The organism is Legionella jamestowniensis, from assembly GCF_001467745.1.
In the GTDB taxonomy this organism is placed as follows: Bacteria; Pseudomonadota; Gammaproteobacteria; order Legionellales; family Legionellaceae; genus Tatlockia; species Tatlockia jamestowniensis.
The window spans coordinates 1,591,120-1,643,619 of the sequence record NZ_LNYG01000013.1; the positions used below are offsets into that span (position 1 = coordinate 1,591,120).

Sequence of the window (52,500 nt, forward strand, 5' to 3'; positions counted from 1 at the left end):
GTTAATGCTGGCTGTGGCACTACCAATCCCAACTTATATACAACATTGCATACGAATAATTTAGGCGGTTTTGGCAATCTTGTCTACTGGAGTTCTACCGAGAATTCCGGCAATCCTACGTTCAACGCCTGGGTCCAGGACTTCGACACTGGCATCCAGGGTGACGGAGGCTTTAAGCCGGATACTCACCCGATTAGGTGTGTTCGAACTTTTACCCCTTAACCTCCTTTATCCCTTTCTTTTTGAGGCAGCGCAGCTGCCTCATGATTTTTAAATGAACGATTTGGATTTTGGTGAAGAGCTTTCTACTTGAGGTGTTTTAGATGAGCTGGAGTGTGTCGATGAAGCTGATATCATTTAATAGGCAAGCCCTGGTAAGTGAGCTTTTAGAGCACATAGGCAAACAGGTGTCCGGACTGCCTTAATACCAGCTGATAAGCCAGAATCACATTTTATGGAGCGTGACGCGATTCTACATTTTTCTCCTGCACAGAAGTGGATGCCAAAAAAAATTGACAGTATTAATCATTTAGGATGAGATGATCTTTTTAATTTTTGGAGAAGCCGATGTTATTGGAGAGAGAACAATCTTGCGTATTACTTATTGATGTTCAGGAAAAATTGGCTCCCCATGTAAAAGAGCCTGAAAAAATACTAGAGCGTTGTGCCTGGATAATTCGTTTGGCTACAGAATTAAAGATACCTATGTTGGTAAGTGAACAGTATCCAAAAGGATTAGGTCATACTGTTGAACCTTTAAAATCATTGACGGCACATTATCAAACCAATGAAAAAGTCCATTTTTCTTGTTTTCGAGAGTCCTCTTGTAAGCAAAATCTTGAGTCTCTTGCAAGAAAGCAACTTGTTCTGATTGGAATTGAAACCCATGTTTGTGTCTTGCAAACAGCAATGGATTTAAATAAAGCCGGTTATGACGTATTTGTTGTAGTGGATGCTGTAAGTAGCAGGGCAGAAATTGATCACAAATACGGATTAAAGCGTATGAAGCAGGCGGGTATTCAGCTTGTCACTTCTGAAATGGTTTTTTTTGAGTGGGTGGGACAAGCTGGAACAGAGGAATTCAAAGGATTGAGTAAAAATTACTTAAGGTAATTGCATCGTTTAAAAATAGCATAAGGAATAATAAATGAATCTGGATAATCAAATTGCTGTAATTACTGGTGGGGCTTCCGGTATGGGGAAAGCCTGTGCCGAGTTATTAAGTTCTCACGGTGCCAAGGTTATTATTTGGGACAAACACACAGAACATACCCTTAAAGATGTAGCCTTATCGGTAACTTGTGATGTAAGTGTGGCTGAAGAAGTTGAACAGGCGATACAAAAAACAATCAATGAAGTAGGTAGACCACGAATTTGTATTAATTGTGCAGGTATCGCGCCTGCCAAACGTATGGTAGGTAAAGAAGGCGCTATGCCCTTAGCCGATTTTAAGCGCGTGATTGATATCAATTTGGTAGGTACTTTTAATGTTATGCGTGTGGTGGCCGAAGCAATGACCCATTTGGAGCTTGAAGCAAAATCACAAGAAAGAGGAGTGATTATCAATACCGCTTCTATCGCTGCGTTTGAAGGTCAAATCGGGCAGATGGCCTATAGTGCTTCAAAAGGCGGGGTGGTAGCGATGACTTTACCAGCAGCCCGTGAGTTAGCACAATTTGCTATTCGCGTTAACACCATAGCCCCAGGTCTTATTGCTACGCCGTTATTGTTAAATATGCCTCAAGAAGTGCAAGATAATTTGGCGGCAACGGTAACCTTTCCAAAGCGACTGGGAAAACCTGAAGAGTTTGCTGCATTGGTATTACATCTTGTTGAAAATCGATTAATGAATGGTGAAGTGATTCGGCTCGATGGGGCATTACGAATGCAGGCGCGCTAATCTTTCCTGTTTATACGACTAATCTTCTGCAATTTTATGAAAAATTGCAGAAGTTTATGAACTAAGAGAGCTAGAGATCGAGTTTTTTCTCGTTCTTTTGACTTTCATCGTTCTTGGCCCCATTAGGAGGTGATTGAAAGATTGAGGAGAATTTTGTTAGCATTTCAACAAGTGGGATTGCATCTGATTGAGCGTTTTCAGAAAGCACTTCACCCTCACCATCCACCTCAGGTAATGCCTCCATAAAGCGAGTAAGACTATCCTGCAGGAGAGAAAAACTGTTTAGCATTTTCTCCAGCTCTTTAGTTGCCGTTTCAAATTGCTTTAATTCACTACTCAGTTTTTGCGTTTTTTCTACATGGTGTTGCAAATCATATTTTTTTTCTAATTCACTAATTTCACTGAGAAGTGTTCTTTGTTGTTTATCAAGGTTTCGTTGCGCTTTATTCGATTTCCCTACTATTACAGGGCGTCGGGTAATTTCCTTTTGTAACTCAGTAAGCTCAATTTTTTTATTAATCAGTAATAATTGGCCTTGCATTTGTTCAATGGTATCCTTTCTTACTTGTTCGAAACTATCTATCGTAATGCCTTGCTCGACTAATAGTTTATCAAGAGAATCCAGTGTATTGGCAACTTGACGCTGCGCGGATCGAGTTCTTCCTTTTCCTATCATTTGTAATAGTCTTTTACTGGAGGCATCCAGTTGGGCTGATAAAAGCATAATTTCAGGATCAGAACGAAGTTTTTTAATTATTTTACTTAAATGTCTTTCTACAAATTCATCGGATTTTTTCTGATAAATTTTTCCAGAGGCAGTGTTTAAGTCGGGTTGCGATAAAAAATTCAGGCGTGAGTTGCAGTAATCAATCTCTTCCAAAATAGACTCACTTTTATCCTGAGACAATTGATTGCTACTTAGGCAATGCTTAAGTAACAAGCGTAATTCTTTTAAAAACTTGACTGAATCAAGGGTCTTATCCCTATTCGCCAATAATGCTTCCTTAAACGGATGGTTGGGTACTGACATGATAGAATAGGCAAAAGGAAAGCCATTTGTATCGCCCATGCAAAGTGATGCGCCATGTTTGAGAAGAATGGATAGGCAATCTCCCATGGATGATTGGTGACTATGCAGATCAAAACACACCTGAATAGCAGAGGGGTAGGTTATATTTTTAATGGTAACCGGTTGATTGTTAAGGTTAAAATCACCATAGGTTAATATAAAATCTAAAAGCTCATGATTTCTTGTCTGTAAACTAAGGTTAAGGTACTTTTCATCCAGTAAGTGATGCCAGGAAACTAATTGCTTGGCCAAGTCAAATTTTTTCTCAAACAACAGGGTTGGAAGTACTTTTTCACCCAACGATTGAGTTTCACGGTAAAGGCTTTGTAGTTGTGCAAATACTGTCAAATTCTGCCTGTTTTGTTTGTGTGTTAAAGAAAATGCCTGAATCCGTGACAGAAAATCTTCTAATTTTTGAGCTTGAAGAGTTCTTTCCAGATCTTTAAGTAATTTCATTTCAGCGTCTAGACCTCTAAACTCCTTCATAAATGTATTAATGGGCTTCCGAGATTTTTTCCCTTCTGATTGCTGAGTTGAATGAATGCTTTTACCTTTCTTAGAAGATTGATTTGTTTCTTCCGACTCTGAAGAGTTATCCTTTGTGGGCTCAAAAGGAGAACTCTTCTCTGCGACATCGATAATATCTGAAGGCTCTATAGCAAGCGATTTTTGGATGTTTTGGAAAAAATGCAGATTTTTTGAGTATAAGTTATGTCTAACCAGAGGAGTCAAGTCTGTTAAAACCCCGCAAATATTGTCCAGTATACCCACATATTCTTCTGTATGTTCTTTCCCTTGCTGTAATAGCTCCGCGGCTTCTTTTTCAAGTGCTGCAAAATCGACTTCCAATTGTTTAACGGTTTCCTTGTGTTTTTTTCTTAATTGAGCAATAACGGGTCGCACGTGGGTGATTGCTAAATTAATAAATGCATCTTCTAACCGAGGTGTTTCAATTGGCGTATAACCAATTTCCTCTTCTTTTGAAAAACTGGCGTTCATAGTAAGTTCGTCATTTGCATTGAAATACACATGGAGGCGAAAAACTTCCCCCTCAGCGTTGGTGAAGTAAGCGGTGTAATGGTATTGACTTAACTGGGGGTTATCTCTGCGTTCTGTTTCATAAATGCTTATATGGTGATTCAGTAATTTATAGGCCTGGCTTTTATCCCTAAGCTCTACTTTGGTAGGGGCTAACTCAAGACGATAATAAAGACTTTCTTCTTTATTCCTATCAAGAACGACTTTGGTACATTCAGAGGTAAAAATATCTTTAGTAAAATGGAGGCCAATAAAATTAAAGAGTGTATTTTTTGACATTGGTTATACCCTGTCTATTGAGGTGGGACAAAGTATAACCATAAATATTATTGTTGTGCAATTATTGATTACAATTTACAAAAAATATTTCCTTTGCCTTCAAATTAGGCTTTTTGATGACTATTCGAGTCGTTAGAGGATTTTACCCCACCGGAAGCAGTATAAACGCTCGTTGTGTTATCAGGTGTTTGACCTGTAATAGTATTAATAATTTCCTGGCGCGTATACATGTTGCTGGTGATTACTTGTCCATTGATCGCATTTAATTCGCGACAACGAATTAAATTTTCAGCAAGTTTTTCGTTTAATGCCTTAATGTGTTGTGCTTCCTGGGTAGAGCTTTGAAGTAAAAAATCCTCAAGCGTTTGCTTGGCAGATTTGATTTGCAGGTTTAATTCTAATAAATCTGTCCGGATTTGAGTGGTTTGTTCAAGTTGATTGGCAATTGCTTGTTTTTTCTCTGCTAATATTTCCAGCAAATCAAACTGACGCGCTATTAAAGCATTTTTTTCTTCTTCTAAAATTGCAATAAGTTGTTCGACCAATTTTATTTCTTGCTCTAAAGTCTGAATAAGCAGAGCGGGCTTTGTAGTAGTCATTTATGGAAATCCTTTTATAGGTAGCATGGAATGTTTTAAATTCGATTCTCAAATTTTCTGCTGCTCAGATTTTAATATCATAAATAAGCTTTTTTCTTATCATGCTAAATCGTAGGAATTAAGCCATTTCGATATCCTGAAACATCATTGAAGCGATTTGCTTGCTGTTCATTTGATAGCGGCCACTGGCAAGTTCTTCTTTCAACAATTCAACACGATTGCTATCAATTTCAGGAGCGCTCAAAATAACTTCTTTTAATTTGTTGAGTTGTTTTGAAAAATTACTTAAATTCACCTGGTTACTCTCATCAGAATGGGATTCTGGAGTAACAGATTGGTTTCGCTGTAATCGACTCTCTGTATCCAGTATTTTGTAAGGATTCGAGTCATTAATTGGATTTACCATAACATTACTCTCAATTGCGCTCATGATTGTTATCGGCTCCTATTAATAAAATCTTTAGAATAATTTCATACTTTTACCTATACCACACTTTAAAATTCAAGTCATCTTTTCAGCTAGTACATCAGGGCAAGATCATATCATTTTGGATTAATTTAATTTGACACCGCCAGCTTGCACAAAATATCGTCCTCCTGAGTATCCTAACTACATGGTGGCAAACATCAAAAAGCTGATATCCCGAACATAGGGAGGGAGCTGCTTTGTATCAGGAGATGTCTCACTACGTTCGACATGACGTAGGTTTTTGGGAGCAACGCGAAGGCCCTATTCTTGTAAAGATCAAGATTTATCTGCAGCATTAAAGTGAAACCCGAACTTGCCTTTTAGCGCTCACCTGGGCTTCAATAATTTTTTTTGACGAAAGGTTTTTCACGCGAATCAGGTCGCCAGCGGCTCCATCATTTAAAGCAATCCCTTCCATGGTCACACTAAAGTTTTCACTTAGGGCCTGGATAGCAATTCGCTCGCCTTTTCGAACCAAAGGCTCTGCCTGCAAAAGATGGGGAGTAATCACATTTCCCTGGGCAATGTTTGTTTTACAAGCCTGGTTAATCACATCACTCGTTTTATCAAAATATCCCTGCTTTAATTGGCTGATATCTACTTCCTGGATTTCCACATCGTCTTCGTTAATTAAAGTTCCTTTAAGTAATGGATGTTTCGCAGTAAGGACAAATTTTTGCACGGTTATTTTAACGGGTACAAAAAGTGTCCAGCGATTCTCTGTCTCCTGGCATTTAATGCCCATTGTGTTGGCGCGTATGACTGGAATTTGATAAGGATTAAATACTTCAAGGTGATCATCCTGGCAAGCTTTTAATTTGAGTCTGGAGTCAATTTTATCAACGGTTACCTGAATTTTGCTGTCTTGTTGCGTGGCAAGCGAGGCAAGGATATGTTGTTCAATTTTTTCTTTGAGCAAGTCTAAGGATTGAACATTTTCTGTGGCATATAAAACATTGTGTGTAAAAAATAGAAAAAAAACTAGAATAACCTGTTTCATTGGGGTAGTCTCATTAACCAAATTTACGTCTTACTGCCTTTAAGCAAGATTTGGGCCAGTTTTGGAGATGAGATGTTTTTATATCGAGTCCTTTTAGTGGTATTAGGCTGCTGTTTTTGTATCTGTTCTTATTCGGCCAGTCATCGGCCTGAAGAATTGTTACAGTCAATTAAAGGGCAACCTAATGAGGGTGGGAAAATTGTTGAACATTTCTGTGCTAGTTGTCATGCAGTTAAACCGTTAATACCTGTAGGTGCTCCTCGTATGGGGAAAAAAGAGGATTGGGAGTATCGTTTCAAACAAGGATTCAATCAATTATTCCAACATACTGAAGAAGGATTGAATACAATGCCACCGCGTGGCGGATGCTTCGAATGTTCGGATGAACAACTGATGTTGGCTATTGAAGCGATGTTGCCGACGGACTTGGGAAAAGCTTTTGTAACCAACAAAAAGAACATAAAATAATCAAATAGTTAAAAATATTTATAAAAAAAGCTAAATTTATTCAAAACTCTCCCGATAACATAAAAAAAAGAGGGAGGGTTAACCAATGAAAAAACAACTTCTCATTGGGCCACTGTGTGTGTTAACGGTCGGTTGTGCGATGGATAGAGATTCAGTCGTAGACGATGCTGGCCATGTTCACTATACAAGGAGTTTTGCTTCTGATAGCAAGGGCAGCTTTCATTTTCCAGAGAAAAGGGCTGCTACTGGTCGAAAAGTATTTATTTTTGACCCTAAAGCAACTGCATGGGCTGCCTATGATGCAGAGGGTAACCGCATAAAAACTGGTAGCGCCTCTGGAGGCAAAGATTTTTGTGAAGACGTTGGTAGACCTTGCCGCACTGTAACAGGAACTTTCCGAATTTATTCCAAGAAAGGAGAGGATTGTACTTCCAGTCTTTATCCTATTGAAACCAATGGCGGGGCAAGAATGCCTTATTGCATGCATTTTAATGGAGGATACTCCATTCATGGTGCCTATGAAGTACCTAATTGGAATGCAAGCCATGGATGTATTCGTGTATTGCCTGGAGCAGCTAAATGGTTGAACCAGGAGTTTATGGATATTGGTACAACTGTAATTGTAAAGCCTTATTAAATGAGGCTAACTGCACCTTCAAGGAAACTGCGAACACTGTTTTAACTTGATTGCAGCAATGCGTCACTCCAGTTAACTGAGTTCGCAGATTATTTAGTATCACCGTATTTTGGTTTTGAATAGTAGAGAAATAGAATCGGGTCATTGCGAGCGTCAGCGAAGCAATCTAGTACGATCTTTAGCAAGGCTCCGTTCTGGATTGCCTCACTTCGTTTGCAACGACGACATAAAAAATATTATCTTGTGCAACGCATATTGGGCATCAAACTATCAGGTTTTAGACTCTAAATAATTTTTTAGTAAACGGTTTACGTCATCTGGATTGGCTTGTCCTTTTGTCTGTTTCATTACCTGGCCGATAAAAAAAGCCAATAACTTGTCTTTACCTGCACGATAATCAGCCACTTGCTGTGGATATTGATTGATAATTGACTTAACAACCTCATCGAGTAAATTAGCATCTATGGTTTGTGACAACCCTTCTTGCTTAATGATTTCATCCACATCCTTTTCTCCAGCCCATAGGTGTATAAAAATTTCTTTTGCAATTTTGGCCGAAATAGTTTTTTGGCTCAGATAATTAAGCAATAGGGCAATGGATGAAGGAGGGACTGGTGAATTTTCAAAATCAAGATTGGCTTCATTAAGAGCCGCTGCATGGGTACCTTTAAGCCAGTTGATAATTATTTTTTCATCGGCAATTGTTTGTGCTTTTACCGCCTGGAAGAATTTATAGTGTGCAGGTGAGGCTAATAAAAAGTTAATATCTTCTTGGTTTAAAAGTTTATTTTTAAGAAACGTTTGCTTAATTTCTTCCGGCAAAGGGGGCATTGTTTGTTTGATTTTTTCCAAATCTGCTTCGCTGATATGTAGAGGCAAGAGATCGGGATCGGGGAAATAACGGTAATCGTTTTCATTTTCTTTGCTGCGAAGGGGATAAGTCGCATTGGTATCCGGGTTATATAATCGCGTTTCCTGGTGAATGGCTTGACCATTCTCTAATAAATCTTGATGCCGGGCCTGTTCATAGGCAATCGCTTTTTCAATAAAACGAAAGGAATTTAAATTTTTAAGTTCAGTTCTTACCCCAAGTTGCTCAGAGCCTCTGGGTTTAAGGGAAATGTTAACATCACAGCGAAAAGAACCTTCCTGCATGTTCCCATCGCAAATTCCAAGAAAGCGCACCAACTGGTGTAATTTTTTTAAATAGGCCACTACTTCTTCAGCGGAAAAAAGGCAAGGCGCTGTCACTATTTCTAATAAGGGGATTCCTGCACGGTTTAAATCAACTCCACTGTAATTAGGAAAAGCGTCATGAAGTGACTTCCCCGCATCTTCTTCCAAATGAGCCCTAACAATAGAGACTTTTTTTTCTCTGTTGTTGTCCAACTCAACCATTAAATAACCATGTGAGACGATAGGTGCTTGAAATTGGCTTATTTGATAACCCTTGGGCAGATCAGGATAAAAATAATTTTTACGCTCGAAGTAAGAGTGCTTATTAATTTGGGCATGGATAGCCAGTCCAAATTGAATGGCCATATAAACTGCTTTCTGGTTAAGGACTGGCAAAACACCGGGTAGTCCTGCATCGATAAAGCTGGTTTGTGAGTTGGGTGGGGCACCAAAAGCAGTTGCCGCAGAAGAAAACAACTTTGACTTTGTTTTTAATTGCGCGTGAACTTCAAGACCTATCACTGTATCCCATGCCATAAATCACCCTTTATAGGTTGGCCTGGCTTGGTGCCAGTCAGTACGTTGTTGATAATAATGGGCTATATTGAGAAGCTTTGCTTCGTCAAAATAATTGCCAATTAATTGCATGCCTATTGGCAACCCTTCACTAAAGCCTGCAGGGATTGAGAGAGCGGGTAAACCTGCCAGATTGGCAGCGACGGTGAAAACATCCGCTAAATAATTTTGTATCGGGTCATTAATTTTTTCACCTATTTTAAAAGCACAGGTAGGCGTGGTGGGGCCTAAAATAATATCAACTTGTTGTAATGCATCTTGCAGTTCGAGTTGAATTAATCGTCTTATTTTTAAGGCTTGTAAATAATAAGCATCAAAATAGCCCGAGGAGAGCACATGGGTGCCTGTCAAAATTCGCCGTTTGACTTCCTCGCCAAACCCCTCATTACGTGAATTAATAATCAATTCGCGTACGGATGCAGCTCTGGCGCTGCGATGCCCAAAACGTATGCCATCATAACGCGATAAATTGGATGAGGCTTCAGCACAGGCAATGACATAATAACAAGGCACCCAAAGTGGTTGCAGCGGTAGGTCAAGTTCAATAATTTCTGCCCCTTGTTGCTGAAAAATTTTTACGGCAGCGTGTATTGCCTCCTGCACTGCCATATCCACTTCTTTCTGGAAGAAACAGGAAGGCAAGCCAATTTTTAACCCTTCTAAGGGATAAGAAAGACTGAGTAAATAATCTGTCAAAGGTTGATGGACTGAAGTGGAGTCCTTGCTGTCAAATCCTGCCATTGCCTGTAAAATGATGGCTAGATCTTCGGCGCTACGCGCCATAGGGCCCGCCTGATCTAGACTGGATGCAAAAGCAACCATTCCGAATCTGGAGATTAAGCCATAAGTAGGTTTTATCCCTGAAATGCCACAAAAAGCAGCAGGTTGTCTAATAGAGCCCCCAGTATCAGAGCCAGTTGCGAAGGGAATGAGTCCAGCTGCTACGGCTGCAGCAGAACCTCCGGAAGATCCTCCCGGAACCCTGTTCGTGTCCCAGGGATTGCGAACGGGGCCAGAATAGCTATTTTCATTTGCTGAGCCCATGGCAAACTCATCCATATTGGTTTTTCCTACGACAACAACACCCTCTTTTTCAAGTCGCGAGACGATAGTCGCTTGATAAGGAGACTGAAAAGAAGCCAACATTTTTGAGCCGCAGGTCGTGGGAAATTTTAAGGTGCAAAAAAGATCCTTATGTGCCATGGGAATGCCTGTCAAAGACCTACCCTGACCTGCGTGAAGTAATTTATCAGCCTGGGATGCAGTATTGAACGCGTTCTCTTCACTAACCGTGATAAACGCGTTGAGAAGTTTGTTTTGCTCAATACGACGTAGAAAATATTGGGTTAATTCGACACTAGAAAAGTGTCCATGTTGCAAACCATAAGATAATTCTTTTAGAGAATAGTGATGCATCTGTTATTGTCCTGACTCAATAATTTTGGGAACCAGATACAAATTCTCTTCGAAAAGTGGCGCAATCTCTTCCAATTGCCTGCTACAGTCTTGCTCCTGCACTTCATCTGGTCTTAAACGCTGGTGCAAATCGAAAGGATGAAACAGTGGGGCAACTCCCGTTGTATCGACCTGCTTTAATTGTTCAACAAAATCCATGATGGCATTAATTTCTTCCGCTAACTTTGTATTTTCACTGGGTTCTGCGTCCAGATAAGCAAGCTGTTCAATGCTTTTTAAATCATCGCTTGTAATTGCCATTTTTTTCCAGAAAAGCCATCTTTTAGGGACTAAGATACATTTTTTTCGCAAATGATAAAAGAAAAAACTTAAGGGACATTGCTCCGTTTAAGAATATTGGATATACAAGTTTAGTTGTATGTAGACAAGTAACTACATTCATTCTAATATTGTAGTTACGTAGCTACAAAGAGATGATTATGACAATTTCAACATTTACTAGCCGTGAGTTTAATCAAGATGTCAGTAAAATAAAGAAAGCAGCAGCACAAGGCCCTGTTTTTATTACTGATAGAGGACATCCAGCCCATGTACTTTTAACAATCGAAGACTATTTAAAATTATCTAAAACTAAAGAAACTATCGTTGACTTATTAGCTATGCCTGATGAGACAGATATTGAGTTTGAAACACCCAAAATAAAAGGGATTTATCATATAGAGGAGTTTGATTAATGTATTTAATGGATACCAATGTTGTATCTGAAATAAGAAAAGGTACAAGAGCTAATGGTAATGTAATATCATGGACTAAAACAGCTTCCACAGCCTCTTTATTCCTATCAGTAATTAGCATACTAGAAATAGAAATCGGAATTTTACAGAAAGAACGTCAAGACCCATCTCAAGGCGCTATTTTACGTACCTGGCTTAATTCCCATGTACTTCCTGCTTTTTCAAAGCGCATTATAAACATTGATATTACAGTAGCCCAACGATATGCAAAACTTCATATTCCAGATCGTCGTTCAGAAAGAGATGCCTTAATCGCTGCTACAGCGTTAGTTCATGGATTTGTAGTAGTAACAAGGAATGTCAAAGATTTTGAAGAAACCGGAGTAGAACTTCTTAACCCTTGGGAAAGCAAAAACTAAAACGAATACCTTGCAGAGCCCCTGTTTTACAGTAGAATGGTTTACCATGTTTTTGGATGGGTGCATTATGTTAGAGCAGGTAAAAACGGCGGGGGGTATTTATATTGAATATGAACAGCATTGTTTGGTTTATGAAAATGCTATAGAACCACTTCTTGAGCGGCTGGATACTCAACGAGGTGCATTGTTTGCGTCGAGTTTTGAATACCCAGGACGTTATACTTGCTGGGACATTGGTTTTTATAATCCTCCTCTAGCTATAATTTGTAAGGCCCATACCATCCAATTACAGGCACTGAATAAACGCGGCGAAGTCCTTTTGGGAATTATCCACCCTGTTTTATCGGGTTGCGATGAATTATCAATTACAGGACATTCAGAGCAACGTTGCACCATCGAAGTGAAACCTGGGAAAAAAATATTTAGTGAGGAAGAGCGTAGTCATCAGCCTTCAGTGTTTACGGTATTGCGCAAATTATTGGCTTTTTTCAAATCCGATGAACCTTATTTAGGGTTTTATGGGGCTTTTGGCTATGATTTAATTTTTCAATTTGAGGCTTTGGAGCAATGCAAACCTCGAGCGCAAGAGCAGCGTGAGATGGTTTTATATCTTCCAGATGAAATTTATGTGGTGAATCATCGTAAAGAAGAAGCATTTATTCGGCGTTATAATTTTCAATTTCAAGGTAAATCAACTCAGGCTTTACCACGAGAGGGGGAGTTTAAAAATTACAAGCCAGAGCTAAAACCTGCGAAAAATTGTGATCATGCTTCAGGTGAATATGCCAAACTGGTAGAGGTTGCTAAACAACGTTTTGCCTGTGGCGATCTGTTTGAAGTGGTTCCCAGTCAGACTTTTTATGCGCATTGTTCCGAACAACCCTCTGCTATATTCAGTCGTATGCGCCGCCTTAATCCTTCTCCCTATGGATTTTTTATTAATTTAGGAGAAGATGAGTACTTGGTAGGGGCGTCACCGGAAATGTATGTGCGCGTACAGGGCAAACGGGTAGAGACCTGCCCAATTTCTGGCACTATAAAACGCGGTGCTGATGCAATAGAGGATGCTCATAATATTCAACTTCTTCTCGAGTCGGAAAAAGAGGCTTCTGAGCTAACCATGTGTACTGATGTTGACCGAAATGACAAATCGAGAATTTGCGAGGCTGGCAGTGTACGCGTTTTAGGACGCCGGCAAATTGAAATGTACTCCCGTCTTATTCATACCGTTGATCATGTTGAAGGCATTTTACGAGAGGGTTTTGATGCGGTCGATGCTTTTCTTACTCATATGTGGGTTGTCACCGTAACCGGTGCCCCTAAACTTTGGGCTATGAAATTTATTGAAGAACATGAAAAATCACCACGACGTTGGTATGCGGGTGCTGTTGGTTGGTTTGGTTTTAACGGTAACTTAAACACAGGGCTTGTTTTACGAACCATGCGTATACAACAAGGAATTGCTGAGATTCGTGTCGGAGCAACCTTGCTGTTTGATTCGGACCCTCAAGCCGAGGAACAGGAAACGCGTTTAAAAGCATCCGCATTTTTAGATATGTTACAAAAGCCTGAAACCAAATTAACCACTGCTTCTTTTTTAACGACCAATGGCTTGGGCAAACGTGTTTTGCTGGTGGATCATCAAGATTCGTTTGTGCATACTTTGGCGAATTATATACGTCAAACCGGTGCTGAGGTAGTTACAGTACGCAATGACTATGCGTTAGAGTATTTAAAAAGTGAGCCTTTTGATTTGGTACTGTTGTCACCTGGTCCTGGGAGGCCTGCTGATTTTAAAGTGTCAGAAACTATTGATGTCGTCCTTAAAAATAAGTTACCTTTATTTGGTGTTTGTTTGGGGTTACAAGGGATTGTCGAGTATTTTGGCGGTAAACTAGATACCCTAAGTTATCCTATGCACGGAAAAGCTTCTGAGATTGAGGTTAAAAATAATGCCGGTCTTTTTGCAGGATTAGGTTCTTTGTTTACCGCCGGTCGTTATCATTCGCTTTATGCTCGGTTGGAGCAGTTGCCTGCGGAGCTTGAAGTAACTGCCCTTAGCAAAGATGGGATTGTGATGGCAATTGCACATCGTTCCCTCCCCATCCAGGCTGTGCAATTTCATCCAGAAACGATTCTTTCCATGCCAAATCAAGCCGGGTTAAAAATAATAAATAACCTCATGGGAATGATAAGTACCAATGCGCAATAAAATTTTAACGCTCTATTTTGTAGCCATTATTCTCGGTATTCTTACCGGAATAGTAGGGTCTTTTTTTCAGTTAGCTGTGCAGTATGGATATCATTTGGTTGCTTCGATTGTACAAACTGCACACACACAGGCTGGTAAAACGTTAGTATCGATTGCTATTTCCACTGTCTTAATCTTTCTTGCCTGGTTTTTAGTGAGAGGTTTTGCCCCGGAAGCTTCAGGTAGTGGCGTACAAGAAATTGAAGGGGCGTTATTGCACGAGCGCCCCATTTTGTGGCGGCGCTTGTTGCCTGTTAAATTTATTGGTGGTGTGATGGCTATCACCGCCAAAATGGTGCTTGGACGCGAAGGACCTACCATCCAAATGGGAGGAAATCTTGGTGAGATGCTGGGGGAATTTTTACATTTATCTCCGAAACGCTGTGATGCCTTAATAGCAGCCGGTGCTGCTGCTGGATTGGCCACCGCTTTTAATGCGCCATTGGCGGGTGTACTTTTTGTGCTGGAAGAAATGCGCCGTCAATTTAATTTTTCCTTTACAAACTTCAAGACGGTAGCGATTTGCTGTGTAATGGCCACCATTACTTTGCATTTTATTATCGGTCCTCAGCCTGCCATTCCTATGTTCGTTTTTTCTTTGCCTAGCCTGAAATCCCTCTGGCTTTTCTTCATTTTTGGCATTTTAATTGGATTTGTTGGGCTTTATTTTAATAAAATTTTGATGGCTACCTTGGCTGCAACGGATAAATTATCGGCCAAAATGCGAATTATGTATATCTTATTGATTGGTATTCTTGTTGGATTTTTGGCACAAAATTTTCCCGAAACAGTAGGCGGAGGTTATGAAATCATTGAGCGTTCGCTAACCATGACACCTTCCTTCACTGTTTTATGGCTATTAATTTTTATTCGATTTGCAACGACAATGATTTGTTACTCTTCTAGTGTACCTGGAGGAATTTTTGCACCGATGCTTGCTTTAGGTACTTTGTTAGGCCTGGCTGCCGCTGGTATTCTTCATTATGTGGTTGATGATGTCACGGTTCAACCGGGTATGTTTGCTGTAGCTGGAATGGGCGCTTTATTTTCGGCTGCAGTTCGGGCACCAGTTACAGGTATTATTCTGGTAGTAGAGATGACACAAAACTATTCTTTAATTTTACCACTGATGGTGAGTTGTTTAACATCAACTACTATTGTACAGTTGGCGGGTAATAAACCAATATATACCCAACTGTTAGCACGCACCTTAAAAAAAAGCCAAACAGTTGTTGCCAGTGAGTATAAATAGCGTCTTCCAGCGTGTGCCGTAAAAATTTGTCCTAAATTGAAGTAGGAAAAAAATGCCCCAAAGTAACACAGATAATAAGGTCACCATTAAAACAGTGCGGAAAGGAGTACTTGCAAATCTCGTAAATAAAGGACAGGAACTTTTTACAAAAATCACTGACTATGGGAATGGAGTAGTCAATCTTTATCGTCTAATTATAAATCACAACGCCGCCAAAGACCCAAATGCCTTTCATAAATTGCTGGATGAGCAATACAATAAAATTCCAAATGACAAGCTTAAAGTATTAACGATACCTATTTTTTCTCCCACCAAGTCCCAAGTGTGTGATCGAGTGGTTGCTATTGGTAATCCTGTAATCCTGCAAGCACTTCGCCGCATACCGCGTGCTGAAACAGTTTCTCCTTCCTATTTTGAAACACATCCGGATATTCCTAAAATAAGTGGTGGCAGGGCGTTTGGCTCAGTACTTGAAGCGATAGGCATGGGAATTTTAAGTGCAGATAGTGAAATCCATACACCTTTTATACAGGAAATGATTTCTACCCTAACTATTAAATCGATTGATGACAATGAAGAAAAATTTATCGACAATGAGTATAAAAAAAGATTTATAAAGGTCATTAAAGAGGAAACGGCTCAATTAATTTCTGCAATACGAGATGCTGCAGAATCCAAGCTGGGGGAAATTTGTTATCTTGATTTTCGCTTTTATGCATTAAAAATCTTTTTAAGAGGTTTTTATCCTAATGCTACCTGGCACGACAACTGGATAAATGAACTTTCTCAAGAAATTGAAACTATTTCCGATATGGCGTTTAAATGTATGGTAAACCCTCATGCTGATTTAAACGCGTTGCGGGCTGAGGCCAATAAGCGTCTAAATACCTACATCGACAGAATCATGTTAGAAGACCAAACGTTTTATCTGCGTGAAAATTATGTGAAAAGTACCGATAAAGAGTCTCTAAGACAAATTATAGTGTCTTTGCTTTTTGCTGGTGGTGACAACATTAAAAAATATTTAGATCATGTTTTTGTGGAATTTGGTAATGACAAAATTCGTGAACGGTATTTGTCTAGAACTCCAACAGCAGAAGAGCTTAAATTATACATTACTGAAGTGGGACGACTGTACACAACAATTTATGCCCAGCCCGGTGAAGCATTGGAAGACTTTATAATCGAGTATAAGGATGAAATTATTCATATTAAAGCCGGGGACAAACTTCATTACAGCACTTGGATTGCTAACCGTGATACGCAAGAGTGGGGGCCTTTTGCCAATGAATTTAAGCCAGAAGAGAATCAACAACAGTATACCAGATTACACCCCTTAGCTACGTTTGGTGATGGTTCTCGTGTATGCCGAGGAAAATCAATTACGTTGGCAATTATTGAATATCTAACTGCCAACGTGCTCGAGGAGTTTAGATGGAAATCTTATGTAGATGGACAAGACAATAGTCATCCTACTGAATTTAACTTCAATAATGGTGTGCAAGGAAAACCAGGTTTTACTTTCATGGCAGTAAAAAGACCTCAGTTAGGGAGAGATAGCAAGAACGCAACCAGCGAAATGATAGATGGTACTATTCTTCCAAATTGGCGTATAACTGGAAATCCAGAGGGTAGAGCGAGTAAAGCAGGCAAATTTAAACAGCCGCTCCAAATACCGGATAATTTGTCAATCCAGCAGCACGAGCATCCATTAAACTATAATTGTTAACTGTTTGCATACCGCGCGCTTCTTGTGCGTTATGCAAATTTACTGCATTGTTATTACAATTTTCCCAAAATGTTCATTATTTTGCATTCGTAAGTGGGCTTGTTCTATTTCTTCGAAGCCAAATTTGGAGTCAATAACAGGCATGATATGTTGATTTAATAATGCCGTACCCCATTGATGTTGTGCTGACTTCCATAATTCAGCTTTCTCGGTCAATGATTGTGAACGCAAAACAAAACCATTAATTTGCAATCGCTTCTGCATAATCCGTAGTAGATTCATTTCCACTTGGTGGCCTTGCATGCAGGCAATCTGGATAAGTTTTCCTTGTACTTTTAGAAGATTAAGATGTTTGGAAAAATAAGGACCACCTATAAAATCAACAATAACATCCACGGCGCACTCACCTAACACTGCTTCAAAATCATCTTGTTTATAGTTAATAAGAGCGATTGAAGCTAATTTTTTAGCTTTGAGCATTTTATCCTGAGTACTAGTAGTGCTGATTATTTTAGCACCTTGTAAGTTAGCCATTTGAATGGCAAGGGATGTGATTCCACTTCCCGCAGCATGAATTAATAAACTTTGTTCTTGTTTTAACTGGCCCAACAAAAAAACGGTAGCATGTACGGTTATTAATGCTTCAGGCAATGCAGCGGCATGTTCATAATCCCAATTGGCAGGAATTCGCTCTGCCAGATGCTGATTAACACAGCAATACTCAGCATAGCCTCCACTACCAACAAGACCGTAAACAGCATCACCCACTTTAAAACGTGTGACTTCATCCCCTACAGCAATAACATCCCCCGCTATTTCTAGCCCAGGTATGTCAGACTCACCGGCAGGTGGAGGATATTTGCCTTGACGTTGTAATAAATCAGCACGATTGACAGCCGTTGCTTTTACTTTTACAAGCAGTTCTTCTTTTTGACAGACAGGAAGTGATTGCTCATTCATGATTAATCGACTTTGTGGACCAGAATTTTCTATTAAAATGCAACGCATAGTATTGCCGAGAGCTTTTGTTTAACCAATTGTAGCCTGGTTGCCTCTTAAGCGGCAACCAGATCAGGGTAAACACCAACCTACATTACCTGTCATATAAGTATTTTATATGGTTTATATACAAATAAATCGTTTCTGCAGAAGCCCAAAATTACATAAAAATAAAGTTTAATGTTGCAGAAAGGGCAATAATTTAGGGCTATGAACCATGAAAGAAAAATATGAGCCTGCAGAGCCTGGACTCCAAAACTTACCTCCGGAAATTAAAGTAATAGTTCTTAAGTTTCTTGATATTAGATCAAAGCTTGCTCTATCACATACAAGTTATGATTGGCGCGACTTAATTCTAAACTTGCCAGATGCTAATGAAATAACGAATACATTATTGCGTCTTGACAAAAAAAGACATCATCATATGACAATACAAATCATGTCGAGAAGAATGACAGCAGATTCAGCAGCTAAACTATTTGAAGAATTACTCTCTCTTAGTATACCTTCGGCCTATGTGTTTTTAATCATCATACACACCACACCGTTGTCTTTATTTTTTGATTCATCTGAAAAAAGAGGTGCAATATTTGTTTGTGCGGTAGTTATTATAGTGCTTGCCACAATGTTAGCCATCGCTGATGATCTGGTGCATTATCTTAGTGAAAGTGACGTAAAAGCTGAGAAACAGTATGCACATCGCCGTACTTTTCAATTTTTTACCCAACCTAAGCAAACTACTTCGCAAGGTTCTATACCGACCGATACAAATTCGCAGGAAGAAAGGAAGGAGCTATCATAGGAATTTATCCTACGTGAGACATACAAGACGCATAGTATTCTATTAAAGCTCGCCAATTGAAAACCGTTCGTTATATACTGCAAAACAACCAGGTTATTTAATTGTTTAATGGCTAACTATACACAATATAAAAAACTGGCTTTGATACTTATCTTGCCACAATTGCTTGTCACGGTTTTATTTTTTATTTGGCCTGCACTGAGTGCTGTTATTCAGGCATTTTTCTTTAGTGATGCGTTTGGTATAAATAGTCGATTTGCTGGATTAACCAATTTTTTTGATTTGATAAAAGATCCTGGTTATCTACAGGCTGTCTATGTCACTTTTTTAATTGCTTTTTTTGTGACCTTATTGACAATGGGGCTGGGTTTATTCTTAGCGGTGCTTGTTCATGCGCGACAGAAAAGCCAGGGAGTTTATAAAGCTTTATTTCTATGGCCTTATGCCGTGGCGCCGGCAATCGCTGCCATACTGTGGCGCTTTTTGTGTCAACCAGCAATAGGTTGGCTAACCCATGCACTGCAGCATTTTGGTATTGCTTTTAATTACCTTACTAATGCCAAACAGGCGTTGCTTGTAGTAATATTAGCCGCGAGCTGGCAACAATTAAGTTACAATTTTTTGTTTTTCTTTGCAGCGCTTAAAGCAATTCCTTCTTCTTTAATTGATGCAGCAATTATTGATGGGGCATCCGGATGGAGGCGGTTTTGGCAAATTATTTTTCCACTCTTGTCGCCAACAAGCTTTTTTTTGTTAATAATGAATTTAATTTACGCGTTTTTTGACACATTTGGCATCATTGATGTAATGACCAATGGAGGGCCTAACAACAGTACAACCACCTTGGTGTATAAAGTTTATAAAGATGGTTTTGTGGGGTTAGACCCGGGAAGTTCCTCGGCGCAGTCGGTTATGTTAATGTTTATGGTTATTGTGCTCACACTAGTTCAATTTCGCTACCTTGAAAAAAAGGTGCATTACGAATGAAAATTTTAATGCGGATTCTAAACCATGGTTTGTTAATTTGTTTCGTATTGTTATTATTTATGCCGCTTTATTTAGCATTAGTTGCCGCCAGTCATGAAGGAACTGCTATGATGCAAGCGCCACTTCCTGTTTGGCCAGGGCATAGGCTGTTTGACAATATTAAGACGGTTTTAACGCAAGGAATCGCAGCGACCGGAGGACAACCGATATGGCAAATGCTAGTCAACAGTTTTATCATGGCAGTATTGATTGCAAGTGGTAAAATTATATTGGCTTTGTTGTCTGCGTTTGCTTTGGTGTATTTTCAATTTCCTCTAAAGGGTGTATTTTTTGCCTTAATTTTTTCTACCCTAATGTTACCGGTGGAAGTGCGGATAGTTCCTACCTTTCAAGTGATTGCCACGTTTGGTTGGCTGAACAGTTTCGCTGGATTGAGTCTACCATTAATGGCCTCTGCGACGGCAACTTTCTTGTTCCGTCAATTTTTTAAAACTATCCCCAAAGAACTGGTGGATGCAGCAACGCTTGATGGGGCAGGGCCGCTGCGTTTCTTTAAAGATATCCTTTTACCTTTGTCGAGGACACAGATTGCAGCATTATTTATTATTCTTTTTGTGTATGGCTGGAATCAATACCTTTGGCCCTTACTTATTACTACCGATAGCAACATGTCAACCATTGTAATGGGGATCCGTTATTTAGCTGGCGTTGCAGATCAAATTCCGCAATGGCACTTTATTATGACCATCGCCTTAATTGCCTTATTACCTCCTTGTCTGGTTGTGCTGGTGATGCAACGGTGGTTTGAAAGGGGGTTAATCCATTAATGTCCACTGTAAACTTAGTTGACGTAAGTAAACTCTATGGCCAGCAACTCATTCTGGACAACATCAATTTAAACATTGAAAAGGGTGAATTTGTAGCAGTAGTAGGACCCTCAGGATGTGGGAAATCGACATTATTGCGATTGGTAGCAGGTCTTGATACGGTAACAAGTGGTGCTATTTTAATTAATAATCAATGTGTTAATAAAATTCCTCCTGCCAAGCGCGATATGGCTATGGTTTTTCAAACCTACGCTCTCTATCCTCACATGACGGTTTTTGAGAATATGGCTTATGGTTTGAAAATGAGAGGGATGATGACTAAGGATATTCAGCAGCGAGTTAATGAGGTGGCAACGATGTTGCAATTATCAGATTATCTGCAACGCAAGCCTCTCTCTTTATCAGGCGGACAGCGACAACGTGTGGCGATGGGGAGGGCAATTGTGCGCTCACCTGCCGTATTTTTATTTGATGAGCCACTTTCCAATCTTGATGCAAAACTGCGCACAGAAATGCGCTATGAAATTAAAAAACTGCATCAACAACTAAACACTACCTGCTTATATGTCACTCATGATCAGACGGAGGCCATGACGATGGCATCAAGGGTGTTAGTGCTTAATAAAGGCAAGGTAGAACAGATAGGTGCCCCCCATGTACTTTATAATCAGCCTGCCTCTGTATTTGTTGCAAGTTTTACAGGCCATTATCCGATTAATTTTTTACCAGCAAGAATTGATTTAAATAATCAAAAAGTAGTTACTGAGCTGGGAGTAACATTTCCATTGCCTTTCTTAAGCGATTCGATTTCCTGTGGGACGGAAGTTGTTATAGGTATTCGTCCTGAAAATTTACGAATTTCTAAAAAAGATGAAACCACAGCCTTACCAGTAAAACTTGAGTTTATTGATGACATGGGGGCCGATAAGTTGGTACAGGCGATTACTTTATGTGGCAAGGCAAAATTTGCAGTACGCGTTCCGGCAGATACTGAAATTATTGATAATCAATTTACCTTGGAACTTGTTGTAAATAAAGCTAATCTATTCCATCAAAAGACAGGATTGCGCCTTGGAGGGTGGCATGGCTGAAGAAAAAAAATTTTTAAGAAAGATTGATGCTCCATTTTATAATTATTTTCAAGCCATCGTCTTGTCTTTTTTTAGCAGGCGTTTGTATGTTGATGTGGGCAAACGGTGGAAAGGATTAGGTGCACTTTATTTGTTACTGGTCATGTTTATAGTGACTATTCCTTTCGGCATACGTATTATCTTCGATTTTGATACATTTTTCGAGCAGCAACTTATTGAGCCTATTAAGCAACTTCCACCCATTTATATTCAAAATGGAAAGGTTTCTTTCGATAAACCCATGCCCTATTTTGTAAAAAATAAATCAGGTCAAGTGGTTTCTATTATAGACACTACAGGTACGGTAACCACTATCGATAATGCTTATCCACATTTAGCGGCTTTAATTACAAAAGACAAGTTTTATTATCGAGTTCCTTCGCCCCAGTTTTTTTTCACAAAACAGCCGAATAAAGAAAAAGACCCGGTATATGTTCAACCGCTCAGTGAAAACATTAACCAGATCTTTGATGGTAAAACCTGGGTTGAATCTTCAGGTTTATTCAAAGTAAAATTAATTTCCCAATTGATTATTTATCCAACTATAGCGCTTGTATTTTTTGCAATTAATCTCGTCTTTTTATTAGTATTTGCGCTGATGGGGCAATTTCTTGCAAGATTGTTTTTTCACCTCACCATTAGTTATAAACAAACATCGCGCTTATTGGCTGTTAGTTTGACACCACAAATAGTTTTCCTTGTATTAGGTTTAACCTTTGATTGGTTATTTCCGGGATTTGGGGTGGTACTGATTATTCTTTTAGCATTTTATTTTAGCTTTGCTGTTATCTCGTTAAAACGTGAAAGTCAGAAGCTGGTGGTTTCGTGAGGGAGTTAATTCATTTTGCTCATGGGAATGGATTTCCCTCACTATGCTATTCACAGTTGCTAAAACAATTAAATAAAAAATATGATTATTGCTACATTGACAAAATAGGGCACAACCCGCTATTTCCCGTTACTGAAAATTGGCATTTTCTTGTCGATGAGGTGATAGCCAGTGTAGAGCTTAAGGCATGCCAACCCGTAATCGCCCTTGGGCATTCATTGGGGGGCGTTTTAAGTTTGTTGGCGGCTATCGAAAAGCCTGAGTTATTTAAAGCAGTTGTGATGATTGATTCACCACTTTTGGGAAGATTTAAATCAAGCATGGTGCGACTGGCCAAAGCCTTAGGCGTGATTGACAGGGTGACCCCTGCTTTTAGGACGCGAAGTCGAAGAGAGCATTGGCAAACTAAAGAACAACTTATTGACTATCTTAAAAACCGGGATTTATTTAAAACATTTACATCGGATTGCTTGCAGGATTATATTGACTATGGTCTAAGAAAAACGGAGCATGGATATATACTGCGGTTTGATCGCCACATAGAGTATTTAATCTATCGAACCATCCCACACACGTTTCATGAGTATGAAGGTAAATTAACCGTCCCTGCGGCATTAATTTATGGGGATAAAAGTACAGTAGTTGACAAGCTTGATATACGCTACATGAAGAAGCATTACAATATAACGAGTGTGAGAATAAGTGGGACTCACATGTTACCAATGGAGTCACCAGAACACGTCGCAAAGCAAGTTTTTAGTGTTCTGGATGCTATACTGAAAAGATGATAACTTTCCCCGAATTGCTTGAAAACCGCTGTCTTCTAAGCCTATTCTAAGAATGTTTTCATTTTTAAATTTTCAAACCTGAGGATAATTTTATTAAAAGGAGAGAATAGTGGTGCACAGTCTAATCGTTCTTGCAGCGGTAAGTGCGGCTATCTTATTGTTAGCCAAACAAGCATCTCTTGTCGTATGGGCTATCAGTTATGGTCTGTTTGCTTTATTAGTGACTAAATATGGCTCTCCAGGTGTCATTTCCCAAATTGTTTTGTGGACATTATTTGCTGTCTTCATACTGGGTTCTATTAAATCCCTGCGTAAAAGTTTATTAACACGTCGTATATTCGGCATAGTGAGTAAAGCAATGCCCGCGATGTCTTCTACAGAGCGAGAAGCATTGGAAGCTGGAACCGTGAGTTGGGAAGGTGATTTATTTAGCGGTGCCCCTGACTTCAACCGATTGCTAGCTACACCTGTTGTTAAATTAACTGCAGAAGAACAAGCATTTATTGATGGTCCTGTTAATGAACTCTGCCGCATGATCGATGACTGGGATATTACACATGTAAGAACGGATATGTCCCCTGATATGTGGCAATTCATCAAAGAAAAAGGTTTTTTGGGAATGATTATTCCTAAACAATATGGCGGTTTAGAGTTTTCAGCAACTGCGCAATTCTCCATTCTTGCAAAATTATATGGCCGTTCTGTTACCGTAGGTAGTACCGTTTCTGTACCAAATTCATTAGGTCCAGCCGAGTTATTATTAAAATACGGGACGAAAGAACAAAAAGAGTATTACCTGCCGCGATTGGCAGACGGAAGGGAAGTTCCCTGTTTTGCATTAACAGGCCCCAACGCTGGTTCAGATGCTGCTTCAATTCCGGATAAAGGAATTGTTTGTCGTCAAGAATTTAATGGCAAAGAAGTGTTAGGAATCCGTTTAACCTGGAATAAACGTTATATTACCCTTTGCCCAGTTGCAACGGTTATTGGCCTGGCATTCCGCTTGTTTGATCCTGAAAACCTGTTAGGTAAGGGAAATGATGTGGGGATTACTTGTGCATTAATCCCTGCAAATACGCCCGGTGTGATTAAAGGCCGCCGACATTTTCCACTTAATACCGGCTTTTTAAATGGTCCTACACAAGGAAAAGATGTTTTTGTTCCAATGGATTATTTGATTGGTGGTGCTGCGATGGCTGGTGCTGGTTGGCGTATGCTTATGGAATGTTTAAGCGCTGGCCGGGCTATTTCTTTGCCTTCGAGTGCGACAGGTGGATCGCAAGCTGCTGCTTTAGCGAGCGGCGCTTATGCGAGAGTTCGCAAGCAATTTAATACAGCCATTGCCAATTTTGAAGGTATTGAAGAGCCATTAGCCCGCATTGCTGGATATACCTATTTAATCGATGCTGGCCTTACTATGGCTGCTGCAGCGATTGATCAAGGGGCTAAACCTTCCGTAGCGGGTGCGATATTAAAATACCATACGACAGAAAAAGGACGCCAAGTAGCCCTTGATGCGATGGATATCCATGGCGGCAAAGGCATTTGTTTAGGGCCTAATAATTATCTTGGACGTGGCTATCAGAACCTACCCATTGGCATTACTGTGGAAGGGGCAAATATCCTGACACGAAGTCTTATTATCTTTGGTCAAGGGGCGGTTCGCTGTCACCCTTATGTCTTTAAGGAACTGGAAAGTGTTCGAAAAAATGATTTGCAAGCCTTTGATGAAGCATTTTGGGGACATGCTGCCTTTGTGTTAGCTAACCTAACCAAATCATTAATGTTTGCAGTCACTGACGCTCATTTTGTGTTTACGCCCAAAAGCAAAGTCAGGCGCTATTATCAATTGGTTTATCGCTACAGTACTAACTTGGCCTTTTTATCTGACTTTGCAATGGCAGTTCTCGGAGGAGAACTTAAACGAAAAGAGAGAATGTCTGCTCGTTTAGGCGATGTACTTAGTAATTTATATTTAGTTTCTGCTGTTTTAAAACGGTTTCATGATGATGGTGAACCAATCAATGATTTGCCTGTGGTGGATTGGTGCTGCCAGCAGTTATTGCATGATAGCGAAGTAGCCATTCATGACGTTATTTCTAATTTTCCTGCCCGTTGGGCACGCGTGGTGTTGAAGTTAATTTTACAACCCTTCGGCAGCCATCGTCATAAACCTGCGGATGGTTTGGATCATAAAGTGGCTCAGATCCTTACCGAACCTAATGAAACCAGATCACGTTTGACACGTTTTGTATTTAAAGAAGCTGTTCAAAATTGTCCATTAGGGCGTTTGGAAGAAACGTTTAATATGATTTGTACAGTTGAAGAAGTTGAGAAGAAAGTAAGTCGTGCGGTTAAAGATGGAAAACTCACCTCATTAACTTTATTAGAACAGATTGAGGAAGCAGAACAGAAGGGGCTGTTAGACACAAAAGAAGTCGCTCGCTTAAAAGCAGCTGAAATCAAACGACAAGAGATTATTGCGGTTGATGACTTCAGTGATGATGAATTACGAAGATCTACTGCTGATTCTTCATTAGTGAAAGGGGTTAAGAAAAAGGAAACCACCCTAAGTGAAGGTGATTTAACAGCAGAATTGATTTAATCTTATTATTCATTCAGATGGGTGATTTAATAAAATTACCCATCTGAGTTTTATTCGACAAGCATGGTCACAATTACCTTAACCAATCAAAACGCTAACTCTTCATATCGGGAAGCTACTGTGAATGTTGCTTCAAAGATATGCATAATTGATGGTGAAGAGAGAGATTTAAAAAGCTTACAAGATATTAATTTTCAGCATCCATTGTTGACTTATCCATCCTTGCAATCAAACTCTAATAGATATCATTACAGTTATGATAATATTGACGAGTTATTAAAGACAGCTAGATATATTTACGCTACCCTTCTTTGGGCAGAAAAGCCCCACGAGTGTCAGTTTGTAATTTCACCTTCGCATAAGTTTCTTTCATTAAAAAAAACTTATCAAATTCCTTTTTCTCTAGATTATAACAAACCTGCTAAAAGCTGGATTGACATACATCAAATGAATAATTTACTCAGTCATATATCAGGGTATCGTTTTCGGTATATCGATAATTTGATAATCGAGCAAACACTCTCGTTAAAGGATTTGCCGAGAAAGGTCAATGGAGATGTCCTTTTTGATTTTGATAAACAGACCTGCGCCTTTTTGTATAAAGCTGAACCTTTTGAAAAATGCGACTTACGTTACATTAATGAATTTATTGGTTTTGGTGTGTACGCCAGGGAAGCCATTCTACGTGGGGAGTTTGTTTGCTTCTATTATGGTGTAAAAACAAGCAACCCAGAAATAAAGCGTTATCATTTTAGTTCACGCTTTGATGTGCTAGGAATGGGAACAGATGCTAGCTCTTATAGTAACATTGCTCGATTTATAAATCATGCTCCAGCACGAACCAGAGTAAAGCAAGTTGAACCATCGCTGCTTTATGCCAATCTAGCTTATAGATGGTATCTACTGTATGGCATAGAGGTTGTCGGTTTTATTGCCTTAAAAAATATTGCAAAGGGAGAGCAATTACTCATTGATTATGGTCCTGGATATTTTGAGCCAACAGAGGAATGTCGATTTAATGTGGAAGGAAAATTTCTAGCTCCTAATGGCATGTTGTTAAGTGAAAAACACCACGAAAAATTAAACATGCTGCGAATCATGGCTAAACATGGCATTTCTCAAGCGGCATACCGTATACTAAAAAGGCCGCTAATAGCGCTTTCAATTGCGTTGGCAGTTTTTGTATTAATTTACTACATGTAATTTAAATAAGAGATCCTATTTAAGTTGGGCTTAAGCTTCCTCAAGGGCGTCATCTGGCATAGTGACATTAAGTTCAAGAACAGAACTATCGCCTAAACGTTCCAGATTGACACTCACCTGATCACGACTAACACGAATGTATTTTGCGATGACAGCCAAAATCTCTTCCTGAAGTTTAGGTAAATAGTCTGGTGTATTTCGTTGTGAACGTTCATGTGAAATAATAATCTGTAAGCGCTCTTTTGCTACTGAGGCTGTACTATTTCGTTTTCTTAAATAGCTAAATAGGCTCATGCTGGAATGTCCTCCTTGTTTTTACTGAACAAGCGACGAAGTAATCCTTTGCGTTCGGTATTTACAAAACGCATAGGGCGACTTTCTCCCAAGAAACGAGCAATAGCATCTTGATAGGCTAGGCCAGCATCACTCATTTCGTCAAGAACCACAGGGGTTCCAGTATTAGAAGCTTTTAGCACGGCTTTTGACTCAGGAATAACGCCAATTAGAGGTATTGCAAGAATTTCTTTAACGTCTTCAACAGATAGCATCTCTCCTTTTGCAACTCTTTCAGGGTCATAGCGGGTCAATAGTAGATGTTCCTTAACGGGTTCTTTATTCTCAACAGCCCTTTTTGTTTTGCTGGCCAGAATCCCTAAAATTCTGTCGGAATCGCGCACGGAGGAAACTTCTGGATTCGTTACAACGATAGCGTGATCAGCAAAATACATTGCCATTAAAGCCCCAGTTTCAATTCCTGCTGGTGAGTCACAAACAATGAACTCAAATTCATTGGATAAATCATTTAACACTTTCTCTACCCCAGCAAGTGTTAAAGCATCTTTATCGCGCGTTTGGGAAGCAGGCAAAATGCACAAATCAGGTAAACGTTTATCCTTAATAAGGGCTTGATTTAAATTAGCTTCCCCATTAATGACATGAACAAAATCATATACAACCCGGCGCTCACAACCCATAATAATATCAAGATTTCTGAGACCTATATCAAAATCAATAACAACAGTCTTATGGCCGCGCATGGCGAGTCCAGAAGAGATTGCTGCTGAAGTTGTGGTCTTGCCTACACCACCTTTACCTGATGTGACAACTATAATTTTAGCCAACGTTAAACCTTCCTGTAGTAAGTTACACTTTTTAGCTCAGTTTACACGTTATTGTTTATGCAATTCAAGCTTAAAGAAGATTAATTTATCCTTAAATTTCATTTGTTGTCTGCGTTTTATAAAAATGGGGTAATTTAAAGAATTGTGAGTTTTTTTTATAAATAAGAAAGAGAAATAATTTACAAAAATAGCTACCGGATTATGATGAACATAATCCGGTTTTGGTGTACATAATGACCTGAATTAAAATGATTAGTACCAGCCATTTGAGCCGCAGCAAGCAACGGTATAGCTACCACAGCCACCACAAGAACTTGTGCCACAGCAATTTGAAAATCCGCAGCTAGAAACTAGCGCTGAAGAGCCTACAATTAACAACAAAAATACTATTTTCTTCATGATAGCATCCTTGCATGGATAGGTTATTAATATTATACAATTAGTTCAAATATTAAATAATTAAAGTGATGATGCTTCATTGTGAAGCGTAGTAGCTGAAATTCATTTATTCAAGTTTTGGCTATAAAAATTAAAATTTAATCAATAGTTTTAAAAAGATAATTTAAGAAAAATAAAATAGGGATGATGATGAGGCCAGACTTCGTTTATTTTTTTAAGAAAAAACAAAGGGTATTTTAAATTTTATTTTTAGATGAAATTTTATCCTTTTACAGCATAGTCATGCATCCTTCTATACTAATAATTATAGGTTCGGAAAAAGAAAGGAATAGTCATGCAACCTCCGCTTTTAAATGCTGAAAAAATCGTTGATACAGCGCTTACCATTGCCAAGAAGAGTTCTTGGGAAAATTTACGATTATTTGATATTGCTCATACTCTTAATGTTAACTTAGCAGAGATTCAGCGTTATTTTCGTGAAAAAAACGAGCTGGTTAATGTTTTTTTTGACCGGGCTGACAGGGCAATGATTATGAAAGGAAGTGAGCCAGAAATTATGGCGCTTCCTACCCAGGAGCGTTTAGCCTTGTTACTAATCACCTGGTTTGAGTACATTCAACAGCATCGACAGGTAGCAAAAGAGATGATGTATGCTCAGCTTGAACCAGGCCATTTACATACGCATTTTTCATTGCTGCTTCGTATTAGTAGGACTGTACAATGGTGGCGTGAATCCGCACAACGCTCGGCGAGTTATTTGCATCGAGCGATAGAGGAAACTGGTTTAACAGCAATTTATGTGGCTTCGCTTTTCTATTGGCTGCGCGATGACTCAAAAGATGCGGCTGATACAAAGTGTTTTATTGAAAAAAAATTAACACGAGCAAATAAAATTGTGCATTTCTCTAAAAGATTTTGTAGCATCTGTTCATGCCGGGCTTAATCTTTAGAAAACACACAGGGTAAAATTATATTTTATTTAAATTGTAATCAACAAGGTGTCATCCTTCGTTTTGCTCGGGATGACGGTTATTTGTGCAAGATGGGGGTGTTAAATTAATTCAAAATGCTATGGTCTGCCTTGAGGAAATCACACAGATTCATTTGCCATTTTCTATAATCTTTGTATAATGTTCGGTTAATTTAATTTTCTAGGAGTGTGGTATGTTTTCTATCGTACAGCAAGCACTGACCTTTGATGATGTGTTGTTGATTCCTGCCCGCTCCACTGTGTTACCAAAAGATGTGTCTTTGAAAACCCGCTTGACACGTGAAATTGAATTAAATATCCCTTTGCTTTCTGCTGCGATGGATACAGTAACCGAAGCTCGGTTAGCCATCGCTATGGCGCAAGAAGGGGGCATAGGTATTATTCATAAAAATATGGGAATTGCTGTTCAGGCTGAAGAAGTTAGGAAAGTTAAAAAATTTGAAAGCGGTATGGTGAAAGATCCTGTGTCTGTTTCCCCCCATATTACTGTTAAAGAATTGCTGGATATAATGACCAAGTTTAACTTTTCTGGAATGCCTGTGATTGAGGGTGAACTTCTAGTTGGAATAGTGACCAGTCGAGATATTCGGTTTGAGACAAACCTGTCTTTGCCCGTTAGTGCAGTAATGACCCCAAAAGATCGGCTTGTTACGGTTAAAGAAGGTGCCAGCAGAGAAGAGGTCCGCAGTTTATTGCATAAACATCGCATTGAGAAATTGCTTGTTGTTAATGATGCATTCAATTTACGTGGTTTAATCACAGTCAAGGATATTCAAAAAGCCAAGGAAAACCCCTTTGCTTGCAAAGATAGTTCCGAACAGCTACGTGTAGGTGCTGCTGTTGGTGTTGGAGAGGGCACTGACGAACGAGTTGAAGCATTGGTTGATGCTGGCGTAGACGTTATTGTTGTAGACACAGCTCATGGTCACTCCCAGGGTGTACTCAATCGTGTTTCCTGGATCAAAAAGCATTTCCCCGATGTCCAGGTAATAGGTGGCAATATTGCAACCGCTGCGGCAGCGCTTGATTTGGTGGAAGCCGGTGTTGATGCGGTGAAAGTGGGAATCGGTCCAGGTTCTATTTGTACTACGCGAATTGTAACCGGGGTAGGTGTTCCTCAAATTACCGCTATCGCGAATGTTGCTGAAGGACTTAAAGGTCGAGCCCCTATAATTGCTGATGGTGGTATTCGTTTTTCTGGAGATGTTTGTAAGGCATTGGCAGCAGGGGCAGACACGGTAATGTTAGGTGGTTTGTTTGCGGGCACTGAAGAATCCCCGGGAGAAATAGAGCTTTACCAAGGAAGAACTTATAAAAGTTATCGTGGCATGGGCTCAATAGGCGCTATGTCACAGACACAAGGATCCAGTGATCGTTATTTCCAAGACGCAAGTCAGGGGAACGATAAATTAGTGCCGGAAGGCATTGAAGGGCGGGTACCTTATAAAGGGCCGGTACAAACCATTATTCATCAGTTAATGGGTGGCTTGCGTTCTTGTATGGGATATACAGGCTGCAAAACGATAGAGGTACTGCATGAGAATGCCAAATTTGTTCAGGTAACCAATGCTGGCATGCGTGAATCCCATGTCCATGATGTAAGTATTACTAAGCAAGCTCCCAATTATCAAATTGATGACAATTAATTATGACAACAATTAAACGAAAACCCCTTGTTATTCTCGATTTTGGTTCGCAATACACACAGCTAATTGCAAGAAGAGTAAGAGAGATGGGGGTTTATTGTGAAATTCATCCTTATAACCTTGATGTAGAACGACTTAAAACCATTAATCCATGTGGTGTGATCTTATCAGGAGGTCCTTCAACAGTCACCCTGGATATTAATCCCAGGGCGCCTGAATGGCTATTTTCCTCAGGAATTCCGTTATTAGGTATTTGTTATGGTATGCAAACCATGGCTGTCCAATTGGGCGGGCAAGTACAATCTTCTGACCTGCGTGAGTTTGGTTATGCGGAGCTACGTTTGCATGGGCATAGTGAATTGCTGGAGAATATTGAAGATCGAACCACCGAAGAGGGTACTGCACTACTGGATGTCTGGATGAGTCATGGGGATAAAGTAGCCCAGTTACCGCCTGATTTTGAAGTTATTTGTGAAACACGTAATGCCCCTATTGCTGGTATGGCCCATAAGTCCAAGCCATGGTATGGCTTGCAGTTTCATCCCGAAGTAACTCATACCCTGCAAGGCTTGCGTATTTTACAACGCTTTGTCATTGATATTTGTCACGCTGAAACCAATTGGACAGCCGATAACATTATTGACGAAGCTATCCATACCATTCGTCAACAAGTAGGTAATGAGCAAGTGGTATTGGGGCTTTCTGGCGGTGTGGATTCTTCCGTGGTTGCTGCTTTGTTACATAAAGCCATCGGAAAGCAATTAATTTGTGTATTCGTGGATACGGGACTATTACGGCTTAATGAAAAAGAACAAGTGATGACCATGTTTGGTGAACACATGGGAATAAAAATTATTGCTGTTGATGCTGAAGACAAATTTTTGAATGCTCTCAAAGGGGTAGATTGCCCTGAGAAAAAGCGCAAAATCATAGGCCATACGTTTATTGACATTTTTGATGAAGAAGCTCAGCGCTTGCCTAATGTCCGATGGCTAGCTCAAGGCACTATCTATCCTGATGTTATCGAGTCTGCTGCAACCCAAAATAATGGTGCCTCAATGGTTATTAAATCTCATCATAATGTAGGGGGGTTGCCTGAAACATTAAATTTGAAACTTCTGGAGCCTTTGCGTGAGTTATTTAAAGATGAGGTTCGAAAAATAGGGCTTGAATTGGGTTTACCCTATGAAATGGTTTATCGTCATCCATTCCCAGGACCTGGTTTGGGTGTCCGTATTTTAGGTGAAGTTAAGAAAGAATACGCCGAAATTTTACGCCAGGCAGATGCTATTTTTATCGAAGAATTAAAAGAAGGCGATCTTTATCACAAGGTTAGCCAGGCTTTTGCCGTTTTTTTACCCGTGAAAAGTGTAGGTGTAATGGGGGATGGAAGACGCTATGATTATGTCATTTGTCTTCGTGCTGTAGAAACAATCGATTTCATGACGGCACACTGGGCGCAATTGCCTTGGGATTTTCTAGGCAGTGTTTCTAACCGCATTATTAATGAAGTTTCTGGTGTATCTCGGGTAACCTATGACATTTCTGGCAAGCCTCCTGCGACAATCGAATGGGAATAAATGATTCATTTTGGATGGCTGAAGCTTATAGTCTCGCTTTAAAGGCTAAAGAGCAGGGTGAGGTTCCAGTTGGAGCGGTGTTAGTTGATCACAAGAATCAACTTCTAGGAAAGGGTTGGAATCAAGTATTGCAAACCAATGATCCCTGTGCGCATGCCGAACTTATTGCTATCCGTGATGCTGCCATGCAACTTCAAAATTATCGCTTATTAGATACCACACTTTATGTTACGCTAGAGCCTTGTGTAATGTGTGCAGGCGCCCTCGTACATGCTCGTATAAAGCGAGTGGTTTTCGCTACTCGAGATTTTAGAGCGGGTGCAGCAGGATCCGTATACAATTTACTGCAAGGTTACCCATTAAATCATCAAGTGATAATTGATGAAGGAATGATGCAGCATGATTGCGCTTGTTTATTGATTGACTTTTTCAAAGTGAAAAGAAGCTGACCTTATAATTGTGACCTATCTCGATAAAAATAGTCTTAGTTCATCAGAAGTAGAATATCTATTCAAATAGCAAATTTTTTTTAAACAGAACCAGTTGCACCGTTAAATCCGGATGAAGAGTAATATTCTGCTGATAAGTTTTTTTAGGTAATAGTTTTAATCAATCTCCACTTTGATTCCTGGAGTCACCATTTTGCTGAGTGTTATTGCATCCCAATTGGACAAACGAATACAGCCATGGCTGGCTGAACGCCCAATGGTATCTGGCTTATCTGTGCCATGTATTCCTATTCCTTTTTTATTCAAAGCTATCCAAACAACCCCCACAGGACTATTAGGGCCGGGCGGAAGCTGGTAATAATTGTCGCTGCGCCGCCCTTTTGTGAGCATTTTTTTATCATAACGAAACCAGGGAAGGTAGGTAATAGACATAAGCTTCCAGGTGCCTTTAGGTGCTGGTAAATGTTCTGAACCCGGTGTGATTGGGAAAACAGCCAAAAGTTGCCCATCTTCATAAAGTTTTAGCATCCGCTCTTTGGTGTTAATCTTAATGCTTCTATTGGAAAAATAGGCTTTTTTTTCAGCATCTTTGCCTTCTTTTATTATTTCAATACGAAAAGGCTCGATATTAGGTACTTTGAGCATATCTCCTGGTTTTAGTTTTCCAAGGTCTTTTTCTGGATTAATTTTGGCCAAAAAATCAGAATCCACATGGAAACGCTCAGCGACGAATTCAGCATACGAACGATAAGGTAACTTTTTCTTCTTTGATTGTTCTTTGGGAGTTTGGGGTACTTCACCGATAAAGTTTTTATCATCAGTTGTTATTTTATAATTTGTAAAGAGAGGCGATATATTTTTTAAAGATTGTTTAAGGGCTTGATCGGTGACATTAGGATTCGCATCTTTATAATACTTCAGGGCTTGCTGTGTAAATTTTCCTTGAATGCCGTCAATTTTTCCTGGACTGAAATGTTTTTGATCGAGATAAATTTGCAGTTGCAGGATATTTTCAGAGAAAGGCTTGTCTGCTGTTTCAGCCCATACATTAGCCATTAACCCTAATATAAGAAGAAGTAAAAAAACTCGCTTCATCGTATTCACTTAAATCATGTATTTCTTACTTAAGTTTAGTAGGTCTAAAATAGTTGTGTTTCAAAAAAATGCGTTGCCGCAACTAGTGGTGATTGGATTGTTCTTTTTAGAGATTTTCGGTAAATAGTTTACGTATTAATGCATGTTTTAATTGCTCCTTCTCTTCCTTACTCAAAGGATTTCCTATTTTTGTCGTGATAAAGAACATATCTTCCACGCGTTCCCCAAATGTAGCAATTTTCGCATTATGTAAATTGATATCTAGGGTTAAAAAAATACGGCTTATCGTAGCAAGTAACCCTGGTCTGTCGGTTGTAATTAAAAAGAGGCTGGTTTGATGAAGTTGATCGTCCTCACTAAAGCTTATTTGCGGTTTTAAATTAAAGTGAGCCTGAGTACGTGAAAGCCTGCGCCTTGTTGTCGTTGGTAATTCTTCGTTGTTGGTAAGTTGCTCTTTTAGCGCATTTTGAATGGTGATAATGCGTTCTTTGGCAAAAAAAGCCTGATGTTGTTCATTTAAAATAATATAGGTGTCCAAATCATAACCATTATTGCAGGTTAAAATAGTAGCTTCCTGAATAGTCGCATAATGATTGCTTAGTACAGTAGTAGTAATTGTGAAACGCTCATCACGGTGTGGCATATAAATAAAAACTTCAGTGCCGCCCTGGCTGTGATGAGGCATAATTAACACTAAAGGATATTCTTTAGTGTTGATTATAGCTTTAGTATGTCTGGCAATCACATCAGCGGGTTCATGCAAGAAATATTTATCTTTAAAATGAAACCACAAGCTCTCGATGGTCTCTTGATGGAAACCATCTTTAAATAAAAGCTTCATCGCTTGTTCTTTGCGAGCCTTAATCATCGCTGCTTCATCCAGTAAATTTTTTTCCTGCATGGCAAATTGAGCTGCTCGATAAAGTTCTTTTAGCAGAGAGTCTCTCCAAGTATTCCAGAGTTTTTGATTGGTAGCGCAAACGTCAGCCACGGTTAGTAAATAAAGATAATCTAAGTATTCTGTTTGAGGAAGTTGACTGCAGAAGGTTTGAACGGTTTTAGGGTCATAAATGTCTTGACGCTGTGCAGTTTGTGACATTAGCAAATGATTTCGAACTAACCATACCAATAAACTGCGTTCGGCCTCACTTAAATCATGACGACAAGCAAACTGATGGGCTTCTTCAGCCCCTAATTCTGAATGATCACCGCCCCGACCTTTGGCAATATCATGAAAAAGGGCTGCGAGGTATAGAATCTCACGTTGTTTTATCGCGGGCATTAATTGAGCTGCTAATGGGAACTGGCCAGCATATTCTGCTTTTAAAAACCGGGTGAGATTACGAATAACAAAAAGCGTATGTTGATCCACGGTATAGACATGAAATAAATCATACTGCATTTGTCCTGTGACTGCTGCAAAGCTATCCAGGTAATAGCCGAGAATTCCATATCGATTCATATGTTGGAGTGTTGCAAAGGGATCTTCAGCCGTTTTAAAAATGGCAAGAAAACAGGTTGTCGCTGCTTGAGATTTACGAATTTTATGACTAAATAAATGCAAATTTTCCCGAATTAAGCGAATAGTGCTTGCACGAACGCCCACAATATCAGGGCGTTTAGCCATCCATAAAAATAATTCCAGTAAAGCCAATGGCCTTTGCCTGAATACTTGAGGGTGCTTTACTTCAATATAATCATTGGCGAGCTGAAAATTAGCATCTAGGGGTGTTATCTGTTGTTTTTCATGATAAATAATAGCTTCAGCAAACCATTGTAATAACATTTCGTTTAGTTCACGAAGCCGTTTGATTATTTTAAAATAGGTTTTCATGAACTGTTCGATAGCTAGCCCATGTGGTTTATCTGTAAAACCAAATAAACTGGCCAATTTGGTTTGATAATCAAATAATAAACGCTCTTCTTGCTTTCCCGCGAGCATATGTAACGCAAAACGAACTTTCCAAAGAAAGTGTTGACAAGCGATAAGCTCCTCATATTCCTTGTCAGTAATAAAACCACTACCAATAACTTCAGCAAATTTACTAACACCAAAATGGCGTTTGCAAATGTTTAATAAAATATGGATATCCCTTAAACCTCCTGGGCCATTTTTTACATTAGGCTCAAGATTGTACGCTGTATCCCCGTATTTGGTGTAGCGTTGAATTTGTTCTTGTTTTTTAGCAAAAAAATAGCGATCGCTAGGCCACATATGCAGAGGATGTGTTTTATAAAGTAATTCTTCCATCAAATTACTGTAACCACCAATTAAATGTATGTCTAAGATACTAGAAATGACACTTAAATCATTACTGGCAAGCTCTGCACAAGCTTCTACTGTGGTAATTTGATGGCTTACATCTAATCCTATGTCCCAGCAAGATTGGATAAAGGCCTGGGCCCGCTGGGAGTGTACTTTTGAAATATCTTCAGAATGTAATAACAGTAAATCGATGTCTGAATGTAACTGTAATTCGCGCCTTCCATAACCTCCCAAAGCCAGGAGACAAAATTTATTATCCTTATCCAATTGGTTTTGATGAAATAAAGTCAATAATACCTCATCAATGAAAACGACCAATTTATTGGTAAGGGCGGTAATATTTTTTTTTTGGTAAAATTCTTTACACAGTTCTTCCTTGAACTGTTTAATTGATTTTTTTAGGGCAAGGTTAGCGTTCTTCATTGCGCAAGGTTAAAATTTCAACCCCATCTTCAGTGACGAGCAAGGTATGCTCCCATTGTGCTGAAAGACTATGATCTTTAGTAACTACAGTCCAGTGATCCGGCAACAAGCGGGTATGATGTTTGCCAATATTGATCATTGGCTCAATTGTAAATGTCATCCCTGGTCTTAACATTTCACCCGTCCCGGGAATACCATAATGTAAAACTTGAGGATCTTCATGGAAAATGCGGCCAATGCCATGACCACAATAGTCCCGTACCACGGAGCAGCGATTTTTTTCGGCATGCTGCTGTATCGCATGACCTATGTCGCCCAAGCGTACTCCAGGTTTTACCATATTAATGCCAATAAAAAGACATTCATGGGCAATATTGACCACATGCTTTGCTTTAATTGAAGGATTACCAACATAAAACATCTTGCTGGTATCCCCGTGATAGCCTTCTTTAATAACCGTAACATCAATGTTAATGATATCACCATCTTTCAAAGCTTTTTTACTTGGAATACCATGACACACTACATGATTAATTGATGTGCAAATAGATTTAGGAAAGCCATTATAGTTTAAAGGAGCAGGGATAGCATGCTGTTCATTAACAATATAATTGTGACAAATTGTATTGAGTTCGTCGGTAGTGATACCCTCTTTTACATAGGGGCCTATCATTTCCAGAACCTCAGCAGCAAGTTTGCCTGCCACACGCATCTTTTCAATTTCTTCAGGGGTTTTTATTGTGACTGCCATGTTTTAATCCACAAAGTATAAATAGTAGCACAAGAATCTTTTCATCCAATATTATGACTGGATTCTATTAATTATAAAAGAAAATTAAATTCTTTGAGTATACTGCAGGGGTGTGAGGGCTATGGGGCCGTAACCTGGGTTTAGCGAAGCGAAACCCAGGTTACGTTATGACTGATTACAATGTCTTAGCATTTATGATTCATGCGTTTTTCTTCCCATTGTTTCATCATTTGCTTGAATTGTGATTTTTGATCCGCATTAAGAACACTGTAAATTTGTTGTTTAGCGGTAATTTTGGCTTTCATCATTTGGCCTAACAGTTCTTTTTTCTGGTTAATCAAGCTATCTAACTTGGAATTATCCATCGAGTCTGCTGTAACCAAGTCATGAATTTGAGAACGGATGGATTTCATTTGTTCCCAATTTGATTGTTGGCTTTGTTTCAGTTGATCTTTGATAGTTTTAATTTTTGCTTGCTGTGAAGCATCCAGATTCAAAGAGTCCATCATTTCTTGCATGCGCTTGCTAGGACATGGACACGCTCCCTTATCTGAAGCCATGGAAGAAGTAGTAGAAGTGGTTTGAGTTGAAGTAGAATCATCATTTGCAGCAGCAGCAAAAGCAGTTTGTCCTAAAGCAAATGATAAAACGATTGCGACTAGCGATATTTTTTTCATTTTACTATCCTTAGTTAAAAGTTATTATTTTAAACTTCCTCAGCAACGATTATAGACACTGATTTTTATTTTTTCCTCAAATCAGAGACATTAATAATAAGAAAAAATAAATTAAAGTCAATGAAGTTGATGATTATGCTGGATTATGGTATAAATACGGCGCTTTTTAACGACACACACGTTTCGTCACATGCGGTGGGGTCCCAATAGGGTACCGTATGGGAAGCGTGGAGGCTTAACCCTGGAGAAATATATATGAATGTTAGTATGCGTGAACTGTTGGAAGCGGGGGCTCACTTTGGCCATAGAACCCGTTTTTGGAATCCAAAGATGGCACCTTATATTTTTGGTTCTAGAAATAAAATCCACATTATCAATCTGGAAAAAACGTTACCAATGCTAAATGATGTAGTTAACTATGTCGGTCGTTTAGCATCTAACAAGGCAAAAATTCTATTCGTAGGTACCAAACGAGCAGCACAAGATAGCATTCGTGAGCATGCCAAGCGTTGTGGTATGCCTTATGTTGATCATCGCTGGTTAGGCGGTATGCTGACAAACTGGAAAACAGTACGTCAATCTATTTTCCGTCTTAAAGAATTAAAAGAAATGCGTGAAAAAGGCGCATTTAGCATGATGATTAAGAAAGAAGCATTAATGCTCACCCGCGAATTAGAAAAACTGGAGCGCGGATTGGGTGGTATTGAAGATATGGGTGGTCTACCTGATGCTCTTTTTGTAGTCGATGTAGGATTTGAGCACATTGCAGTTGAGGAAGCTCGCCGCTTGAAAATCCCTGTTATTGGGATCGTTGATACGAATAATAGTCCTGATAACATTGATTATGTTATTCCAGGCAATGATGATTCTATGCGTGCAGTAGATATTTATGTTCGCTGTATTGCAGATGCTATTCTTGACGCCAAACAAGGTAATACTGTAGGTGGTGTCGCATCAGACGCTGAATTCGTTGAAGTTCCTGCAAATAATAAAGAAGTAGAAAAAACTGCAGATGAATAATTAACTTTTAAAGAGGAGGGGGGCGTTGATTCATTAACGTACCCCCTTTTTGCTATGTGGAGGGTGGAATATGTCAATTAGTGCTTCATTAGTCATGCAATTAAGAGAGCGTACTGGTGCGGGAATGATGGAATGTAAAAAATTCCTGATCGCCACTAATGGTGATATCGAGCAGGCAATTATTGAAATGCGTAAAGCTGGTCAAGCTAAAGCAGACAAGAAAGCCGATCGTGTTGCAGCGGAAGGTGTTATTGTTATTGCTCGTTCTGCGGATGGACGTGCAGCAGTGATGCTTGAAATTAATAGTGAAACTGATTTCGTTGCCCGCGATGAGAATTTCACTAACTTTGCATCTAAAGTTAGTGAAACAGCATTGGCTTCTTCAGCTGCCAATATTGATGCGTTATCCAACGAAACGATGTCGGGAAGTAATGTCACTGTCGAGCAGGCAAGACAAGAGCTTGTTGCCAAAATTGGCGAAAATATTAAATTGCGTCGTATTGAAAGAATGTCTTCTGAGGGTGTAATTGGCCATTATTTGCATGGTAGCCGCATAGGTGTTCTCGTGAATATGAAAAATGGCGATGAATCGCTTGCAAAAGATATCGCTATGCATATTGCTGCTAGTCGTCCCATGGTTGTTAATCGTGATCAAGTTTCTGCAGAAGCGATTGAAAATGAGCGAGAAATCTTTACAGCCCAAGCTCGTGAAAGCGGTAAACCACAGGAAATCATCGATAAAATGATCGAAGGTCGTATCAACAAATTTGTCGATGAAGTTAGCCTTCTGGGACAGCCTTACGTTAAAGATCCTAACAAAAAAGTGGGTCAATTGTTAAAGGAAAAGAATGCTGAAGTCGTTTCTTTTACACGCTTTGAAGTAGGTGAAGGCATTGAAAAGAAAGAGGACAATTTCGTCGAAGAAGTAATGGCTCAGGTTCGTGATTAATGATGAATTCCAGTCACTCGCAATTAAAATATAAGCGTATTTTGCTAAAATACAGCGGTGAAGCATTGATGGGTAAAGTACAATTTGGTATTGACCCATCAATTCTTGACCGCATGGCTACAGACGTTGCCGAATTAATTCGTATGGAAGTTGAGGTCGGTATAGTCATTGGCGGCGGTAATTTATTTCGAGGCAAGGCGTTGTCGGAAGCTGGTCTTGGTCGTGTAACGGGTGATCACATGGGCATGCTTGCCACTGTAATGAATGCGCTGGCTCTGCGTGATGCCTTGGAGCGTATTGATTTACCTGCGCGCATCATGTCTGCAATTCCCATATTGGGGATTGTAGACCCTTATCATCGACGTAAGGCGATTACCCATTTACGTAATGGTCACGTCGTCATCTTTGCAGCGGGTACAGGCAATCCATTTTTTACTACTGATTCTGCAGCCTGCTTAAGAGCAATCGAAGTGGGTGCGGATGTTGTATTAAAAGCAACGAAGGTTGATGGCATTTATTCAGCAGATCCTTTTAAAAATCCTGACGCTGTTCGTTATGATTATTTAACTTACAAACAAGTGTTGCGAGAGGGATTAGAAGTAATGGATTCAACAGCCATTTGTTTATGCCAGGATCACGGGATGCCGCTGCAGGTATTTGATATGGCAGCTCCAAATGCGCTGAAGAGAATTGTTCTAGGTGAACGGGTTGGAACCATAGTAGGAGCAAACCATGATCAATGATATTAAGCAGGACGCTGAAAAGCGTATGAAAAAAACAGTTGAAACACTACAACATGATTTAACTAAAATCCGCACTGGCCGTGCTAATCCTAGTCTCTTGGACCATGTTCAGGTTGATTATTATGGCAATCCTACACCATTGAACCAAGTGGCCAATATCACTGTTAGTGATTCGCGTACTTTACTGGTGACCCCATGGGAAAAATCAATCGTCGCTGCTGTAGAAAAAGCAATCTTAACCTCAGATTTAGGATTAAACCCTGCAACTGCTGGAAACGCTATTCGTGTTCCTATGCCAGCCTTAACTGAAGAACGTCGTAAAGAAATGATTCGTGTGGTACGAGGTGAGGGTGAACAGGGTCGTGTTGCCATTCGTAATATTCGTCGTGATGCCAACAATCATCTTAAAGAGATGGTTAAAGCTAAAGAAATCTCGGAAGATGACGAGCGTCGTGCAAATGAACTCATTCAAAAGCTAACCGATAAATACATCGCGGACGTTGATGCATTATTGGTAGAGAAAGAGAAAGATTTAATGGAAATTTAACTGCTGTTTTGCACCCTGCGGCTTGTACGCGGAGGAAGAAATGCTGTCCAAAAACATGTAACCGTGGGACAAGCAGCGGGATGTAAGGCAGAGATATGATCAAGAGACAGACTTTGTACACAGTGGTCCAATGTTTCAATGGGATTGAATCGAGATCATTAGAACAAAAAGATCTGCCGTAACCCACTCTCACTTCTTAGGTGATGCTGAAGGGAAGAAGGCTAATTGTTGCTGAAGGCTGGCTATCTTGAGGAACCCACAGCCAAAGTTTGCACCGAATAGGGTCAATCATCTGGAGCCGGGTATACCCTCACCAGGTAATCTACCTCCTGGGGTAAATCTTCCACCGCTTACATCGGTCAACTTATTGGGTGAAATTTTTTTTTCATTTCTCTCTTTTTTTGCACTTTTTTGCTTAGAAGGTTTTCGCATAAAAATTCTTCGAATAAAACGAGGTGGTATTTTCACCATAGCATTTGATTGAATATTGTTCAAATGGATAAATAATCATCCTGATGTTGGAAAAACTTTTCAATCTTTTAATTCTGCGATACATCCCCATTTTTCATCCCAAAAAAGACGTTTTAGCGTCTTGTTTTGTCTAAGTTTCTCTGTTAGGTAGTTGACTGAATTCTGCTTGGTGGCAAAGATAATAATATTTGCAGATTTTTTAACTGAAATTGCCAGCGTGGCATTTTGAAAGTTTTTTCGAAGCAATTGAAATATAGGCCATTGCTCGTTGCGATTTGCGAGATTAACCGCAAGGATGCCATCTGATGTTAATATTCGCCTACAATGGCTGAAAAATTCCTCAGAATTACATTGTTCAGGAAAAACCTCATCCGTAAAAAGATCTACTAGGATATGCTGAAACTTTCTATCTGTCTGCATCGCAAATACCTGGGCATCCTGGTGAACAACTTCCAAATGTTCAAGTTTATCAAGGAAAAAAAATTGTTTTGCAATGTCAATGACTTCACTATCATATTCCACAACAGTGAGTTTAATCTTATTAAAAGGAGAAAGAGCATGAGCGACGCCCGCACCGCCAAGCCCAAACATACAACAACTGCCCGGATTCAGCCGGACAAATAAAGTAAGGGGGTTCACATAATAAAGAGCGGGACGATGTGGAAAATAGCGGTTCAGAAGTGTTTGCAGGGCGGTGCCTTTGAATCTTAGCCACCGGAACAATAAATTTTCGTAAACATAAATGCCTTTCGTTGACTTGTGAATACAGTTTCCCCAAAAAGTTTTCCACATCAGCGGTTTGTCTCACGTTGGAAAGGATAAATAGAGCCTAAGGTCAGAATACGGGTTAACTCATCCAGCGCAGTTAAGCTTTCATTTACCAGCGAGGGGTCTGCTAAATCATTCGCATGTAACTGGGAGCGGTAATGGCGTTTAACCCAAGCCTCCAATTCATTTAGCAACTTTTCATTGATTAAAATAGCTTGATGCATGGCTTGTAGCTCGTTTTCATTTAAAGGAACACGTAAACGAAGGCAAGCGGGACCACCTCCATTGCGCATACTTTGTTTTAAATCTAGAAAATGTACGTCAACAATAGGATTGGAATTATCTGCAATAAGCTCATCAATCACCGTTTTGGCACGTTCATTAATTTGACACTCAATGGGGGCAATTAATGCCATCCGAGTTTGTGTGGTACTTGAGTCTGGTAACGTTATAAGTTGCGAATTAAAAAGATAGGTGTTCACTGCTTCTGTTACGGTGAGTTGTTCACGCTTGATTTCTATGATGGTTACAGGGAAATCAGTTTTTCTCTGGATTTCCTGAAAAATCGTGGCTTGTTGCAGCCAGGCTTCCTCATGAACTAATAAAACTGATTCATTGACAACCCCAATGACATCATTGTGAAATACGCCCTGATCAATTGCTGTGGGATTTTGACAGGCAAAAATAACTCGTTGAGGATCTAATTGATGGGCTCTAACAACTGCCTGTGAAGCTTCTAGGGTATGCCTTGCGGGATATTTCTCTGGTTCCTGGCTAGTCATTGTGGTGGTTAGTCCTTTCTTTCCATAAACAAAGAGATTAACTCCAGGACTACTATGGTTTTTGCACAGTCGATTATGGTTGGCTGCACCTTCATCCCCTGTAGTAGTGCTTTTAGGCAACAACGGATGATGCTGGAAATAACGGTCATTTGAAAACAGGTATTTTAATAAGTAATGTGAAAAATCAGCTTCTTGATGACGATGCAAATTACTAATTAAATTGGCCGCAGTAAAATGAACACGTCTGTCATCCGTATCTAGGCTTGCAGAAACCGTTGCGGCGTTTGCCGTCCACATGTTGGAGGCAGAATAACAGGCACTGAGCAGCTCAGGAGCATTTTGATGCGCTTTTGCAATTTGTTGAGCGGCGCTGCCATTAAAACCCAGTTGATAAAGTAAATGCAGATTAGGGCGCTGGTGAGGTGGCAACACTGCTTGTTTTAATCCTAAGCCATGTAATAATCGCATTTTGGCAAGCCCTTGAAGTGCGGCAACCTGTGGATTGGATAGACTTAAAGCATTGTTGGTTGATGCTAGATTACCTGCTGCCAAACCGGCGTAATGGTGGGTTGGTCCTACCAATCCATCCATATTTAATTCAAAAACAGCCATAATATTATTCCAGTTGAATCCCAGGGAGTAATTGTAAAGGTGGTATCAATTCAGCTTGTTCTAAACTCGCAATTGGATAAGCGCAATAGTCTGCGGCAAAATAGGCACTGGGGCGATGATTCCCACTACAGCCGACCCCACCAAAAGGAAGGCTGCTGGCAGCGCCAGTGGTAGGTCGGTTCCAGTTAATTAATCCTGCCCGAATGCTGTGATAGAAGTGTTGGTAATTTTTTTTGCTGTCACTGAGTAACCCTGCTGATAAACCATAGCGCGTATGATTTGCCATCACCAGTGCTTCATCAAAAGTTTCATATCTATAAATTTGACTTATCGGAGCAAACATTTCTTCATCAGGAGCTTCTTTAATGCCAGTCATATCAATGATACCAGGCGAAAGAAAACCGGTATTTTCTTTTATTAAAGACATGGTTAGTAAAGGATTACCCCCTAATTCAATTAAATGTTCCTGCGCTTTTAAATGATGGAGTGCATGCTCGTGGCTGATTACAGGTCCCATAAAAGGCTCTGGTTTATGCGTAAAAGGGGCTACCTTCAGTTGCCTACAAGCTTGAATTAGCTGTGATAAAAATTTATCTCCATGACTAGTATTAGGGATAAAAAGTCGTCGTGCACAGGTACAGCGTTGTCCGGCAGTAATCATTGTTGATAATAAAGTATGGTAAACGGCAGCCTCCATATTATTTACTGTATCAATGATTAAGGGATTATTACCTCCCATTTCCAAGGCTAGGATAATATCAGGGCGGCCACTGAAATATTGATGAATAGAGCGGCCGGCTTTATAGCTACCAGTAAAATAAACGCCCTGGATGTCAGTTGTTAGCAGAGCTTGACTGGAAGTAATACCCCCTTGAACACAGTTGATAACACCTTGTGGCAAACCACTTTCGTGCCAACACTGAATAATAAATTGGGCAACAGCAGGGGCTAACTCACTCGGTTTATAAATCACTGTGTTTCCTGCTAAAAGGGCAGGCACAATGTGGCCATTACTTAAGTGCGCGGGAAAATTAAAAGCCCCAAGAACGGCTACTACTCCATGAGGTTTATAACGAAGATAGGCTTGTGCATCAGCTGTACTAAAGTCTCTTTCATTGGTGCGCTCTTGGTAAGCTTTAATCGATAAATCAATTTTGGCAATGACAGAGTTAACTTCCGTTTTTGTTTCCCACAACGGTTTCCCTGTTTCCAATGCGATTAAATAGGCCAATTCTTGTTGTTTGGCACTCACTTCTTTAGCAAAATTTTGCAGGTAACTTGCCCGAGCTGACACACTTAAGGCGGCCCACCCCGGCAATGCTAAATGTGCTGCTTCACAAGCCATTAGAATCTCTTCTGCTGTTGCATGATTGCCTTGCCAGACAATACTGCCATCGGCAGGGTTTCTTGACTGGAGTAATTCACCTTCCCCTTGTCTCCATTTGCCGTCTATATAATGAGTTGCTGTATTACTTTGATGACTTTTCATGTTTTGGACTCACTGTAGATAGTAGGTTCCTCGATTTGGAGGGGGGCTAAACGCACACAATCCCCCTTGCTGACTGCTAATAATTCAGCTGTTTTTTTACTGATAATACAGGAACATTGCTGTTCATTTAAAACTGCTTGACTAATCGTAGCTCTAAAATCGAGCTTGGTATTGGCTAATAAAAATCGCTTGGAACTTACCTCATCACTAATGTTTTTTACCGTCATTATACGACTGCTGGCAATGGTTCGAATTTGGTCACGCGGTGCTTCAATGGTAGGACCTGCATCAAAAATATCAACATACGCGTTATAGCGGAATCCTTCTCGCATGAGGATATTCATTGCTGGAACTGTTGATTGATGAGGTTTCCCTATAACTGCTTGAGCTTCCGGTGCAAGCAGTTTTACATAGATGGGGTTTCTTGGCATTAGATCAGCAATAAACTGTTTATTGGTTGAAATGGTTAGACGATCGGCTTCAGGGAAAGGCATGTGGAAAAAATGGCGCCCGACATTATCCCAGAATGGTGAATGTCCTTCTTCATCTGAAATGCCACGCATTTCAGCAATTACAGTAGAAGCAAAGCGAGCGGGGTAGTGGGCCATAAATAAAAATCTGGCTCTTGAAAGAAGTAATCCATTATTATTATGGCGATACTCAGGCTCAAGAAAAAGTGTACAAATTTCACTACGCCCCTGATTATCATTGACGAGACTTAATATTTCGTAATCACTTCGTATATTGAGCGAATAACTAATGCGTGTTCTTTTTAGAACTTTGTACGAATAAAAAGGTAGATCATGGCCGATTGCGGCCTCTATCGCTGAAGTCCCAATTATTTTTCCAGTGGCGGGGTCTTCAAGGACAAATAAATAATATTCGCTCACAGGTTGATTCACCGCTTTTTGAAAAGAAGCGCAAGCCCATTCCAGCCTTCTCTCTAGCACCTCTTTGTCTTTGGGGAGTGTGGTCATGCCGATGCCACTATGCTTGGCCAGTCGGTAAACGGCATTCAGATCTGCTTTACGAACGCTGCGAAATAACATCATACACGTAGTTCCTCAAGCCCACCCTGGGCTAAATCATGGAGTAAGAGAGTACTAAGTGCAGCACGTTCAACTAGACTGTCCAATAAAATGTATTCACTGGAACTATGAATGTTTCCTCCCCGGACCCCTAATGTGTCAATTACGGCTAGTCCATGGTGGGCAAGATTATTACCGTCACAGCAACCACCACTGTCTTCCCAATGAATCGATAAATTAAGCAAGTGCCCTAGCCGTTGTATTCGAGCAAATAATTTTTCAGTGGCGGGGCAAACTCGTTTTACGGGACGACCAAAACTGCCATGGAGGGTTAATGAATAATCTTCACGTCTCATTTTCTCAATGATGGCGTGTAATTGGTTTCTTACCCATTGCTCATCTTCATTTTTTTCAATACGAACATCTAATTTAGCTACTGCCTTGTCAGGAACGACATTTAAAGCTTCACCACCCGCAATCTTACCCACGTTGATGGTAACATTTTCGCGTAGGCCATTAAGAGCATGAATTGCTACAATTGCCTCGGCCAAATAACTAATCGCATTCCGCCCTTCATAAAAAGCTCTTCCTGCATGAGCGGCTTTTCCTGTAGCGATAAGTGTTAACTTACCGCTTCCTCGACGATTTTTCGCTAAATTGCCTTTTGAGTCCATTGCTGGCTCGTAGACTAAAGCGGTCTGATAATCTGCGGCAATTTCATCAAAAAAGGTACTGGATGCAGGGGAACCAATTTCTTCATCAGCATTAATGACGACATCCCATCCTAGTTTATTAGCACTTGTCATTTCCTCAAAAGCATTAAGGGCATGAAGCATGACGATGAGCCCCCCTTTCATGTCAGTCACACCGGGACCATTCAGATGATTCTCATTTACATATGTTAGTTCTTGAAAAGGATGATTGGCTGCAAAAACGGTGTCCATGTGGCCGCTTAGAAGAATACGACGTTTTAATTCAGGTCGTTTACGAATAAAAAGAATATCACCACAGCGTTGCGTGATGGTTTCTCCTTTCATATTGACGGTAGAAATCATTGGCAGGGGAGGGCGTTGTATATCATCGGCCAAGGGTTTAAATGCGGCTTCCAATGCTTGTGACATTTGGGCTAACCCTTGCAGGTTTTCAGTGCCTGAATTAATTGAACAGAATTGATGCAACTGCGCTATCATGCACTTTTCCTCCGCATGAAGTCGCGATAGTAATCCGTTTAAAGCATGATCCATGTTTTATAATCCATTTTACAAAAGCTTATGACATTAGCGGAAAAAGAAGGCCATAGCAATAATTGTAGCAAGTTGTCTACTGTCCCATTCTATATTAGTGCATTGATTAGCTTTACTACATTACAAAAAAGATGGAACACCTTTAACCGCTGAAGATATTAGAAAAGATTAATAGGATTTGTAAACGAGTTATCTAATTTCTTTGCGGCTAAATGAAGCCTGCATGCCCAGCCTTTATAATTTATATGTGTTATTGTCACAGGTACAAATTACCCCACCAAAATTAAGTCTCAAAAGCTGCTAATCTATTATTATGTAAATTTCTTTTCATCTTCATTATGGAAACACAACGAGGTTTATCCGTTACAACAAATTCAGTTCAGGTTATTAAAAGTATTAATGATTTTCATGATCAAATATTGGGTTCTGGAAATAATGCCATTGCTATTCTTGATGCAGCAAGGGAACATCCTGAAAATCTATTGTTGCAAACTTATGCTGCTGCATTTTATTTGTATGCACAAGAAGACATAGCAACCTCAATAGCAACAGACTATCTTTTACAGGCTGAAAAATTATTAGGAAACACTAACCTAAGAGAAAAATTAACCTATGAAGCTATAAAGGCATGGCAACGTTTAGATTATGATGCTGCGCTCACTTTGTTTTATGGGTTGCTTGAACTTTTTCCTCGCGATACGTTAGCTTTAAAGTTTGCTGAATGGCTTTTTTATTGTACGGGACAAGCCTATCATGCACAGCAATTTCTCGCTGTATGCGAGAAATGTGCTCCAGTTAACCAAGACGAATCCCACTTTTTAGCCATGCATTCTTTTGCCTTAGAGCTTTGTGGGAAATACTCCCAGGCAAAAGCGATGGCTGAAGAAGCAGTAAGTCTCGAACTAGTTACTCCTTGGGCACACCATACCTTGGCCCATGTTTACTTGTTAGAAGGTGACATTCAAGGTGGAATCAAGAGGCTACAAACACTTAAGAACAGTTGGGATAATATTTTATCTTTATTAAGGGGACATAATACCTGGCATTTAGCGTTGTTTCATTTGGCAAATCGGGATGACACCAAGGTCATGGAACTTTTTCCCCAGATTTTTGGTACTCTACCGGATAATTTGCTCGAACAACTTGATGCAATTTCTTTATTATGGCGTATGGACCTGGCTGGATTGCCACAGGGCCCATTGTATAATACCATCTTAGCCCACGTGGGTTCACATCCATTCGAACATTATATTGGGTTTAATAACGCCCATTTTATCTATTGCTTATCTAAAACTGATCCGACTTATGCTGAACAAGCCCTTATGGATATGGAGTTTCATATTAATGCGCTTCCTGATGGAAAGAGCAAAGATTTATGGATAAAGACATTTTCTTTATGCCGCGGGATTAAAGCTTTTGTTGAAAACAATTATCAGCTCGCTGCTGGGCTATTGGAACCTATCGTAGAGGATTGTTTCCAATTAGGTGGAAGTGATGCCCAAGTTGAGCTTTATACACAAACCTATTTGCTTAGTTTGCTGAAAACCCATCAGATAAATCAAGCTAACCAATTCTTTTTGAAACATTTGTCACATTACAAGAATACTGCGTTAGCGAATTACTGGTTCCATGAAAATAATTAGCGTTTGGCGGTTTCAAAGGATAATTCCGAACGTACCAAAAAAGCTTTTGCAAGTTGGTTTAAATTTTCTAAAAGCCAATTTGCCATGGCTTTTTCCTGGAGAAGAATTTGCTGACAAATCTGTCTGGTTTCAGGATCATCGGCATTTTCTGCAGCAGTAATTAATATCGTATAAGTGGCTATTTCGAGATTTTCAAACACAAAACTATCAATTGCACCTTGTACAACTTCGTCACAAGAGAGCATATTTCCGGCAACCTGACTCAAGCCAATGAGTTTGGCAGAAAAATCTTTTAAATAGGAGTAATGACTGCCCAGGCGTTTAATGCATTTTTCAAGTTGCATTTGTTGGAAAACTGTCTCTTCCAAATGAAGTTTCATATGTTTTTTTAAACGAGGATAGTTTTCCAGACGAAAGATTTGTGTTTTTAGCATTTGCTCTGACTGTTTTTCCATGGCATGAGCATCTTTTAGCCAGTGTAATAGAATTCCGTTTCTTATTGTCATGTAACTCCCCTTTACTAAATTTATTTTTTAAGAGGTTAAAGCTTACCTCTGGCAGTATTGCATCATCTTTGACGCATAAAGGAGTAAAAAATTGCCTATTAGTAATTATAGAGTATTTCTTTTGCCTCTTTGTCTCTTTGCTATACTTTAAAAAATGGAAACTGACTTCGCTAGTATCCATATGCTGACTACTAATAATTAGGGAGACTCGATAATGGACACAAAAAGTTCACAAGCATCACCACGAAACAGATCATCTAATGATTTTAATGCTTCTCAAAAAAAAATAAGGGAATCCCATCTTGGAGAAGCGACTACAGCGTTGTTGAATGACAGTAAAAAAGTAGCCAATGACAGTAAAAAAGTAGCTAATGAATTATATGTAGAAGGAAAAAATAGAGTCTATGAGGTGCAAAATAATATTAAAGATTATTCAAATAGAGTTGCTGACAAAGTACACCATAGACCCTTTGTATCATTATTAGTCGCAGGTGGTATTGGATTTATTTTGTCGGCGTTGTTCCGACGCTAGTCTAAGTAAATTTTTCTGAAGCGACGGAAATCCATTATGACTAATTTGGATTTCCGTTTGTAGTGCATGTCATTAATTAGGGCCTATACCTGCAGTGTTATCAAGAATGTTCCCTATTTTTTAGAAGGGAAAAAAAAGCAAAAAAAACCACTACATAGATGAATACTGGCTTAACTATGAAATTAAATATCAAAATTAACCGCAGAAAATAATCCTGTGAGAACCATAAATAGTTAAAAAGCTGTAATAAATTGAGTTCCTGGTACGGTTTAACGTACAAAAGAAGCGTAAATTTTTTAATGATTGAAATAAGCAATAACATCCCAAACAGGGCAACGATATGGCTAGCTATCAATAGAACCGAAAATCGTTTCCTTTCCATGAACAGTAGGAATTAATTAGCCCGCCACAAAGAATTCACAAAATATTTTTTTGAGTCGCTATAATTTTTAATAATTTCAAAGCCGCTTTCTTTTGCTAGTTTTTTTATTTGTGAATCGGAATATTTATAAGATGATTCCACGCGAATGGGTTCAAATTTTTTAAATGGAAATGATTTTTTTAAAGCCCCAATACAAACTATTTGATCCTTCAAGCTAATTAAATAGCTTTCCATGGCTCCAGTGTTAGGGTTATAGATCCCATAATGGTAAAATGAGTCCAAATCAAAATTGCCTTCTAATTCTTTATTGATGCGTCTTAGAAGATTTAAATTAAATTCACGGGTTAGTCCGTCTCGATCATTATAAGCACGTAAAAGTACATCAATATCTTTACGTAAATCAAATCCGATTAAAAAATAATCGCCAACATGCAAGGAGTCTCTCACGGCCTGTAAGAATTTTTTTGCAGAAGGAATATCAAAATTACCAATACTTGAGCCTAAAAATAATAAAAAATTTCGTTTATTTGAGTTTAGACTTAACCATTCCATTCCAGTTATGTAATCCGAGTTTAAGACGACAGTTTTGAGTAGAGGTTGTTTTCGTTTCAATTTAGTTGTAAGGCTATCCAAATATTTTCCTGAAATATCCACCGCAAAATAGGTAAATGACAAATTGTCTTTAAGAAACTGATTGATCAAGAGAGTGGTTTTTAAACCCTCTCCGGGGCCAAATTCAACAAGGTTGAATTCTTCGTCTTTTAGAAGAACCGAGAGTTCCTTTTTATGACGCTTAAGAATCTCTAGCTCACAGCCTGTCAGATAATAGTCGGGATGATGAGTAATTTGATTAAATAATCTAGACCCCGCTGCATCATAGAAGTATTTAGACGATAATTGCTTATTCTTACGCGATAAACCCGCGCAAACATCTCGCATAAATTCTTTATAACTAGCCGGCTTATTTTGGCTGCATTGCAATGTTTCGATTGTAGCGCTCATTATTATTCTCCTTTAATAGTTGCGGCCAAACGGATACCACTAAACTGCCAGCGCTTTTCGGGTTGAAAAAAATTGCGGTAACTCGCTCTAATGTGATTTTGGGGCGTAACACAACAGCCACCGCGTAAAACCATTTGATTGGCCATAAACTTACCATTGTATTCACCCAGTGCTCCTGCCATGGGTGTATAACCTGGATAAG

General features: G+C 39.5%; 52 protein-coding genes (1 of these 52 only partly in view). 28 read left to right on the forward strand and 24 right to left on the reverse strand.

The genetic code is table 11. The annotated features are described in order from the left end of the window. From Ljam_RS15540 to Ljam_RS11430, 3 genes are all read left to right on the forward strand, one after another. Positions 1 to 222, forward strand: a 222-nt coding sequence (locus Ljam_RS15540; protein WP_238583720.1) for a DUF1566 domain-containing protein, incomplete at its 5' end; no start/stop codon positions are given. 345 nt (positions 223 to 567) lie between these two features. Further along, the gene (locus Ljam_RS11425) at positions 568 to 1,113 is read left to right on the forward strand and encodes a hydrolase (RefSeq protein WP_058450143.1); all 546 of its coding nucleotides are present in this window, start codon (positions 568 to 570) and stop codon (positions 1,111 to 1,113) included. Between the two features lie 34 nt (positions 1,114 to 1,147). Continuing rightward, positions 1,148 to 1,900: an SDR family NAD(P)-dependent oxidoreductase gene (locus Ljam_RS11430; protein WP_058450144.1), complete on the forward strand. Its 753-nt coding sequence runs from the start codon at positions 1,148 to 1,150 to the stop codon at positions 1,898 to 1,900. A gap of 70 nt (positions 1,901 to 1,970) precedes the next feature. Here the strand turns inward: Ljam_RS11430 and Ljam_RS11435 are convergent, their stop codons facing one another. The 4 genes from Ljam_RS11435 to flgA form a co-directional block, all read right to left on the reverse strand. Next, complete coding sequence (locus Ljam_RS11435) at positions 1,971 to 4,286, reverse strand: hypothetical protein (RefSeq protein ID WP_058450145.1); 2,316 nt, start codon at positions 4,284 to 4,286, stop codon at positions 1,971 to 1,973. Positions 4,287 to 4,390: 104 nt separating this feature from the next. Next, the gene (locus tag Ljam_RS11440) at positions 4,391 to 4,885 is read right to left on the reverse strand and encodes a flagella synthesis protein FlgN (protein ID WP_058450146.1); all 495 of its coding nucleotides are present in this window, start codon (positions 4,883 to 4,885) and stop codon (positions 4,391 to 4,393) included. A 118-nt stretch (positions 4,886 to 5,003) separates the two neighbouring features. Further along, entirely contained in the window at positions 5,004 to 5,315 is a 312-nt protein-coding gene (gene flgM / locus Ljam_RS11445) for a flagellar biosynthesis anti-sigma factor FlgM (RefSeq protein WP_058450147.1), read from the reverse strand. Positions 5,316 to 5,649: 334 nt separating this feature from the next. Further along, a complete protein-coding gene (flgA, locus tag Ljam_RS11450; RefSeq protein WP_058450148.1) occupies positions 5,650 to 6,354 on the reverse strand; it encodes a flagellar basal body P-ring formation chaperone FlgA in 705 nt (234 codons plus the stop codon). Positions 6,355 to 6,426: 72 nt separating this feature from the next. Between flgA and Ljam_RS11455 the strand changes: the two genes are divergently transcribed. Together Ljam_RS11455 and Ljam_RS11460 are read left to right on the forward strand one after the other, a co-directional pair. Continuing rightward, a complete protein-coding gene (locus Ljam_RS11455) occupies positions 6,427 to 6,822 on the forward strand; it encodes a c-type cytochrome (protein ID WP_058450149.1) in 396 nt (131 codons plus the stop codon). Between the two features lie 85 nt (positions 6,823 to 6,907). Next, complete coding sequence (locus tag Ljam_RS11460) at positions 6,908 to 7,459, forward strand: L,D-transpeptidase (RefSeq protein ID WP_058450150.1); 552 nt, start codon at positions 6,908 to 6,910, stop codon at positions 7,457 to 7,459. A 270-nt stretch (positions 7,460 to 7,729) separates the two neighbouring features. Here the strand turns inward: Ljam_RS11460 and gatB are convergent, their stop codons facing one another. The 3 genes from gatB to gatC are packed head-to-tail and all read right to left on the reverse strand — an operon-like array spanning position 7,730 to position 10,927. Further along, on the reverse strand, positions 7,730 to 9,172 hold the full coding sequence (gene gatB / locus Ljam_RS11465; protein WP_058450151.1) for an Asp-tRNA(Asn)/Glu-tRNA(Gln) amidotransferase subunit GatB: 1,443 nt from the start codon (positions 9,170 to 9,172) through the stop codon (positions 7,730 to 7,732). A gap of 3 nt (positions 9,173 to 9,175) precedes the next feature. Then, positions 9,176 to 10,627, reverse strand: coding sequence for an Asp-tRNA(Asn)/Glu-tRNA(Gln) amidotransferase subunit GatA (gatA, locus tag Ljam_RS11470; protein WP_058450152.1), 1,452 nt, complete (start codon positions 10,625 to 10,627; stop codon positions 9,176 to 9,178). 3 nt (positions 10,628 to 10,630) lie between these two features. Then, the gene (gatC, locus tag Ljam_RS11475) at positions 10,631 to 10,927 is read right to left on the reverse strand and encodes an Asp-tRNA(Asn)/Glu-tRNA(Gln) amidotransferase subunit GatC (protein ID WP_058450153.1); all 297 of its coding nucleotides are present in this window, start codon (positions 10,925 to 10,927) and stop codon (positions 10,631 to 10,633) included. A gap of 179 nt (positions 10,928 to 11,106) precedes the next feature. Here gatC and Ljam_RS11480 point away from each other — a divergent pair, with 179 nt between their 5' ends. The 5 genes from Ljam_RS11480 to Ljam_RS11500 all read left to right on the forward strand — a co-directional run bounded on the left by Ljam_RS11480 (position 11,107) and on the right by Ljam_RS11500 (position 17,012). Beyond that, positions 11,107 to 11,361, forward strand: a complete 255-nt coding sequence (locus Ljam_RS11480) for a type II toxin-antitoxin system Phd/YefM family antitoxin (protein WP_058450154.1) — start codon at positions 11,107 to 11,109, stop codon at positions 11,359 to 11,361. Further along, entirely contained in the window at positions 11,361 to 11,780 is a 420-nt protein-coding gene (locus tag Ljam_RS11485) for a type II toxin-antitoxin system VapC family toxin (protein ID WP_058450155.1), read from the forward strand. The genes Ljam_RS11480 and Ljam_RS11485 overlap by 1 nt, the downstream gene beginning before the upstream one ends. 67 nt (positions 11,781 to 11,847) lie before the next feature. Beyond that, positions 11,848 to 13,992, forward strand: a complete 2,145-nt coding sequence (locus Ljam_RS11490; RefSeq protein ID WP_058450156.1) for an anthranilate synthase component I — start codon at positions 11,848 to 11,850, stop codon at positions 13,990 to 13,992. Then, positions 13,982 to 15,283, forward strand: coding sequence for a H(+)/Cl(-) exchange transporter ClcA (clcA, locus tag Ljam_RS11495; RefSeq protein WP_058450157.1), 1,302 nt, complete (start codon positions 13,982 to 13,984; stop codon positions 15,281 to 15,283). The genes Ljam_RS11490 and clcA overlap by 11 nt, the downstream gene beginning before the upstream one ends. A gap of 52 nt (positions 15,284 to 15,335) precedes the next feature. After that, positions 15,336 to 17,012 carry a cytochrome P450 gene (locus Ljam_RS11500; protein WP_058450158.1) on the forward strand — a complete coding sequence of 559 codons (1,677 nt, stop codon included), beginning with the start codon at positions 15,336 to 15,338 and terminating at the stop codon, positions 17,010 to 17,012. 39 nt (positions 17,013 to 17,051) lie between these two features. On the opposite strand, the gene Ljam_RS11505 is transcribed toward Ljam_RS11500, so the two are convergent. Next, the gene (locus Ljam_RS11505) at positions 17,052 to 18,020 is read right to left on the reverse strand and encodes an NAD(P)H-quinone oxidoreductase (RefSeq protein ID WP_058450159.1); all 969 of its coding nucleotides are present in this window, start codon (positions 18,018 to 18,020) and stop codon (positions 17,052 to 17,054) included. A 208-nt stretch (positions 18,021 to 18,228) separates the two neighbouring features. Here Ljam_RS11505 and Ljam_RS11510 point away from each other — a divergent pair, with 208 nt between their 5' ends. From Ljam_RS11510 to Ljam_RS11545, 8 genes are all read left to right on the forward strand, one after another. Continuing rightward, positions 18,229 to 18,813, forward strand: a complete 585-nt coding sequence (locus tag Ljam_RS11510; protein ID WP_058450160.1) for an F-box protein — start codon at positions 18,229 to 18,231, stop codon at positions 18,811 to 18,813. 108 nt (positions 18,814 to 18,921) lie between these two features. Continuing rightward, a complete protein-coding gene (ugpA, locus tag Ljam_RS11515) occupies positions 18,922 to 19,800 on the forward strand; it encodes a sn-glycerol-3-phosphate ABC transporter permease UgpA (RefSeq protein WP_058450161.1) in 879 nt (292 codons plus the stop codon). Then, positions 19,797 to 20,627 carry a sn-glycerol-3-phosphate ABC transporter permease UgpE gene (gene ugpE, locus Ljam_RS11520; RefSeq protein WP_058450162.1) on the forward strand — a complete coding sequence of 277 codons (831 nt, stop codon included), beginning with the start codon at positions 19,797 to 19,799 and terminating at the stop codon, positions 20,625 to 20,627. The genes ugpA and ugpE overlap by 4 nt, the downstream gene beginning before the upstream one ends. After that, positions 20,627 to 21,718 carry an ABC transporter ATP-binding protein gene (locus tag Ljam_RS11525; protein ID WP_058450163.1) on the forward strand — a complete coding sequence of 364 codons (1,092 nt, stop codon included), beginning with the start codon at positions 20,627 to 20,629 and terminating at the stop codon, positions 21,716 to 21,718. Before ugpE ends, Ljam_RS11525 begins: the two co-directional genes overlap by 1 nt. Next, a complete protein-coding gene (locus tag Ljam_RS11530) occupies positions 21,711 to 22,586 on the forward strand; it encodes a DUF1189 family protein (protein ID WP_058450164.1) in 876 nt (291 codons plus the stop codon). Before Ljam_RS11525 ends, Ljam_RS11530 begins: the two co-directional genes overlap by 8 nt. Next, positions 22,583 to 23,374: an alpha/beta fold hydrolase gene (locus Ljam_RS11535; RefSeq protein ID WP_058450165.1), complete on the forward strand. Its 792-nt coding sequence runs from the start codon at positions 22,583 to 22,585 to the stop codon at positions 23,372 to 23,374. Before Ljam_RS11530 ends, Ljam_RS11535 begins: the two co-directional genes overlap by 4 nt. A 109-nt stretch (positions 23,375 to 23,483) precedes the next feature. Then, a complete protein-coding gene (locus Ljam_RS11540) occupies positions 23,484 to 25,979 on the forward strand; it encodes an acyl-CoA dehydrogenase (RefSeq protein ID WP_058450166.1) in 2,496 nt (831 codons plus the stop codon). A 120-nt stretch (positions 25,980 to 26,099) separates the two neighbouring features. Beyond that, entirely contained in the window at positions 26,100 to 27,182 is a 1,083-nt protein-coding gene (locus tag Ljam_RS11545; protein WP_058450167.1) for an SET domain-containing protein-lysine N-methyltransferase, read from the forward strand. A 30-nt stretch (positions 27,183 to 27,212) separates the two neighbouring features. Here Ljam_RS11545 and minE read toward each other — a convergent pair whose 3' ends face one another. The 3 genes from minE to Ljam_RS15240 all read right to left on the reverse strand — a co-directional run bounded on the left by minE (position 27,213) and on the right by Ljam_RS15240 (position 28,702). Further along, positions 27,213 to 27,476 (reverse strand): cell division topological specificity factor MinE, encoded by a 264-nt coding sequence (gene minE, locus Ljam_RS11550; RefSeq protein WP_058450168.1) that lies wholly within the window; start codon positions 27,474 to 27,476, stop codon positions 27,213 to 27,215. Further along, the gene (gene minD, locus Ljam_RS11555) at positions 27,473 to 28,303 is read right to left on the reverse strand and encodes a septum site-determining protein MinD (RefSeq protein ID WP_058450169.1); all 831 of its coding nucleotides are present in this window, start codon (positions 28,301 to 28,303) and stop codon (positions 27,473 to 27,475) included. The genes minE and minD overlap by 4 nt, the downstream gene beginning before the upstream one ends. Positions 28,304 to 28,555: 252 nt before the next feature. After that, on the reverse strand, positions 28,556 to 28,702 hold the full coding sequence (locus Ljam_RS15240) for a hypothetical protein (RefSeq protein ID WP_156411929.1): 147 nt from the start codon (positions 28,700 to 28,702) through the stop codon (positions 28,556 to 28,558). Positions 28,703 to 29,036: 334 nt separating this feature from the next. On the opposite strand from Ljam_RS15240, the gene Ljam_RS11560 reads away from it, so the two are divergent. From Ljam_RS11560 to tadA, 4 genes are all read left to right on the forward strand, one after another. Continuing rightward, positions 29,037 to 29,645: a ubiquinone biosynthesis protein COQ9 gene (locus Ljam_RS11560; protein WP_058450170.1), complete on the forward strand. Its 609-nt coding sequence runs from the start codon at positions 29,037 to 29,039 to the stop codon at positions 29,643 to 29,645. Between the two features lie 221 nt (positions 29,646 to 29,866). Continuing rightward, on the forward strand, positions 29,867 to 31,339 hold the full coding sequence (guaB, locus tag Ljam_RS11565) for an IMP dehydrogenase (RefSeq protein ID WP_058450171.1): 1,473 nt from the start codon (positions 29,867 to 29,869) through the stop codon (positions 31,337 to 31,339). Positions 31,340 to 31,341: 2 nt separating this feature from the next. Next, positions 31,342 to 32,919, forward strand: coding sequence for a glutamine-hydrolyzing GMP synthase (gene guaA, locus Ljam_RS11570; RefSeq protein WP_058450172.1), 1,578 nt, complete (start codon positions 31,342 to 31,344; stop codon positions 32,917 to 32,919). Then, the gene (gene tadA / locus Ljam_RS11575; protein WP_058450811.1) at positions 32,916 to 33,368 is read left to right on the forward strand and encodes a tRNA adenosine(34) deaminase TadA; all 453 of its coding nucleotides are present in this window, start codon (positions 32,916 to 32,918) and stop codon (positions 33,366 to 33,368) included. The genes guaA and tadA overlap by 4 nt, the downstream gene beginning before the upstream one ends. A gap of 156 nt (positions 33,369 to 33,524) precedes the next feature. Here tadA and Ljam_RS11580 read toward each other — a convergent pair whose 3' ends face one another. From Ljam_RS11580 to Ljam_RS11595, 4 genes are all read right to left on the reverse strand, one after another. After that, on the reverse strand, positions 33,525 to 34,463 hold the full coding sequence (locus Ljam_RS11580) for a L,D-transpeptidase family protein (protein ID WP_058450173.1): 939 nt from the start codon (positions 34,461 to 34,463) through the stop codon (positions 33,525 to 33,527). Between the two features lie 106 nt (positions 34,464 to 34,569). After that, on the reverse strand, positions 34,570 to 37,152 hold the full coding sequence (gene glnD, locus Ljam_RS11585; RefSeq protein ID WP_058450174.1) for a [protein-PII] uridylyltransferase: 2,583 nt from the start codon (positions 37,150 to 37,152) through the stop codon (positions 34,570 to 34,572). Continuing rightward, complete coding sequence (gene map / locus Ljam_RS11590; RefSeq protein ID WP_058450175.1) at positions 37,139 to 37,903, reverse strand: type I methionyl aminopeptidase; 765 nt, start codon at positions 37,901 to 37,903, stop codon at positions 37,139 to 37,141. Before map ends, glnD begins: the two co-directional genes overlap by 14 nt. Positions 37,904 to 38,088: 185 nt before the next feature. Then, positions 38,089 to 38,580 carry a Spy/CpxP family protein refolding chaperone gene (locus tag Ljam_RS11595; protein WP_058450176.1) on the reverse strand — a complete coding sequence of 164 codons (492 nt, stop codon included), beginning with the start codon at positions 38,578 to 38,580 and terminating at the stop codon, positions 38,089 to 38,091. A gap of 255 nt (positions 38,581 to 38,835) precedes the next feature. Between Ljam_RS11595 and rpsB the strand changes: the two genes are divergently transcribed. The 4 genes from rpsB (at position 38,836) to frr (ending at position 41,839) form a co-directional block, all read left to right on the forward strand. Continuing rightward, positions 38,836 to 39,600: a 30S ribosomal protein S2 gene (gene rpsB / locus Ljam_RS11600; protein WP_058450177.1), complete on the forward strand. Its 765-nt coding sequence runs from the start codon at positions 38,836 to 38,838 to the stop codon at positions 39,598 to 39,600. 70 nt (positions 39,601 to 39,670) lie between these two features. Beyond that, positions 39,671 to 40,549: a translation elongation factor Ts gene (gene tsf / locus Ljam_RS11605; RefSeq protein WP_058450178.1), complete on the forward strand. Its 879-nt coding sequence runs from the start codon at positions 39,671 to 39,673 to the stop codon at positions 40,547 to 40,549. Further along, a complete protein-coding gene (gene pyrH, locus Ljam_RS11610; protein WP_058450179.1) occupies positions 40,549 to 41,292 on the forward strand; it encodes a UMP kinase in 744 nt (247 codons plus the stop codon). Before tsf ends, pyrH begins: the two co-directional genes overlap by 1 nt. Continuing rightward, positions 41,282 to 41,839: a ribosome recycling factor gene (gene frr, locus Ljam_RS11615; protein ID WP_058450180.1), complete on the forward strand. Its 558-nt coding sequence runs from the start codon at positions 41,282 to 41,284 to the stop codon at positions 41,837 to 41,839. The genes pyrH and frr overlap by 11 nt, the downstream gene beginning before the upstream one ends. 288 nt (positions 41,840 to 42,127) lie before the next feature. Here frr and Ljam_RS15245 read toward each other — a convergent pair whose 3' ends face one another. The 6 genes from Ljam_RS15245 to Ljam_RS11640 form a co-directional block, all read right to left on the reverse strand. Then, positions 42,128 to 42,271, reverse strand: a complete 144-nt coding sequence (locus Ljam_RS15245; protein ID WP_156411930.1) for a hypothetical protein — start codon at positions 42,269 to 42,271, stop codon at positions 42,128 to 42,130. Between the two features lie 99 nt (positions 42,272 to 42,370). After that, the gene (locus Ljam_RS11620; protein ID WP_058450181.1) at positions 42,371 to 43,102 is read right to left on the reverse strand and encodes a spermidine synthase; all 732 of its coding nucleotides are present in this window, start codon (positions 43,100 to 43,102) and stop codon (positions 42,371 to 42,373) included. Beyond that, entirely contained in the window at positions 43,102 to 44,472 is a 1,371-nt protein-coding gene (gene astB / locus Ljam_RS11625) for an N-succinylarginine dihydrolase (RefSeq protein ID WP_058450182.1), read from the reverse strand. The genes Ljam_RS11620 and astB overlap by 1 nt, the downstream gene beginning before the upstream one ends. Positions 44,473 to 44,476: 4 nt before the next feature. Then, positions 44,477 to 45,961, reverse strand: a complete 1,485-nt coding sequence (astD, locus tag Ljam_RS11630) for a succinylglutamate-semialdehyde dehydrogenase (RefSeq protein ID WP_058450183.1) — start codon at positions 45,959 to 45,961, stop codon at positions 44,477 to 44,479. Then, the gene (astA, locus tag Ljam_RS11635; RefSeq protein ID WP_058450184.1) at positions 45,958 to 47,013 is read right to left on the reverse strand and encodes an arginine N-succinyltransferase; all 1,056 of its coding nucleotides are present in this window, start codon (positions 47,011 to 47,013) and stop codon (positions 45,958 to 45,960) included. Before astA ends, astD begins: the two co-directional genes overlap by 4 nt. Further along, positions 47,010 to 48,233: a hydrolase gene (locus Ljam_RS11640; protein ID WP_074882045.1), complete on the reverse strand. Its 1,224-nt coding sequence runs from the start codon at positions 48,231 to 48,233 to the stop codon at positions 47,010 to 47,012. Before Ljam_RS11640 ends, astA begins: the two co-directional genes overlap by 4 nt. Before the next feature lie 338 nt (positions 48,234 to 48,571). On the opposite strand from Ljam_RS11640, the gene Ljam_RS11645 reads away from it, so the two are divergent. After that, the gene (locus tag Ljam_RS11645) at positions 48,572 to 49,876 is read left to right on the forward strand and encodes a tetratricopeptide repeat protein (RefSeq protein WP_058450185.1); all 1,305 of its coding nucleotides are present in this window, start codon (positions 48,572 to 48,574) and stop codon (positions 49,874 to 49,876) included. Here Ljam_RS11645 and Ljam_RS11650 read toward each other — a convergent pair. Then, a complete protein-coding gene (locus tag Ljam_RS11650) occupies positions 49,873 to 50,382 on the reverse strand; it encodes a ferritin-like domain-containing protein (protein WP_058450186.1) in 510 nt (169 codons plus the stop codon). The genes Ljam_RS11645 and Ljam_RS11650 overlap by 4 nt on opposite strands. A 214-nt stretch (positions 50,383 to 50,596) precedes the next feature. Here Ljam_RS11650 and Ljam_RS11655 point away from each other — a divergent pair, with 214 nt between their 5' ends. After that, complete coding sequence (locus Ljam_RS11655; RefSeq protein ID WP_058450187.1) at positions 50,597 to 50,914, forward strand: hypothetical protein; 318 nt, start codon at positions 50,597 to 50,599, stop codon at positions 50,912 to 50,914. A gap of 394 nt (positions 50,915 to 51,308) precedes the next feature. Here Ljam_RS11655 and egtD read toward each other — a convergent pair whose 3' ends face one another. Beyond that, a complete protein-coding gene (gene egtD / locus Ljam_RS11660; protein WP_058450188.1) occupies positions 51,309 to 52,298 on the reverse strand; it encodes an L-histidine N(alpha)-methyltransferase in 990 nt (329 codons plus the stop codon). A gap of 2 nt (positions 52,299 to 52,300) precedes the next feature. Further along, a protein-coding gene (gene egtB, locus Ljam_RS11665) for an ergothioneine biosynthesis protein EgtB (RefSeq protein ID WP_058450189.1) crosses the window boundary here: on the reverse strand, positions 52,301 to 52,500 show its 3' portion. The gene runs 1,075 nt beyond the window's last position; 200 of the gene's 1,275 nt are visible here — the last part of the coding sequence; its start codon lies beyond the right edge, outside the window; its stop codon occupies positions 52,301 to 52,303.

Coding starts and splice junctions, on each gene's coding strand:
- Ljam_RS11425 (WP_058450143.1), top strand. CDS start 568: ATGTTATTGGAGAGAGAACAATCTTGCGTATTACTTATTGATGTTCAG.
- Ljam_RS11430 (WP_058450144.1), top strand. CDS start 1,148: ATGAATCTGGATAATCAAATTGCTGTAATTACTGGTGGGGCTTCCGGT.
- Ljam_RS11435 (WP_058450145.1), bottom strand. CDS start 4,286: ATGTCAAAAAATACACTCTTTAATTTTATTGGCCTCCATTTTACTAAA.
- Ljam_RS11440 (WP_058450146.1), bottom strand. CDS start 4,885: ATGACTACTACAAAGCCCGCTCTGCTTATTCAGACTTTAGAGCAAGAA.
- flgM (WP_058450147.1), bottom strand. CDS start 5,315: ATGAGCGCAATTGAGAGTAATGTTATGGTAAATCCAATTAATGACTCG.
- flgA (WP_058450148.1), bottom strand. CDS start 6,354: ATGAAACAGGTTATTCTAGTTTTTTTTCTATTTTTTACACACAATGTT.
- Ljam_RS11455 (WP_058450149.1), top strand. CDS start 6,427: ATGTTTTTATATCGAGTCCTTTTAGTGGTATTAGGCTGCTGTTTTTGT.
- Ljam_RS11460 (WP_058450150.1), top strand. CDS start 6,908: ATGAAAAAACAACTTCTCATTGGGCCACTGTGTGTGTTAACGGTCGGT.
- gatB (WP_058450151.1), bottom strand. CDS start 9,172: ATGGCATGGGATACAGTGATAGGTCTTGAAGTTCACGCGCAATTAAAA.
- gatA (WP_058450152.1), bottom strand. CDS start 10,627: ATGCATCACTATTCTCTAAAAGAATTATCTTATGGTTTGCAACATGGA.
- gatC (WP_058450153.1), bottom strand. CDS start 10,927: ATGGCAATTACAAGCGATGATTTAAAAAGCATTGAACAGCTTGCTTAT.
- Ljam_RS11480 (WP_058450154.1), top strand. CDS start 11,107: ATGACAATTTCAACATTTACTAGCCGTGAGTTTAATCAAGATGTCAGT.
- Ljam_RS11485 (WP_058450155.1), top strand. CDS start 11,361: ATGTATTTAATGGATACCAATGTTGTATCTGAAATAAGAAAAGGTACA.
- Ljam_RS11490 (WP_058450156.1), top strand. CDS start 11,848: ATGTTAGAGCAGGTAAAAACGGCGGGGGGTATTTATATTGAATATGAA.
- clcA (WP_058450157.1), top strand. CDS start 13,982: ATGCGCAATAAAATTTTAACGCTCTATTTTGTAGCCATTATTCTCGGT.
- Ljam_RS11500 (WP_058450158.1), top strand. CDS start 15,336: ATGCCCCAAAGTAACACAGATAATAAGGTCACCATTAAAACAGTGCGG.
- Ljam_RS11505 (WP_058450159.1), bottom strand. CDS start 18,020: ATGCGTTGCATTTTAATAGAAAATTCTGGTCCACAAAGTCGATTAATC.
- Ljam_RS11510 (WP_058450160.1), top strand. CDS start 18,229: ATGAAAGAAAAATATGAGCCTGCAGAGCCTGGACTCCAAAACTTACCT.
- ugpA (WP_058450161.1), top strand. CDS start 18,922: ATGGCTAACTATACACAATATAAAAAACTGGCTTTGATACTTATCTTG.
- ugpE (WP_058450162.1), top strand. CDS start 19,797: ATGAAAATTTTAATGCGGATTCTAAACCATGGTTTGTTAATTTGTTTC.
- Ljam_RS11525 (WP_058450163.1), top strand. CDS start 20,627: ATGTCCACTGTAAACTTAGTTGACGTAAGTAAACTCTATGGCCAGCAA.
- Ljam_RS11530 (WP_058450164.1), top strand. CDS start 21,711: ATGGCTGAAGAAAAAAAATTTTTAAGAAAGATTGATGCTCCATTTTAT.
- minE (WP_058450168.1), bottom strand. CDS start 27,476: ATGAGCCTATTTAGCTATTTAAGAAAACGAAATAGTACAGCCTCAGTA.
- Ljam_RS15240 (WP_156411929.1), bottom strand. CDS start 28,702: ATGAAGAAAATAGTATTTTTGTTGTTAATTGTAGGCTCTTCAGCGCTA.
- Ljam_RS11560 (WP_058450170.1), top strand. CDS start 29,037: ATGCAACCTCCGCTTTTAAATGCTGAAAAAATCGTTGATACAGCGCTT.
- guaB (WP_058450171.1), top strand. CDS start 29,867: ATGTTTTCTATCGTACAGCAAGCACTGACCTTTGATGATGTGTTGTTG.
- guaA (WP_058450172.1), top strand. CDS start 31,342: ATGACAACAATTAAACGAAAACCCCTTGTTATTCTCGATTTTGGTTCG.
- Ljam_RS11580 (WP_058450173.1), bottom strand. CDS start 34,463: ATGAAGCGAGTTTTTTTACTTCTTCTTATATTAGGGTTAATGGCTAAT.
- glnD (WP_058450174.1), bottom strand. CDS start 37,152: ATGAAGAACGCTAACCTTGCCCTAAAAAAATCAATTAAACAGTTCAAG.
- map (WP_058450175.1), bottom strand. CDS start 37,903: ATGGCAGTCACAATAAAAACCCCTGAAGAAATTGAAAAGATGCGTGTG.
- Ljam_RS11595 (WP_058450176.1), bottom strand. CDS start 38,580: ATGAAAAAAATATCGCTAGTCGCAATCGTTTTATCATTTGCTTTAGGA.
- rpsB (WP_058450177.1), top strand. CDS start 38,836: ATGAATGTTAGTATGCGTGAACTGTTGGAAGCGGGGGCTCACTTTGGC.
- tsf (WP_058450178.1), top strand. CDS start 39,671: ATGTCAATTAGTGCTTCATTAGTCATGCAATTAAGAGAGCGTACTGGT.
- pyrH (WP_058450179.1), top strand. CDS start 40,549: ATGATGAATTCCAGTCACTCGCAATTAAAATATAAGCGTATTTTGCTA.
- frr (WP_058450180.1), top strand. CDS start 41,282: ATGATCAATGATATTAAGCAGGACGCTGAAAAGCGTATGAAAAAAACA.
- Ljam_RS15245 (WP_156411930.1), bottom strand. CDS start 42,271: ATGCGAAAACCTTCTAAGCAAAAAAGTGCAAAAAAAGAGAGAAATGAA.
- Ljam_RS11620 (WP_058450181.1), bottom strand. CDS start 43,102: ATGTGGAAAACTTTTTGGGGAAACTGTATTCACAAGTCAACGAAAGGC.
- astB (WP_058450182.1), bottom strand. CDS start 44,472: ATGGCTGTTTTTGAATTAAATATGGATGGATTGGTAGGACCAACCCAC.
- astD (WP_058450183.1), bottom strand. CDS start 45,961: ATGAAAAGTCATCAAAGTAATACAGCAACTCATTATATAGACGGCAAA.
- astA (WP_058450184.1), bottom strand. CDS start 47,013: ATGATGTTATTTCGCAGCGTTCGTAAAGCAGATCTGAATGCCGTTTAC.
- Ljam_RS11640 (WP_074882045.1), bottom strand. CDS start 48,233: ATGGATCATGCTTTAAACGGATTACTATCGCGACTTCATGCGGAGGAA.
- Ljam_RS11645 (WP_058450185.1), top strand. CDS start 48,572: ATGGAAACACAACGAGGTTTATCCGTTACAACAAATTCAGTTCAGGTT.
- Ljam_RS11650 (WP_058450186.1), bottom strand. CDS start 50,382: ATGACAATAAGAAACGGAATTCTATTACACTGGCTAAAAGATGCTCAT.
- Ljam_RS11655 (WP_058450187.1), top strand. CDS start 50,597: ATGGACACAAAAAGTTCACAAGCATCACCACGAAACAGATCATCTAAT.
- egtD (WP_058450188.1), bottom strand. CDS start 52,298: ATGAGCGCTACAATCGAAACATTGCAATGCAGCCAAAATAAGCCGGCT.